The organism is Pseudoalteromonas qingdaonensis, assembly GCF_038739665.1.
GTDB classification, from domain to species: domain Bacteria; phylum Pseudomonadota; class Gammaproteobacteria; order Enterobacterales; family Alteromonadaceae; genus Pseudoalteromonas; species Pseudoalteromonas qingdaonensis.
The window spans coordinates 288,358-346,028 of record NZ_JBCGCU010000002.1; the positions used below are offsets into that span (position 1 = coordinate 288,358).

Consider the following 57,671-nt stretch of genomic DNA (forward strand, 5'->3'; position numbering starts at 1 on the left):
GGAAGGTGCAGTTTGCGACAGCTTTTTAGTGCAATTATTTGTAGTTTAATAATCACTACGACGGCGCATGCTAATGCCACCAAGGTAGTGGTGGAAAACGTGAGCTTAGAGCGTTCACAGCAAGAGGTTCAGGCGGTTGGTAGTGCCGAGGCCATACATTCAGTAGTCTTGTATCCGGCCGTGGGCGACAGGGTCACGGCGGTTCATTTTACGCCGGGACAAGAAGTTGAGTCTGGAGCGCTTTTACTTGAGCTGGACTCACGCTTGCAGCGCGCGGCATTGGAAGAGGCCAAAATTCGTTTGGCCGATGCTGAGCGCACTTTGGAGCGCTTGCAAAACAGCTTTGCCAAGGGCGCTATTCCTAAAAGTGACAGAGATAATGCGTTAACGGCACGGGATCTTGCCAAAGTCGAGCTGACTAAGGCCCAAGCCGAGCTTGAAGACCGTCAAGTACGGGCACCTTTTGCCGGCGTGATGGGGCTAACCGATGTAGAGGTGGGGGATCGCATCAGCGCGCAAACTGCCATTGCCAGTATAGATGACATCACTTCCTTGTATATCAATTTTAATGCTCCAGAGGCGGCCCTGACCATGCTCAGAGCCGGCGCTGAAGTGAGCGTACAGCCTTGGCAGCAACAAGAGGCTATTACCGCGAAAATCGCCCAGCTCGACTCACGTATCGATGCTGACTCGCGCACCCTTAGGGTTAAAGCTCAGATAACTAATTCCGACGCGCTTTATATTCCCGGTATGAGCTTTCGTGTGCGTTTAAGTATGCAGGGTGAATCCTATGCCGTGGTGCCTGAAGCGGCGCTACTTTGGGGCGCAACCGGTCCTTATGTATGGAAAAGCGTGGATAATGTCGCCACTCGAGTGGATGTGAAAATTGCCCAGCGTCTTTCTGGCCGTCTTTTAGTCAGCGGCGCTTTGGATGAAGGTGAGCTACTGATAGTTGAAGGTGTGCAGCGTTTACGCGCCAATCAAAGCGTCAAGTTTGAGCAGACCCAGCTGGCGGATAGGAATTAAGCCATGAGCGAGCAAATTAATACGCAAATTCAAGACTTGCCTTCAATGGCGATACGCCGCCCTGTGCTGATAGTGGTGTTAAACCTGCTGATCATCATTGCCGGTATCGCTGCTATTGCCGGTGTTGAGGTGCGGGAATTGCCGGATGTTGACCGTCCACGCATTACCGTATCTGCCTCATTCCCAGGTGGCTCGCCGGAAACCGTAGACACAGAAGTGACCAGTAAACTTGAGGGCGCCGTGGCCCGCGTCAGTGGGGTTAAGTCCATTCGCGCCCAAAGTGAAGAGGGCAGTGCCCGTATCAGTGTTGAGTTTCGCCCCGGTATCAATCTTGACGATGCCGCTAATGAAACCCGAGAGTCAGTATCGCGAGTGCAAAGGGAGCTACCAGAAGAGGTAGAGCGGGTGTCCATTATCAAGGCCGATAATGATGCCGAAGCTGTGGTATCACTGACGGTAAGCAGCGAAACCCTACCTTTAGAAGCGCTGACCGAACGAGTGGAAACCGACTTAGCACCGCAGTTTTTAACCATACCCGGCGTTGCCGACGTGCGCCTTAACGGCGACCGTGAACGGGTGATGCGGGTGCGCATTGACCCCTTAAAACTAAGCAGCTTTAACCTTACTATCCCGGATGTAGCCGCTGCGCTGCGCCAGGCACCTTTTGATGTGCCCGCGGGCAGCTTAAAATCTGATGACCAACAGCTTATCGTACGTGCCGATGCCACCTCAGTCAGTGCCGAGCAGGTAGGGGATATTATCGTTCGTGGCGATACCCGTATTGCCGATATTGCCGCCGTTTATTTTGGCCCTGCTGATCCGCGCTCCATGGTGCGTTTAGACGGCAAGCCGGTGATCGGCATGGAAGTTATTCGCCAGGCTCAGTCCAATACCATAGAAATTTCCGATGAAGTTCTCCTATTACTTGAGCGCATGCGTGAGCGTTTCCCGCAAATGGAATTTACCCTGACTTCGGACGATGCCCAGTTTATTCGCAGCTCGGTGGATGAGGTGCTTAACTCCCTGGTGCTGACGATAGTGCTGGTGGTGATCACACTATGGGTCTTTATCGGCTCATGGCGTGCGACCCTGGTACCGGCTTTTGCCATTCCGGTGGCGCTTATCGGCTCACTTGCGCTTATTTGGGCGCTGGGCTTTTCCATCAATATTCTTACCCTGCTGGCGCTGGTACTGGCCACAGGCTTGATTGTTGATGATGCCATAGTTGTAAGTGAAAACATCCAGCGTCAGCGCAGCATGGGCCTTGGCCGCCGCGCTGCGGCAGTAATAGGTACGCGGGAAGTGTTCTTTGCCGTAGTCGCCACTACGGCTGTTTTGGCCGCCGTGTTTGTGCCTATCGCCTTTTTACCTTCTACCGCCGGGCGCTTATTCCGTGAATTCGGTGGTGTGCTGGCCGGGGCGGTGATCATCTCCAGCTTTGTTGCCTTGTCTTTGGTTCCAGCCTTAACCTCAAAATTAAAGCCAAAATCCGGTGGTCGTCATCCTTTTGCTAAATTGGGTAACCGACTGGCGGGGGCTTATCAGTGGTGCATTCGTAAGGTATTAGATCATGCCTGGGCGACCTTTGCTGTTTCCTTACTTATCGCCGCCGGTTCAGGTGCCTTATATCTGCAGCTTGATAATGAACTGCTACCGTCTGAGGACAGGGGGAAAATACGTATCTTTGCCCGAGGCCCGGATGGCGTTGGCCTGAACTTTATGGACCGTCAAGCCAAGCAGATGGAAGACGTGCTGCTGCCTTATGTACAAAGTGGTGAAATCGAGTCCATCTATACCGTAGTGGGGCAATGGGATCCGAATATTGCCTTTATTACCGTGCCGCTAAAGCATTGGGATGAGCGCCATTTGAGCCAGCAGGAAATTATCAACAAGTTGCGCGCTCCCTTGGGCGATATCCCTGGCGCTCCGGCGCGGGCATTTGGCTCAAACAGCTTGAACTTACGTGGCCAAGGTGGTGGCGTTGAGTTAGCCTTGTTAGGTCAAGACTACGAGCTTATCTATGCTGCAGCCCAGGATTATGTCAAGGCAGTAGAGCAGGCCATTCCTGAGGTTGCGCCGGTACGTATTTCTTATCAGCCATCGCAGCCGCAGCTTAGAGTGAATATCGACCGCCGCCGCGCTCAGGAGTTAGGTGTGGAGCTAAGCGATATCGCCGTAACCCTGCGTGCCGCCATTAACGGCGACGATGTGGCGGACTTAAACGTTGGCGACCAATCTATTCCTATTATGTTGCAGGCACAAAACCGCACCATAAATTCACCAAGCGATCTGGCCAACCTCTATGTAGGCAGTGGCAATGGTCAACTGGTGCCGCTGAGTTCAGTGGCCACCATAAGTGAAGAAGGTGTGGCAGCGGAGTTAGGCCGCCATGCCCAGCGCCGCGCCATCGAAGTGGATATGCAATTGCCAGCGGATATGGCCATGAGTGACTTGGTCGAGCAACTCCGTGATCTTGGTGAAAACACCTTGCCTAGCAGCGTAACTCTGGCCTTTAAAGGTGAAGCGCTTACCTTTGAGGAAACCGCCAATGAGGTGGTGCTGACCTATGTGTTGGCTTTTGTAATAGTGCTTTTGGTGTTGGCGGCTCAGTTTGAGAGCGTCAATAGCGCCGTGGTGGTGATGATCACAGTGCCCTTTGGTATTAGCTCGGCTATTTTGGCCCTGTATCTTACCGGCACCTCTCTTAATATTTTCTCGCAAATCGGTCTGGTAATGTTGATTGGCCTTATCGCCAAAAATGCCATCTTGTTGGTGGAATTTGCCGATCAGCTTAGAGATAAAGGCTATCAAGTGCGTGAAGCGGTAGAGCATGCAGCTCTTGTGCGCCTGCGCCCAATAACCATGACCTTGGTTTCGACCTTGCTCGGAGCCTTGCCATTAATTCTCTCTACCGGTGCTGGCGCAGAAGCCCGTAGCGCCATCGGTTGGGTTGTTTTCGGTGGCTTGGCCTTAGCGGTACTCTTTACCTTGTTCCTCACCCCTGTGGTGTATTTAGGCCTTGCACGCTTTACCAAGCCAAGGGCGGATGAGAGTAAACAACTCGCCGCCGAGCTTGAACAAGCCACCTAATGAGAATGTCCGCGAATATCGCGGACATTTTTTTTTAGCGCGATTTATATTAAGCTTCAGCCTATTAGCCGCAGATTAAAGGATGCATTATGCAGGCAGAGCAGCTTGAGATAGCGCAATTTCTCACTAGTCATTCACCCTTTGACGAGCTCCCCGAAGATGCCTTAGCCCATCTTGCGCAACAAGTCGAAGTCGCTTATTTCCGTGCCGGTACGGATATTCTTCACTATGGCGACGATATTGCCGACCTCTATGTTATTCGCTCCGGCGCGGTGGAATCCTACCGGCGCAGTGGTGAGCTTTACAACCGTATGGACAGTGGCGGTATTTTTGGGCAGATGGGACTGCTGATGAATCGCAAGGTGCGTTTTCCTGTGACCGCCATAGAAGACACCCTGGTTTATTGCATTGATGTGGAACTATTTACCGAATACTGCGATAAATTCGAGGTGTTTGCCGACTACTTTGAGGCCGATGGCAATGTACGTTTGCACCAGGCCATAGTCGAACAAGCCGACAGCAATGATTTAACCACCGCTAAGGTTAAGGCCTTGTTACACCGGGATGTTGTGACCGTGGCGGTAGACAGCAGCATTCAGGAGGTGGCTCTGCTCATGAGCGATGAGCATATCTCCAGCGTCTTGGTTACCGATCCCAACAAGCCGATCAGCGATGACCCGGAAGAAGACGACGGTCAGGTGGTGGGGATTATCACAGACAGGGATATTCGCTCTCAGGTGGTGGCGCTGGGGAAAAGTCTGGCTACGCCTGCCCATGAGGTGATGTCCACTAATCTTACCTTACTCGATGCCAATGATTATGTGTTTGAGGCGGTGCTGGCCATGCTCAGGGACAATGTTCATCACTTGCCTATATTGCATAAGCGCAAGCCCATAGGGGTGATCTCCTTATCGGATATTTTGCGTTACGAGTCGCAAAGCAGCCTGCTGTTGGTGCGTGGGATTCTTGCCCAGCAAACGGTGGACGATCTCACTCATTTTGCCAAGCAACTGCCCAATGTCTTTGTGCGCATGGTCAATGAAGATGCTAATTCTCATATGATAGGCACTGCGATGGCGGTGATCGGTCGCACCTTTAAACAGCGACTGCTGGCCTTGGCAGAGGAAAAGCTGGGGCCGCCGCCGGTGCCTTACTGTTTTATCGCCCTGGGCTCTATGGCCCGAGACGAGCAACTTATAGTCACGGATCAGGATAACGCCATTATTCTTGACGATAGCTTTAACGAGCAGGAGCATGACGCGTATTTTCAGGCGCTGTCAGATTTTGTCTGTGATGGTTTGGCCGCTTGTGGCTATACCTATTGCGATGGCGAGATCATGGCGTCCTTTAAAAAATGGCGTCTTACCCGCAGTCAGTGGCGTGAGCAATTTGCATCCTGGATTGCCGAGCCCAAACCGCAAGCCCTGTTGCACAGTTCAATCTTTTTCGATTTGGATGGCGTGTGGGGTAAAACTAAGTGGGCGGAAGAGCTTAAATCTTATATTGCCAAGGAAGGACGGGCCAATCGTAAATTCTTGGCAAACCTGGCGGCCAATGCCCGTAACCGTACGCCGCCGCTGGGCTTTTTTAAGGGCTTTGTATTGGAGCACGACGGCGAGCACAAGCATTCCATGAACCTAAAACGTCGCGGTACGGCGCCATTATCGGATGTTATTCGCGTGCATGCGCTGGCGGTAGGCTCTCGTAAGCAAAACTCGTTTGAACGACTGGAAGACATTATCGATGCCAAGCTATTGCCACCGGGTAAAGCCCAGGATCTTCGTGATGCCCTTGAGTACATTGCCATGACCCGCATTCGCCACCAGGCCTGGCAAATCGAGCACGGTGAAAGCCCGGATAACAGTTTGGATCCTAATTTGTTGTCGCCATTTGAGCAGCGTAATTTAAAAGAAGCCTTTGCCATCTTAGAAAAGGCACAAAGCTTTTTGAAGTTCCGTTATCAAACTGGTAATGGGTTGAGCTAGTGTTGTCAGATCACCTTATCGACTGGCCAGCACGCTACCAGCAGCTGGCCAATACAGCTCAACATCCCCAGTTGCAGCAATTTTATCGAGCCGGCATAGCGAGCGGTGAGCAACCCCTGGGCGAGACGCAGTTTGTGGCTCTGGACTTTGAAACCACCGGGCTCGACAGCGCCGGCGATGAAATTGTCAGCATTGGTTTGGTGCCCTTTACTTGGCATCGCATTTATTGCCGGCAGGCTCGTCACTGGTTGGTGCAACCCAAACGCAATTTGGCGGAGCAATCCATTGTTATTCATGGCATTACTCATTCGGAAGTCGAAGATGCACCGGATTTAAGCAAGGTACTTGAACCCTTGTTAGCGGCTATAGCAGCTAAGGTAGTGGTGGTGCATTACCATGCCATAGAGCGGCCATTTTTGGCTAACAGCCTGCTCAGACGTATCAATGAAAGCATTGAATTTGCGATTATCGATACCATGGAAATTGAACGCAGAGCCCTACAAGCCAGACGCGGCTTTATCGGCCGCTTGCTGGGTGAGAAAATAGGCTCATTGCGCTTATCGGATTGTCGTGCTCGCTATAACCTTCCAGCCTATGGGGTGCATAATGCCATGACAGACGCTTTGGCCACCGCCGAATTATTGCAAGCCCAGTTGCGCTATCATTATCGCAGTGACACCCAGCTAAATCAGCTGTGGATGTAAAAAACGCCGCAATTGCGGCGTTATCTTTGAGTGGAGCCTGTGCTAGGAGCTTCTGGGCTCGGTGCGCAGGCCTAAAATCAAGCTCACACACATAAGCAACAGCACTATGGTGAAGGGCAGGCCTGTGGAAACTGCGCCAGCTTGCAGCGCTTCCATCGCTTCCTTACCGCCAATCCAAAGCAGGGCTGCGGCAATCGCGCCTTCTATGGTGGCCCAAAATACACGCTGCGGTACCGGTGCATCGACCTTGCCGCCGGCGGTGATCGAGTCAATAACCAAGGAACCCGAATCCGATGAGGTGATAAAGAACACCAAAACCAAGACTATGGCGATAAAGGAGAGTACTTGAGTCATAGGCAGCTGCTCAAACATCTGGAACATGGCCAGCGGCACTTCGGTGAGGCCTTTTTCACCAAGCGAACCCACACCCGAAGCTACTTGATCTATGGCGATACCGCCATAAATGGACATCCAAAGCGCGGTCACTAGGGTTGGGATAAGCAGTACGGCAATAAGGAATTCGCGAATCGTGCGGCCCTTAGAAACCCGAGCGATAAACATACCCACAAAAGGCGACCATGAAATCCACCAGGCCCAATAGAACACGGTCCAACCATGCATCCAGGTTTCATCCTCACGGCCATGAGGGTTGCTCAGCGGGATGATATTTTCAATATAGCCAAGCAGGGTGTTTGGTAAATTGCCCATGGCGGCGGCAAAACCAACTAGAGCAACAAATAACAAGAGCGCAAAGGCAATTATCATATTAACGTTACTTAATACCTTAACCCCGCCATCGATGCCGCGTACTACCGAGATAATGGCCAGCAGAGTAACACCAATAATTACGCCAATTTGCAAACCAACACCACCATCGGTACCAAATACATGGTTAAAGCCGGCAGAAGCCTGTTGCGCACCTAAGCCTAAAGAGGTTGCTAGGCCGAACAGGGTCGCCAGTACCGCAAGAATGTCTATGATGTGGCCGGGCCAACCCCAGGCGCGGTCGCCTAATATGGGGTAGAAAATAGAGCGTATCGACAGCGGCAAGCCTTTGTTATAGGAGAAAAAGGCCAACGATAGTGCGACAACTGCATAGATAGCCCAAGGGTGCAGGCCCCAGTGGAACATGGTAGCGCCCATGGCGGTTTTAGCCGCCTCAGGGGTGTTGGCTTCAACGCCTAAGGGCGTCTCATACCAGCCGGTAAAATAAGCCACAGGCTCGGCCACACCCCAGAACATTAAGCCTATCCCCATGCCAGCAGCAAAGAGCATGGCCAGCCAGGAGATACGTGAGTGTGATGGGGTTGCCGACTCACCACCGAGTTTAATTTTACCGTAAGGGGAGACGATTAACGCCAAACAAAATAATACAAAGAGGTTGGCAGCCCACATAAATAACACATCAAAATTACCTATGATGTCCCATTTAATGCCGTCCAATGCCTTTTTGGCGGTGGCAGGATCGGTAACCAGAATAGCCACTAAAAAGATGGCGATAAGGCCCGCGCTAATACCAAAAACGGGGTTATGAACATCAAACCCCCATTTTTGCACGTTATCCTGGCCTACGGTGTAATCGGTATTTTCTATACTATATTTGTCATGATGTTCACTCATGCCTACCTCTAGTTGTTAAAACCATTAGAGCTAAGGCCTAGTTGAATGAGTCCACGCAAATCAATGATTTGTAGACTAACTAAATTAGGCCCCTTCATATGTACAATAGTTTAGGGATTAAAATATAAATGTAAATTGCCAGCGCGATAAATGCCATAAATCAAGTGTTTTTTGTTTAAAATAAGCATAAAAAAGCGCCAGAAGGCGCTTTTGTTCACAAAGAATAATTTGCAGTGAAATTAGTTTTACTTCACTATCACCATTTCTTTGAGCAGGTTGTCGGCCTTATCAACATGGCGCATAACCCACAGCATGTAGCGGCTGTCGACATGAATAGAGCGGTTTAGGTTAGCATCATAGTCCCAATCGCCAATAATGCTCTCACTCACACCATCGAACAATAAACCCACCAGCTCGGCATTACCGTTAAGCGTTGGCGAGCCCGAGTTGCCACCTGTGGTATCTACTGTACTTAGGAAGTTAACTGGAACCGAGCCCAGGCTGGCCATTTCATAGCTGCCATAGTTTTTGGCGGTAATTTGCTCCATTTGTGCTGCTGGCGCATCAAAAGGTGCCACACCGGTGAATTTCTCGGTGATCCCTTCAAGGCTAGTAAACGGCGTATAGGTCAAGGCATCTCTTGGGCTGTAGCCTTTTACCGAGCCGTAGGTTACACGTAATGTGCTGTTGGCATCGGCATACACAGGCAGGCCTTGCTCCTGGTTGTAAGCAATAATTGCGGCCATATATTGTGGGCGAATTTTATTAAGCTCACCGCTTAATGCCTTGTCTTCTAGCTCACGCTCACGCATTTGCTCATAAGTGGCAACCGCCAGTTTAATAAAGGCATCATCGCTTTGTTTAAACTCGGCAACCGACTTATCCATCCAGGCTAAACGTACTTGCTCATCGTTAAGCTCGGTGTTTTTATACATGGCGGCTAAGGTCTTAGCCATTTTTTCCTTGCTGTAGCCCTTATCTAAGCCAAGCGCTTTATCCAGAGAAGCAACACGTTGTTGCGGCTCAAGCTGGGCATAAAGATCAACAAAGTGGGCCATTAGCGCCATATCTACGGCATCGTCATAGCGACGCGAGAGGCTGGTCATGCCGGCTTTGAAGCGGGTCATATCACGCTCTTGATAGCCAGGTTCACGCTCGGCATCCGGCAGCTGTTGCTCATTAGCAAGACGATACAAGCGACTTGCCGTTGATATCATGGCGCTGCGGTTTAAATAACCCAGGATTAAATCCAGCTCGCTGCTGGCCTGTGATTTGGCAATCAAGCTATCAAGCTCTTTAAGCACGTGAGCGTATTGCTTTTTACGTGCTTTATCGGCATTGATCCAGCTTGCCAACTCGCTCGCCAGCTTATCCTTGCGCTCTTGCATATCGGTTTTTTGATACGAGTTAACCATGCCGCCGTAGTTTTTTGCATAATTGGCAAGGCTCGCCAGCGTGCTTTCATAGGCGATACGGGCTTTTGAGCCTTCTTCGGCGGTGGCCTTGATGATGTCCATGGACTGTTCGCGGTACGCCTTGGCTTTAGGGTACACCTCGGTAAATTGATGCTCTACCTCGGCATTGGTGCGATAGCGGTTGGTGCGACCCGGGTAGCCGGTAACCATAACGAAGTCACCTTCTTTAACACCTTTGGCGCTAACCTTTAGGAATGAATCCGAGCTAAAGGGCACATTGTCTTCACTAAAAGGCGCTGGCTTGCCGTCTTTACCCACATAGGCACGGTAGAAAGAGTAGTCGCCGGTATGACGCGGCCACATCCAGTTATCAATATCGCCGCCGTATTTACCTATGCCCTGTGCCGGGTTGTAAACCAAACGCACGTCCTGGATTTCCAAAGACTTGATCAGGTAATACTCTAGACCGCCGTGGAAGCTATACACATTACAGCGGTAGCCACCGCCTTGCTCACACTCAGCAACTAGAGATTTTTGTGCTTGCTCAATGGCCTTGTAACGCGCGTTGCCATCCATAGAGTCGTTGAGATGGGCGTTAACCTTATCGGTGACATTGGTTACTTCTTCGGTCACATACACGCGTGAGCCCGGAGAGGCTGGCAGCTCTTCGCCATAGGTTTTCGCCAAGAAGCCATTTTGGAGAATATTATTCTCCGGCGTCGAATTATATTGAATCGAGCCGTAGGCACAGTGGTGGTTAGTAACAACCAGGCCCTTAGGAGAGACAAAAGAGGCCGTACAGCCACCTAGGCTAATTACAGCGTTCATTGGGAATTCGGTCAGCTTAGAAATGTTTTTAGGGTCGATTTCCAGGCCTTTTTCCTTTAATACCGACTCAAGCTGAGGTAATTGATGCGGTTGCCACATGCCTTCGTCGGCAAGAGCTGAGTTGATGGTCGTCGCTAAAATCGCGGCGCCGATAAATGATAAACGCATAGTTCCATCCTAGTTGTTATATTTTCGCCACGCAGTGTCGCGCAGTACAGGGTTAGGTGCAACTTTTTGCGTTTACAAAATGTTTCTGATGGCGCTTTAGTATCTAAGCCCAAAAAAGGAAAGTGGGGGCAGCCTTGGCCGCGCCCTCAAGGTAAGGCTTAGCCCTGGGCCGAGTAGGCAGATTGGTGAATACTGGCAGCGCGACCGGATGGGTCGGCATTGGTTTGAAATGACGCATCCCAGGCCAGTGCTTGTGGGGTAGAGCAGGCCACAGATTTACCGTGGGGCACACACAAGGTCGCAACGCCGCCGGGGAAGTGCTGCTCGAAGATATTGCGATAAAAATACGCCTCTTTGCTATCCGGGGTATTGATTGGGAATTTAAAGTGGGCGTTTTGCATATCCCGATCCGATACCTGCTCCTCCACATAGGCTTTAAGTGAGTCTATCCAGTTATAGCCAACGCCATCGGAGAACTGCTCTTTTTGTCGCCACAGTACCTCGTCCGGCAAATAGCCGTCGAAGGCTTCACGTATAATGTGCTTTTCGATGCGCCCGTCCTTGCACATTTTTGCCTCTGGGTTAATGCGCATGGCGATGTCGATAAATTCCTTGTCTAGAAACGGCACTCGCGCCTCAACGCCCCAGGCGGCCATGGATTTATTGGCGCGCAGGCAATCGAACATATGCAGCTTGGCTACCTTGCGGTTTAATTCGTCATGGAATTCCTTGGCATTGGGCGCCTTATGGAAATACAAATAGCCGCCGAAGAGTTCATCAGCGCCTTCGCCGGAGAGCACCATTTTAATACCCATAGCCTTAATATGACGAGCCATCAGGTACATGGGGGTAGAGGCGCGCACCGTGGTGACATCATAGGTCTCCAGGTGGTAGATGACCTCTTTAATGGCGTCTATTCCTTGCTGCACGGTAAAGTGAATAGGGTGGTGAATGGTACCTATGTGCTCGGCGACCTTGGCGGCGGCAATAAGATCCGGTGAGCCTTCAAGGCCAATGGAAAAGGAGTGCAACTTTGGCCACCAGGCATCGCTGGCATCGTTATCCTCGATGCGTTTGGCGGCAAATTTTTGGGTAATGGCGGAGATAAGCGAAGAGTCCAGGCCCCCCGACAATAAAACCCCATAAGGCACATCGCACATCAGCTGGCGTTTTACTGCAGCCTCCAGTGCATGTTTAAGGGTTTCCGGCTCGGCCTCATTGTCTTTAACCGCGGAAAATTCTTGCCAGTCTCTGTGATAATAGCCCTGATATTCGCCCACCTCGCTATCGAGGAAGTGACCGGGAGGGAATTCCTCAATGTGGTTACATATTGGCGTCAGCGCCTTGAGCTCACTGGCCACATAGAAATTGCCGTATTCATCGCGGCCGGTATAAAGGGGGATAATGCCAATGTGGTCTCGGCCAATCAGGTATTTATCCTTTTCTTCATCGTACAGGCAAAAGGCAAAAATACCGTTGAGCTCATCGAGAAATGCACTGCCTTTTTCTTCATACAGGGCGAGGATCACCTCACAATCGCTCTGGGTTTGAAATTCGTAGTCTATGCTCAGGGCATCGGCGAGTTGCTGATGGTTATAGATTTCGCCATTGACCGCCAACACATGGTTACCTGCTTTATTAAACAATGGCTGAGCACCACTTTGTACGCCAACGATGGCCAAACGCTCATGCACTAAAATGGCCTTATCGCCGGTATAAACGCCGGACCAGTCCGGGCCGCGGTGGCGCAAGAGTTTCGACATATCTATGGCCTGCTCGCGCAGTTGCGCAATACTGGACTTGATATCGAGCACCGCAAAAATTGAACACATATTGGCTTTCCTCATTCCTATCTCGAGCTTTTGTTGTAGCAGAAAAAATATACCAAGTCATGTGCGTGATAAGGTTATTTTTGAATTTTTTATGCACTAAATTAGGGCGAAGTTTTACCCTTATGCACTAAGGTGGGTGTCGCTTGGTCAATATATGGCAAAAGCGGCCTTATTAGGCTCTGTACTCTTGATATTCATTAGGCTGGTGGACGTTTGCTTGCACTAAATAAGTGCGAACTCTAGTCGAGAGTATTATTGTTTTATGTAACTAGTTTTTGGCGGGATAAGAAGGCGCACTTCACAACTGGGGAATTTATTACACTCCGGCATAATTGTTCTCAATAAATACCGCCGAGTCAGCAGATAATCAAAGGTGTAATTTAAGTAGGGTGCAGGTGTTTTCATCTTGATTAACAGGTTGCTGTATATAAACACAGTTACAGAAGGAGTGGTTGTTGAGTTGCCTGTATAGTCAAGATAACGACCCAATCGCTTCTTTTTGTCGGACTGCTATTTTAAGCTACCAGCTTTGAGTTCCACCCTAGTAAGGGCTGCAAGAATTTGTTATCAATAGAGAAAGGACAAAAACGAGCAAAGCTGTGCTAGAAAAACGCGCAATTTGCTCTTTATAAACATGTTAGCTTTCAGGAGGCACCGTGAATATTTATGAAGCAGATTACGGCATCGGCCCCTTGATGGATGTAGAAGATACAATCAATAAAGGTATCGAAAAGCTCTTTGAAAGAAATCAGCAGGAGCCAGGTTTTGATGGGTTGTGGATGAATGAGTATGGAGAAGTTCTTTATGGTTCTTTACTTGTTGCAGCTCAAGCTTATTTGATCGGAAGCCTTAGAGATATTAATGAAATTAGAAAGAGCCTAGGACTTGGCTCTATAACTAAGCAGGCCGCATATAAAGTTCACAATATAACCGCGCAAAACTACTCTTTGATAGACTTAGTTAATTCAGCCGCTAATTATTTCAAACACCGAGATGAGTGGGGTAATGATTGGCCTGATAACTATACAACTAAAGTTTTGGAGGCATTCTCTGTAACAGGAGAGTTTCCAATTAATGATGTGCAGCAACTGATTGAGGCTGACTATGGTTATACTAAAATCACAAATTTAGTATCAGAGTGGCGTAAGCAGTTAATAGACATTACAAAAAATGAAAGCTAACAAGGCCGTTAAACCAAGGACACAAAACAGCAGGCTTGTGCTTCTTCGTCACCAATTTTAGCCTGCTATTTTGTGCCGTTTACGGTAAGCGTTATTCGGCTCTGCGGCCCAACCTGTAGCCCAGGTGGGGCAAGCTGGAAGACTACCAAGCCAAAGGAAAAAATATGCCAAATTTTGTTCAAGACTTTGAATCTACTCGCCTTGTTATGCTTGCTAAGCAATATCCTGAGGTTGTGAAAGCATATGGTGAAGTGGTTTTCTGTGCACAAGATAGTGAAGCTCGCTTGAGCGGCACTCGTTGGACGATTGAAGACGATATTTTTGAACAGGCAACTGAGTCAGGATTCAAAGTGCACCTGATCGAATTGCTTGATAATTTTATTGAGTATCGAGCCCAGTGTAATGAACTACCGAAAAAAGAAGGTGTTGTACGTTTTGGTAATGGTGGCTTAAAGATAGAATGGTTGCCTGACGGCTCAACCCATCTTGGTGCGAAGTAGTAAGTATGATTACAAAGCATGAGTTGACATCTCTGGTACTCGGATTTGATCGTCTACCGGGTCAAATTAACGAGCTTTCAAAGTCGGCCTTTGAAAATGTCTATGGCTCACAAGCTGCTGCACAAGAAAAAAACATAATCTACTTTTTCTTGTCTTCAAAACCAGTGCCTCGTCTCAATGGACAGAGCAGGATTCTTTATATCGGCCAAACAAAAACAAGCTTCAAAACTAGATACTTTCGCCATGCAAACCTGCATGCTACGTCGAAAGCGAATAAGCTTAAATTTGACATGATAATAAAGAATTATGGACCGATTGAAATCGCTTTTTGTGATTATCGAAAATTTGGCGATACCCTACTTGGTGCTGAAGGGCAATTCTTGTGGTGGTACTTTCAAAATCACGGTGAGTATCCACCAATAAACTATACCCAAACCAAGGTCAGAACAGATGTTGTCAACGCATAAAAGGCCATCAAACCCACTCCCATCGGTCGCCGTACGCTTGTAAGCTCGTGCTGCTTACCACGGCGTTAAGCCCGAAATTGGCTGCGGCAATGTTTAATTAAATAGAGAATAAAGAGCCTTGTGCTGGACTAACTAAATGCACAGACACATGAAACTTAAATTAATCGCAGTAATAGCACTTGCATTGAGTTCTACAGCCAGTGGCTCTAACAAGTGCGCTTCTCTTGCAACTAGCTGTATTGATGTTTTCGATACGGGCAGTGGAAAATTGTTTACTAGCTCACCATCAGTGGCTTATCTAGACGGTATTGGAGGAAGTCCAACACATCCAACACACCCAACTTGGACTGTGGATGGCACGCGGGGACCATCCGGTACTTTCTACCTGTTCAACTGGAGCAATGCAAAGGCACTATGTAATACCTATAATTCCCAAAGTCTCGGGGGGCGAACCAACTGGCGTTTACCAAGGCGAGAAGAGTTAATGGGTTTATACGAAAGTTTCGGTAATATGTTTAGTGCACGCGGTTGGCCAACCGATGGCACTTACTGGTCGGTGACAGCTGATGGTGCTTACTATTACGATGTGGATCTCGGTTATGGCTATGTGAGCACCAGTGAACCGAACAGCACGAGCGACAACCCTAATTTGTTCCCGAGCTTTACAACCTACGCTTCCTGCGTTTCAAATCATGAGGATTGAGTGTCTTAGACAAGAGACGCCGCTTTAAGCAAGCAGCACACTTGGGTCTTGTGCATTAATCGCGTTTTTACGCTCAACCAGTCCCCAGGCTTTTTCGTGGAAGTAAAATGCCACGGTATTCACCGCGGGTTCTACTATGGCGACCAGGCCGCCAAGCACCAGGCTACCGGTCAATAAGTAAGTAACGCCAAAGGCAATGGCGAAGTGCATGATCGCAAAGGTGGCTGTCTTTTTCATGATTAATTGTCCAAATTTCCAGTTCCAGTGCGTTTATTATTAGCCAGGCGTATTGATAGATAAAATGGATTTATATGATTAATATAATCACAAAAATAGAATGAATAACGCAAATCAGCTTTTGAGTGTTTTAACTAGACTCGCGGCGATAGCGCATGGCCAGGCGCAATCGGTTTAGCTCGCTTTGGTGTTGCTGATTTAATTGTCGCGCCTGAGTCAGGGTTACCGCTGTAAAGGCAATACTTTGTCCGCCCTTGAGTTGCCCTAAGCGCGGCAGATCTGCGGCGATCACTTGCCCCAACAGCGGATAGCCGCCTGTGGTTTGGCAGTCATTTAACAGGACAATGGGTTCGCCACTTGGCGGCAGTTGTATACTACCCGGTGCCACCGCTGTGCTTTCAATGCTTAAACTATGACTTAGATTATGGCTAATGGACTCGTCGAGGTCCGCGCTGCTTGGCTCTGCCTGCAGGCGCAAGCCCATGCGGTTGCTTTGCGCCGAGACCTGCCAAGTAGCCTCGCTAAACGCGAGTTTAAGTTTTGCTGCTAAGCCAAATTCTCGAGGCTCGGCAATATAATGTACGGGCCCTTGGCGCTTAGGTAACTTAGCCCCCCAATTAAGCCACTCAAAGTCGCTGGTGGCCAAAGCAAGTTGTTGTCCCGCTTGCAGGGCTTGTCCATCCAGGCCGCCGAATCCGGCCATGCAATCCGTGCTACAACTTCCCAAGACCGGCTCTAAAGCAAAACCACCGCTTATGGCTAAATAGCAGCGCAGGTTGAGGGATGAAGAAGCAAAGGTTAGGGTTTGTCCCGCTTCAGCCTGATAACACCAGCCGATATCTATGCGCTTCCCGTCTAAATTGGCGCTCATATCGGCGCCGCTTAGAGCAAAGCAGCAAGGTCGTTCAAAACGCAGCTTGGCCATGCCCAGGGTGATCTCTAACGCGGCAGCATCTTGGTTATTGCCTACCAATAGATTGGCAACCCGCAGGGCATCGCTATCAAGGGCGCCGCACTGGGATACGCCTAAGTGACGCTGACCAAAGCGGCCAAGGTCTTGAATAGTGAGCTGGGGTCCGGGCTTAATGATGGTCAACATGGTCTAAGCCTCCACAAAGCGCAGGGTATCGCCAGGGGCGAATAATGCCGGTGGCTGTTTACTTGGGTCAAACAGCGTCTGCTCTGTGTGGCCGATAATATGCCAGCCACCGGGAGAGTTAGCAGGATAGACGGCGGTTTTATCTGCGGCGATGGCAACGCTGCCTTTGGGCACCAGGGTGCGGGGGGTAGCCAAACGTGGCAGCTGCAGGCGCGAGTCCAGGCCGCTGATATAGGCAAAGCCGGGCTGAAAGCCGATAAAGTCCACGGTATAAAGCCCACTGGTGTGAATATTTATGACCTCGCGCTCGCTAAGGCCACAACTCTTAGCTACCGAGGCGAGATCCAAGCCGTACTTGCCACCGTATTGCACCTTGATCTCATGAAACTGGCTTTGACTGCTATCTTCATCAAATTGCTGCCACATCAGCAGCAAGTGGTGTTGCACCCTCTCTAATTCGAGATGACTGCGGCCATACAGGGTCAAGGTTTGATCGGCACTGACTACATCCACATAATCAGGCTGTAGCAGCAACTGGCGGGCCAAGGCATTTATCATACGCTGTTTTTGCGCCTTATCGAGCGCGCTAATAGCACTGGCGTCCAATACCAGAGTGGCGTTATCGATTTGATAAAAATGCGGCGCCGGCAAGGCTGAAGTCATAGCAAGCTGATCCTTAATTCTGGTGTTACGGCTTAGCTCTGGGCTGTGGTGAATAATTATAAGCCTGGGTACGGTCTTATAAACAGGTGCAGGGGAAATATAAGACCTGCATTGATACCGCCGAACATCTTCTTATCTCTACAGTCTATCGGGGTTATTATGTTTAACAAGTTGTTTTTGTGCGCGATTTCACTGTTTCTTGGGCTAAGCTCAAGCGGCTTGCTTGGCGCCGATAAGGCGCAAATGACCAACGCGACCAGGCAAATTGTGCTTGGGGCTGGGTGTTTTTGGGGTGTTGAAAAACGTTTTGAAGCCCTACCCGGGGTGCTCAACGCCGAGTCGGGCTATGCCGATGGACGAGGATTTAAACCCACTTATAAGGACATCATCGCCAGAAAACGTCGTTTTGATGAAAATAACTATGCCGAAGTGGTGCGCGTGACCTTTAATGCCAATGTTGTCAGTTTAGAGCAAATATTGCAGTTTTATTTTGAACAACATGACCCTACCCAGGTTAATCGTCAGGGCAATGATAGGGGCGCCCAGTATCGCTCTACCATTTTGACCTACGATAAAACGCAGCAGAGCATTGCCGATACAATAAAAAATCAGTATCAACAATTATTAACCCAGGCCGGTTATGGTCAGATAGCGACGGTTATCAAAGCGCTGGATAAATTCCATCCTGCCGAAAATTACCATCAGGACTATCTTCGCAAAAACCCCAATGGCTATTGCCCGGATCATTCCACCGGCGTTCGTTTTGCAAAGCAAGAGGAAGTGCCAGTGGATAACACGGCCTTATTAACGGGTAAGCATATTGTTATGCTCGATGCCCGTGCCTATTGCCCTTACTGTGAAAAGTTTAAGGCGGATGTACTGAATGACTATCAAGGCTCTATCCCAGTACATAAGCGTTATGCCTCTGGGCTTGATGGTCTAGTGGTAACTACTCCTACCTATGCGACGCCGACCATCTTATTTTTTGAAAACGCCAAGGAAGTGGCCGGTTATCAAGGGTACATGAAACCAGGTCTGTTTTATAAGGCGCTAGGCGCGTTCAAACTAGGAGACACAGAGGCTTACAGGGTCGCCTTTAACAAGGGCACGGATAATCGCTTTTGTAAGGAATATGAAATCTTTAAAAATACGCCGGACGGTGTGTTTATAGACAAGCTCTCAGGTGCGCCCTTATTCGATACCAAAGACCGTTTTAACTCCGGCACTGGCTGGTTGTCTTTTACTAAACCCGTGGCGGGGCAGGTAACCCAGCATCAAGACAAGAGTTTCGGCATGCGCCGCGTGGAAATACGCTCCAAATCCTCAGGTATTCACTTGGGGCATGTCTTTGCCAACGAAGGACCGGGAGGCAAACCGCGCTATTGCATTAATGCCACAGTGCTGGAATTTGTACCCCGGGCCCAATATCTTGAGCGTACCGAAGCGCACTAGTCACTGTCGCTGCTAAAGAGTTTTTTCCGCACCAGGGTGCGGTACTCACTCGGGCTTTGCCCTAACTCCTGGGCAAAGAGCTTATTGAGCAGTGCCTGATGGTTAAAGCCCAGCTCTAAAGCGATATCGTTAATGCTGAGGTTGGAGTTGGCTAGCAATTCTTGTCCAGCCTGTACCTTGAGTTTACGCCAATATTGATTCGGACTTAAGCCGGTGGCCTGCTTAAAGCGCCGCGTCAGGGTGCGCTGTGAGATGGCAAATTGACTGGCTATGTCGGCAATACTCAGTTCTGCGCTCAGGTTATTCTTCAGCCAAAACTGAACCTGGGCGATAAGCTCATCGGGGTGACGTTCATTCATACCTTCTAGGTAGCGCTGTTGCTCATAGGGTTTGCGTACCTCATGGGAGAAGTTGCGCTGCACATGCAGAGCACATTCGCGGCCATAGAGGTTCTCAAGGATATGTACTATCACGTCCGCCAAGGCATTGAGGCTGGCGACACAGTAAAGCCCCTCGGCCTGGGTAATAAAGTACTCGGGCTTTAGCTCAACTTTGGGGTAATCCCGTTTAAACTGTTCGGCATAATGCCAATGGGTGGTGGCCGGGTGGCCGTCGAGCAATTTGGCCTCGGCGAGAAAGCAGTTGCCGGTGCCAACGCCTATCATGGCGCAGCGTTTTAGGTCGAGCTTGGCCAGCGCCCGAATCATACCCTCTTGTTTTCTAAGTACCGGGCGCGGGTTGCGCCACAGGCTGGGTAAAATAAGTAAGTCACAATCATCTAGTGCATCTAATCCGACTTTGGCGGTGAAGGGCAGGCCACTGTGGGCGAGAACCGGCTCAGTGGTTTGTGCCATCAACTGCAGGCAGAGTTTCGGTGCTTCCTTGCTATGGCGCCGTGCAAAGGCATAACCGGCGTGGAGCATCTCAAAAGGCAGGGTCAGGCTGGTGGCCAGCATTTGTGGATACAGGGCTATTAAGACGTTAAATGGCTTCATAAAAGATCCGACCATTTAAAATTGGCCGTATTTGATAAATATATGGCCATTAAAGCACATATCAACCGCTGTGTTCCACTTACACTAGGGACAATTTCCAAAGTAAAAGAATGAGTTGTTATGAGTGCATTACCTGTAATTGTTGCCATGGGTGGTATTAATGCCGCTGGGCGCACGTCATTTAACCAGGGTTTCCGCCGTGTGGTACTCGACGCCTTGCCATTAGCACAGCGTCAAGAAACCCTATTAGGCCTGGCCAGTTTAATGAATCTGGTAAGTGACGAGCAGGGACAATTGCTGAGCAAGGATGGCGTTGCCATCACAGCCGACAATGTTGAAGCGCAATTGGGTGAGCAGATCCTAGCTGGTACCCTAATTCGTCGTATCGAAGAGCGTTTCTTCGATGTTGATGCCACTCATTCGCACCAAAAATTGGTAGCCCAGACCAGTGCGCCTATCAGCTTCACCACCCGTAAGCGTCAGCTACCTGATCCTATCCCAAGTAATTGGCAAGTCACCGAGCTGGAAAAAGGCCAGGTTGAAGTAACCATTTGTGGTGATTTTGAGGTTAAGCTCGACAGTTACCGTGACAACCCCATCAAGGCTGCTGGTCAATTGCCTACCGGTTTTGACCCATCAAAAATGTATAACAGCCGTTATCAGCCGCGTGGCCTGCAAGCCACCATTTTTGCTGCCAGTGATGCGATTCATGCCAGCGGCTTGGATTGGCAAAAGGTGATGAACTCGGTGGAGCCGGATCAAATCGGTACCTACAGTGCGTCTGTGGCCGGTCAGGTTAACAGCGAAGGTCTTGGCGGTCTGTTTAAGGCACGTCTGCAAGGTGACCGAGTGAGCACCAAGCAGCTGGCACTGGGTCTTAATACCATGTCTACCGACTTTATTAATGCCTATGTTACCGGTAACGTGGGTACCACCTTTACCACCTCGGGTGCCTGTGCCACCTTCTTGTATAACCTGCGTGCCGCGGTACACGACATCAAGGCCGGTCGTACCCGTGTTGCTATCGTGGCGTCAAGCGAGTGTGCCATCGAGCCAGAGATCATTGAAGGCTTCGGTAATATGGGCGCCTTGGCCAACGAGGATAACCTGAAAAAACTTGATGGCAGCGATGAAGTGGATTACCGCCGCACCTCGCGTCCATTTGGCGAAAACTGTGGTTTCACCATAGGTGAGGGCGCTCAGGTGACCATATTAATGGACGATGCTTTAGCGTTGGAATTAGGCGCTGAAATTCTTGGCAGTGTGCCGGATGTGTTTGTTAATGCCGATGGTTTTAAGAAGTCTATTACCGCACCGGGTCCGGGTAACTATATCACTATGGCTAAAGCCGTGGCATTGGCACAAGCCATTGTGGGCGACGAAGCCATCAGTGAGCGTAGCTTTATTCTGGCTCATGGTTCGAGCACACCACAAAACCGTGTGACCGAGTCGGCGATTTACGACCGTATCGCTACTGCCTATGACATTAACAATTGGCCGGTTGTGGCGCCAAAAGCTTTTGTTGGCCACACCATAGCACCAGCCAGTGGCGATCAGCTTGCCTTTGCCCTGGGTGTGTTTAGCGACAACATCATGCCGGGTGTAACCACCATAGATAAGGTGGCGGATGATGTATTTAACGCTCGTCTAAATATCAGCCTGGAGCATTATCAATGTGCCCCTCAGGATGTGGCCTTTATTAACTCCAAAGGCTTTGGTGGTAACAATGCCACCGCGCCTGTGCTAAGCCCAAGTGTGACTAAGCGCATGTTGGCGGCGCGCCATGGCGATGCTGCAATTGCGGCCCACGAAGTGGCTTTTGAAAACACGCAAGCGCAGCAACAGGTGTATTTTGAACAGGCGCAACGCGGTGAGTTTTCACTTATTTATCGCTTTGGTGAAGGTCTTATCGACGAAAATGCTATCAGCTTTGATACTGAGCAGATGCAGATCCCGGGCTTTGATAAGCCGGTACGTCTGGATATTGCCAATCCGTACAGCGACATGACCAAATAAGAAGGTCGTGAAAGAATAAAAAAAGCCCCGCCATTTTGAGCGGGGCTTTTTACTTTGTGCAGGCGCTGTTTATTAGCTCAAGTATTGCGCATGGAAGCGCAAGTGCTGGTCGATAAAGCTACTGATAAAGAAGTAGCTATGATCGTAACCCGGGTGCTGCTCCAGGCAGAGTGAGACATCGGCCTGCTCAGCGGCAGCGACTAAACGCTCTGGACGCAGCTGGCTTTCCAAAAAGTTATCACTCATACCCTGGCTAACCAGCAACGGCGGGCATTTATCTGCCGGAGTATGGCTAAGTAGCTCACAGCTGTCATAAGCCTTCCAGCTCTCCCTGTCTTTACCCAGATAACCACTAAAGGCTTTTTCACCCCAAGGACAATTAAGCGGATTGGTTATAGGAGCAAAGGCGCTGACACTAGTGTATTGACCAAGATTACGCAAACCTATCACTAGGGCACCATGACCCCCCATGGAGTGGCCGCTAATGGCCTTTTTACCATTACTGGGGAAGTGCTCGTCGATTAATGCCGGCAGCTCAGTGCAAATGTAGTCATACATTTGGTAGTGCTGCTTATAAGGCTCTTCGGTGGCGTTTACGTAAAAACCGGCGCCTAAACCGAAGTCGTAACTGCCCTCGGGATCATCGGCTACACCCTCGCCACGTGGGCTGGTGTCTGGTGCCACAAGAATAATGCCAAGCTCGGCAGCGGTTTTAAAGGCCGCCGCTTTTTGCATAAAGTTTTCATCGGTGCAGGTTAAACCCGATAGCCAATACAGCACTGGTGCCTTTGCGGTTTCATCCACGCCCGGGGGCAAAAAGATGGCAAAGGTCATGGTGCAGTTATTCACTGTGGATTTGTGGCTGTAACGCTTATGCCAGCCACCGTGTACCTTGTTATTAGCGATTAACTCCAGGCTCATATCGCCCCCCTTACTTATCGTAATGGATCACGCTGCGAATACTCTTACCCTTGTGCATCAGCTCGAACGCCTCGTTGATGTCTTCAAGAGGCATGGTATGAGTAATAAAGTCATTAAGCGCGAACTCATTATTTAGGTAACGCTCAACGATTTCTGGCAGTTCAGAGCGACCTTTTACGCCACCAAAGGCAGAACCGCGCCATACTCGGCCTGTTACCAGTTGGAATGGACGGGTTGAGATTTCCTGACCGGCACCGGCAACACCTATGATCACCGACTCACCCCAGCCCTTATGACAACATTCCAAGGCGCTGCGCATCACATTGACATTACCTATACACTCGAATGAATAGTCAACACCACCATCTGTCATCTCAACGATCACTTCCTGGATTGGTTTATCGTAATCATTGGAGTTGATAAGGTCGGTAGCGCCAAGTTTCTTCGCCAGCTCAAACTTACTTTCGTTGATGTCGATACAGATAATGCGACCGGCACCGGCCATTTTAGCGCCGATAATGGCCGACAGACCAATGCCGCCCAAACCAAAGATAGCAACTGTGTCACCAGGCTGTACCTTGGCGGTATTAAGCACAGCGCCCATACCGGTAGTAACGCCACAACCTAATAGACAGACTTCTTCCAAAGGCGCTTCTTTATTCACCTTGGCAAGGGAAATTTCAGGAAGAACCGTGTACTCGGAGAAGGTTGAACAGCCCATGTAGTGATAAATTGGCTCACCGTCTTTATAAAAACGTGTGGTGCCGTCTGGCATCAGGCCTTTACCCTGGGTTTCACGAATTTTCTGACACAGGTTGGTTTTACCCGAGGTACAGAACTTACACTCACCACATTCCGGGGTGTAAAGTGGAATAACATGGTCACCCACGGCTACACTGGTTACGCCTTCGCCTACGGCTTCAACTACACCACCGCCTTCATGGCCTAGGATGGCAGGGAAGACACCTTCCGGGTCTTCACCAGAGAGGGTAAAAGCATCGGTATGACATACGCCTGTGGCATGGATTTTTACCAGCACTTCGCCGGCTTTGGGCATCATCACATCGACTTCTTCAATTGTAAGTGGTTGCTTAGGGCCCCAAGCAACGGCGGCTTTTGATTTAATAAATTCAGCCATAATCATGGATCTCTTCTTATGAAATGAGGTGAAATTATTACACAGTATGTTAAGTTTGAACCATAATTAAGATACTTTTACACAGGTGTAATAATGCGTTGGCAAGGTATGCCGGAATTTATTGCCGCGGCCCAGGCCCAGTCCTTTACTGCTGCGGCAAAACAAATAGGCACCTCGGTGGCCCATATCAGTCGTTCAATCAGTGCCTTGGAGGACTATTACAATACTCAGCTCTTTATTCGCAGCACCCGAAAGGTGGTGTTGACGCAACAAGGTGAGTTACTGTTGCACCATGCCAAAAAGGCGCAGAGCGTACTGGAGCAAGGAGAGTGGGCGCTGCAAAAACAACAGGCCCAGCCCAGTGGGCAATTAAAGATCACCGCACCTGTGATGTTTGGCGAGCAATTTATTATGCCCCTGGTGCATGAATATATGGCCCTTTACCCTAAGGTCAGCGTCACCATGATCTTGAGCAACCAAACCATGGACTTAATTGGCGAGCATATAGACCTTGCCATACGTATCGGCGAGCTTGCAGACTCGAATCTTAAAGCACGGCGACTGGCATCAAGGGCGGTAATAGTCTGTGCGTCACCTGAGTATTTAAATGAATACGGCCAGCCTTATGTATTGAGTGAGCTTGCCCATCATCAATGCTTGCTCGGCCATGCCGATACCTGGCGATTTCAAGAAGGTGAGCGCTTTAGGCATATCAAAATAGCCAAGACCAAATTACGTTGTAACAGCGGTTGGGCCTTGGCGGATGCGGCCATGCGTGGCCTGGGTTTGGTACAGCTGCCGGACTATTATGTGCAACCGGCGCTGCAACAGGGCCAGCTTAAAGAGGTGCTGCACAGTTTTGCAATTCGTAAAGAGCCCATCTCAGCCATTACCCCGGCAAATTTATACCAGGCCAATGCCACCAAGGCGCTGATGGATTATCTCGCCGAGCATCTGAGCGATAGGCTAGGGGCCAGTTACGACCTTGGGCTCGGGCGATAAATTCGCCTAGCGGAAGTGCTGAGCATACCCATGACCGCGTCCCTGTGTTAGCATCGTGACAATTTCGTTTTATTGTTAAGCTGTTGATGTATAAGCCTGTCAGTTTATTTATTGGTCTACGCTACTCGCGCTTATCTAAAGGCAGTGCGTTTGTCTCCTTTGTCTCGTTTTTTTCCATTGCCGGTATTGCTTTGGGGATCACCGCCTTGTTTACCGTGATGTCGGTAATGGATGGCTTTGAAAACAACCTAAAACGCACCATGCTGTCGATGATCCCGCATTTGCAATTTACTATGGCCGAGCGCGAGCCCGAAGCGCAGCAGCAGTTGATTGTTGATTTAAAAGCGCAGCCCCAGGTCAGCTCAATCAAGCGTTATCATCAGGCTCAGGCCATAGTGCAAAGCGCCGCCGATATTCAGGGCGTACTTTTGCAAGCGCCTTATCAAAGCTTACCGGATAATGTGGTTGAGAATATCGAAGTGGGTAGCTTGGCAAGCCTCTATAACGAGCGTTATCAGATTGCCATCAGTCGCTATTTGGCACGTACTTTGGATGTGGGGGTTGGCGATACGTTACGCGTGACCATTCCCAGTGTCTCTACCTATACTCCTATGGGGCGTATTCCGGCGCAGCGATTATTTACCGTAGCTGTGATCTACCGCACCGGCTCAGAGTTGGATATGCATACCTTGTTTACCTCAGGCGAGTCACTGCAGCGCTTATTGCGTATAAAAAATGCCGATGATGCCCCTATTGAAGTAAGTCTGAGCGATGCTTTTAACAGTGAATTGGTGCTGTCACGCTTAAATGAGCAACAGCGTCAGGGCGTCACAGATTGGCGCCAGAGTCAGGGCAGTTTATTTGCTGCGGTGGCGATGGAAAAACGCATCATGAGCCTGCTTTTGGGGCTGATATTTATGGTCGCTGTGTTCAACATTTTATCCTCTTTAACCATGATGGTGAGGGAGAAACAAGGCGAGGTGGCAATTTTGCAGACCCTAGGGTTAGATCACAGCCAGATTGCCCGAATTTTTATGATACAGGGTTTATATAACGGTGTGGTCGGCAGCCTGATAGGCGCGGTTTTAGCCGTGCTGGTGGTTTTTAACCTCAATGCCATTTTGGCGGCGGTCGGTTTGCATTTATTTGGTCAGCAAGAGCTGCCTGTGGTGGTGTCCTATAGCAATCTAATGCTCATTGTTCTTGGGGCCGTGGTGATGAGTTTTGTTGCCACCTTGTATCCAGCGAAAAAGGCCGCCGAGGTGCGTCCAGCAGAGGTGTTAAGGTATGAGTAGTAAGGTAATTAGTTGTCAGGGATTGACCAAGTTTTACAGCGATGCGGCAGAGCAAATTGAGGTGCTTAAGGGCATAGATTTAACCGTTGAGCGCGGCGAAAGCGTTGCCATAGTTGGTTCTTCCGGCTCGGGTAAAAGTACCTTATTGCATATTCTTGGCACCTTGGATAAACCCACCCAGGGTAGCTTGGAAATTTGCCATACCCAGGTGGCCAAGCTGACCCGTAAGCAACAGGCACAGTTTCGCAATAAACATTTGGGCTTTATCTATCAGTTTCACCATCTGTTGATGGAGTTTACGGCCCTTGAGAACGTGGCCATGCCCTTGCTGATAGCGGGAATGGATGCCAAAGAGGCCGAACAAAAAGCGAAAGTCATGCTGGATAAGGTGGGGCTGACTCATCGCGCCCAGCATAAACCGGCAAAATTGTCCGGTGGTGAGCGCCAGCGTGTGGCCATTGCCCGTGCTGTGGTGAGTGGACCGGATCTGGTGCTGGCCGATGAGCCAACGGGTAACTTGGATAAACACAATGCCCAGCGAATCTTCGCCTTGTTGATGGAGTTGCAGCAGGATTTGGGCACCAGCTTTGTGGTGGTGACCCATGATCTTGATTTGGCCAGTCGCCTTACCCGTACCGTGGTCTTGGATGAGGGCGTATTGAGTCCGCCAAGCGCTGAGGCTCATACTCTATGAAGGCCATGTCCTTAAGTTTGTTACTGGCGCAGCGTTTTCGTAAATCTCAGCGTAATAGCGGTTTTATGGGCTTTATGGCCCGCAGCTCAAGCCTGGGTATTATTCTTGGTGTCGCCGTACTGATTTTGGCGCTCTCCGTGGTCAACGGCTTTCAGCAGCAATTGGTCGAGCGCTTGTTAGCCCTGGTGCCTCATGTAGAGTATGTGGCCGCGGACAGACCCATAGAGCAGTGGCCGCAAAAGCAGCAACGCCTGGAGCGACAAGAGAATGTAGTTGCCGCGGCGCCTTTTATTGCTGTCAATGCCATGGCGCAATATCGCGGTAAGCTCGAAGCCGCTCAGGTTAGGGGAATAGTGCCCGAACTTGAAACCAGGGTATCCATAGTCGATGACTTTATAAGTGGTAAAAAACTGACAGAGTTAGGTGCCAATGAGGTGATTATCGGCGCCGAACTGGCCAAGGCGCTGGGGCTTGAGCGCGGCGATAGCCTGACACTCTTGATGACGGATATTAATAACCCCAGCGATGGCCTAAGCGCGCCAATACGCTTAAATGTGCAGGTGGCGGGGTTAATTCAAAGCCATGGGCCGCTGGATAAACTACAAGTCTATTTACCTTTGGTCGCTTTGCAGCAGGCGTTTGCTTTTACAGAGGATCAGGTTACCGGATTGCGCATTACCCTGGATGATGTATTTAGTGCCCAGAGCGAGGCCATGCGTATTGGTCGCTCCCTCGATGACTATGTGTATGTGAACAGCTGGGTTCGCACTCAGGGGGGCCTGTATCAGGATATTCAAATGGTGCGCACCATAGTGTATTTAAGCGTCTTTTTGATCATAGCCGTGGCCAGCTTTAATATTATTTCTTCGCTCTTTATGGAAGTAAAAGAGAAGCAAAGTGCCATTGCCATTTTACGTACCATGGGCGCCAGTGATGTGATCATTATGCTCGCCTTTATGCTTCAGGGGGTAGTTTCTGCCGTAATAGCAACCTTGATTGGCGCCTTGGTTGGTGTGTTGTTGGCTCTCAATATCACGGATATTTTTGTGCTGTGGAGCGATTTTATCGGTGAAAATAAGCTGGCTGGCGTCTATTTTATCGACTTTTTGCCGGCGCAAATTCATTGGCAGGATATAGCTCTGGTGGCGGCTATTACCTTAGTGATCACAGTGTTAGCCTCTATTTACCCGGCGTGGCAGGCCGCTAAGATAGACCCAGCTAAGGTATTGGGGAATTAACACTAAAAAACTAAACTCCTGCTTTGTATCTTTTAGGGCTTGCAAGGCAGGGCGCTTCTTCGTAAAGTGGCCCTAGCAACAACAATAGAAGTAGTATTATGTCGCAACAACAAGAACAATTAGCACAAGAAGAACAACAAATTCGCGCTTTCCAACGTCATTGCTTTGAGACTGCACAAAAGCATTTAGCTGAAAAAGGCATCATGCCAAAAACCTTGGTAGAAAAAGACAGCCGTTTCCTAGCACCAATTTGTGCGGTGTGGAAATTTAAGGCGCAAGATGGCAAAACCTATTGGGTGATCACAGGTCAATTACCTGCGGATCATATTGAAGTGTCAGCTGCTGGCTCGGCTCGCGAGGCAATTCGTCATTTTTCACTGCAATGGCAGCTTAAAGCGGATCAGCTGCTTAGCAGCCAACGTTTAGATAAAACCCAGCACGACTTTGCTCAACTGCTAATAAACCGTGCACATGGCCTTTATGAGCTTTACGAAAAACAAGACCTATGGGCTAATGAACCATAGTAAAAGGACTACTGTCACAGCGTGACACCGGGCATTCCAGGCGCTGTCTTGGAATGCCAGCCTCCATAAACACACAGCCACAAGGCGAAAAGCCTTTCTGCTTAAAGCGTTCTACCTCATCAAGCACACAATTAATACATATGGATTTAAAGCCGCAATTGCTGGCGTTGATTAGTACGTATTTGAGTATTTCTGTGTAGATGCTGGGATTGCGATGGTCGGGGAGGACGGCAATACGGCCTAAAAGGCCGTCTTGACATAGGCGTGCAGTAGCAACCGGAGTCCCGTTTTCATCATAGGCGACAAAATGCAGGGCATTGTTGTCGCGCTCGTCGAATTCCACGCTTTTGGGAATATTTAATTCGAAAACAAAGACTCGTTCACGTATTTGGCGTATCGGGCTATCTTGAGAACCCCAGTCGACTTGGTGGATCCGATAGGGCATAACCCCTCCTAATCTGCAAACCAATAACCTTCTTTGATCAGTGTAGCTAATGTTTGCCTGAAAAGTAAACAGTCTGTATTCATGGCCAGCACATGAGTAGCTATGCTTTGCTCATCACATAATAGTTTTACAGTTTCCAAGTGATTGATTGGCAGACAAAAGCTATGGCCTTCAACGGCAAGTATAACGGCGTCATCCTGCTCTACGTACAGAGATCTCAGACCTCCGGCCTTGTGTAAAAGAGGATAATCACTAAGGAAATCCATTAACTGATTTTCTTCTAGCGGGTCATCTAAGGGTAATAAGTCCTTATCATGCTTAGGCTCACTGAGACTTTCGCTGATAAAACGTAAGAAGATACTGTCGTCCTCAATGGCGGCAATCATTAATTTACGCAAGCGGGCGATTTCATCAGCAGTTAGTTCACCGCGGCTGGGGCGCTCCGTTAGTTCTTCATCGCTATAACGCGCTTGCCCTAGGTCATGGTCAATCAGATGGTCGGCGAATGCAGAAAGCAGGTCGGTTTGATTCGGCGCTCTAAAACCAATTGAATAGTTTAGCGATGGCTCAACGGCATAACCTTCGTGCGGCGCATTAGGCGGAATATAGAGAATATCGCCGGGCTCTAGTTCGACATCGATAACCGCAGTAAAAGGGCCAACCTGGAGCAGGCCTTTATTGGCGCTGAATTGTTGTACGCTTTTATCAACCTGACCAACTCGCCAATGGCGTTTGCCAGACCCTTGTATAATGAACACATCATACTGGTCAACGTGAGGGCCCACGCCGCCGCCTGGGGTGGAATAGCTCACCATCAAGTCATCAATGCGCCAATTGGGAATAAAACGAAATGGCTCAACCAGCTCGGCAGCATCAGGGTGCCAATGGTCGACCGCCTGTACCAACAGGGTAGAGTGCTCTTCGCCCAGGGTGCTGAAATCTTCGAATGGGCCATTGGTACATTGCCAACCGTCGCTATTGGTGACAATACGCGACTCTATCCCTTCTTCCATTGCCAGACCGGCGAGTTCTTCTGCATCAATTGGGTCAACAAAATTTTTAAAGCCGCCCTTAATGAGCAGGGGTTGTTTCTGCCAGTATTGCGCTAAAAATTGCGCCTTGCTGAGCTCGTTTATTGTTAGGCTGTACATGGTTACTCCAATAAAAAAGCGAAAGAGCTGCGCTTTTGGCCGCATCTTTCGCTTTATAGCATATTCTAGTGCTGAAAATTAAAGGTTATCAATGAACTCAACGGCGCGGCCAATGTAGTTGGCTGGGCTTAGCTCTTTTAATTGCGCTTTAACTTCTGCAGGTAGTTCAAGTGTGTCGATAAACTCGGCCATGGCCAGCTGATCAACACGCTTACCGCGAGTAAGCTCTTTTAGTTTCTCGTACGGCTTTTCGATACCGTACTTACGCATTACCGTTTGAATTGGCTCTGCAAGTAGCTCCCAGTTCTGATCAAGTTCGGCAAGCAAACGGTCGGCATTGACTTCTAGCTTGCTGATCCCTTTTAGGGTCGCTTGATAAGCAATCAGGGTATAACCCATGCCAACACCCAGGTTACGTAGAACCGTAGAGTCAGTCAGGTCGCGCTGCCAGCGTGAAATTGGTAGCTTTTGCGCTAGGTGAGCGAAAATCGCATTGGCCAGACCCAGGTTACCTTCTGAGTTTTCAAAATCGATCGGGTTAACCTTGTGTGGCATGGTTGATGAACCGATTTCGCCGGCAATGGTTTTTTGCTTAAAGTGGTTAAGGGCGATGTAACCCCAAACGTCACGATCAAAGTCGATAAGAATGGTGTTGAAACGCGCTACCGCATCGAACAACTCGGCGATGTAGTCGTGTGGTTCGATTTGCGTGGTGAAGGGGTTAAAAGTAAGGCCAAGGCTGGTTACAAACTTTTCAGCATGTGTGTGCCAGTCGTAATCAGGGTAGGCACTTAGGTGAGCATTATAGTTACCAACGGCACCGTTGATTTTACCTAGCATGCTTACTTGAGCAACCTGATCGCGCTGGCGCTTAAGGCGCATGTGCACGTTGGCAAACTCTTTACCCATGGTTGAAGGTGAAGCAGGTTGACCGTGAGTACGTGTCATCATGGCGATTGACTTGTATTCAACAGCTTTTTCTTTAATAGCGTTAAGTAGCTGATCCATGTAAGGAAGCAATACGGTATCGCGCGCTTCGCTTAACATTAGGCCGTGTGACAGGTTATTGATATCTTCAGAAGTACAGGCGAAGTGGATAAACTCGTTAACGGCATTAAGCTCGGCGTTATCGGCCACTTTTTCTTTTAGAAGGTACTCAACCGCTTTTACGTCGTGGTTGGTGGTGCGTTCAATTTCTTTAACACGGGCCGCATCGGCTTCGCTAAAGTTTGCAACTATGCTATCAAGCAGGGCATTGGCCTGTGCGCTTAGTTCTGGAACTTCTGCAATTTCCTTGGCCTCGGCGAGGGCTTGTAACCAACGTACTTCTACCTGTACGCGGTATTTGATCAGACCAAATTCACTAAAAATGCTACGTAGTTCGGTTGTCTTGCTACCGTAGCGCCCATCTACCGGAGAGATCGCGGTTAACGCTGAAAGCTCCATATTAACTCCTAAGTTACGTTGAACGATTATCTTTTATTTGCTTGCAAGCCATTAGCCCACAAGCCGGGGTTTAAATGTGTTCTTTAGCTAAGGCCAATATTTTGCGTTTGGCAAATATAAAGTGGCGGCGTTTACCACCGACCTGACGCCATAGCACCGCGGCGCGAATGCCCGCTAAGAGCAGGGCGCGAATACGGTTTTGAATGCTGCTTTGTTTTAATAGCGCTGGTTGACCGAATACCTGAATGCGCTGCCCAAGTGGGCTGATCACGCGGGCATAGGTATCGGCAAAGGCGGCAATAATAGACTCATCAAGCAGGTCTAAGTGGTTTAATTTATTTTTTACCAGGTCTATATCGCGGCCAAGCTCACTCAGGGCTTGCGGCTTGCCGCTAAGGATGCGCTCAAGCTGAATTAGACCGCCGACGTATTTGACCAGCTCGACGTTTTTATCACTGCCCGGGCTTAACTGAGATACCAGGGCACGGTAGCCCGAATGGAGATTGCGACTGCCGCCGTAAATTTGCTCGGCATTATCCGCATCTGTGGCCAGCAGTGAATTGAGCAGCGGCTCAATTTCATTCTGTTGTGACTGACCATATTTGGCCAGCTTTTGCACCTGCAGGGCTACTTGGCACATGGCCGCCAGGGCCATCACTTGATTGGCGTTCATATTAGCGGATCACCGAGTCGATAATACCGCCACCAAGGCAGACATCGCCGTCGTAAAATACCGCAGATTGACCCGGAGTTACCGCCTTTTGCGGTTCATCAAAGAGCACGCGGGCAACGCCGTCTTGGCCAACTAATAAGGTACAAGGGATATCGTGTTGACGATAACGGGTTTTCACTGTCACACGCGCCGTGCCTTGAGGCCCCACGCGGTCAACCCAATGCAGCTGGTCGGCATTAAGGCCATTGCTGTACAGGCGAGGGTGGTCTTTACCCTGACCGACAACCAGCACATTGCGCTCTATGTCTTTGTCGACCACATACCAAGGCTCACCTGAGCCTTCTTTTAGACCGCCGATATGCAGGCCCTTACGCTGACCCAGGGTGTGATACATCAAACCTTCGTGCTCACCCACTTCGTTGCCGTCTGTATCTTCGATTACACCGGGTTGGGCTGGCAGGTAACGTTGTAAAAAGTCTTTAAACTTACGCTCGCCGATAAAACAGATGCCAGTGCTGTCTTTTTTATCGTGGGTCACTAAACCTTGTTGCTCGGCGATTTCACGCACTTGCGGTTTAGGTATATCGCCAACGGGGAACAGGGTTTGGGCAATATGCTCATGACTTAGGGTGTACAGGAAGTAACTTTGATCCTTGTTGTCGTCCTCACCGCGCAGCATGGCGAACTTACCATCGCGCTCTTCTCGGCGTACATAGTGGCCGGTGGCGATATAGTCGGCGCCTAAGGCTTCGGCGGCAAACTCTAAAAAGGCTTTAAATTTGATTTCCTTGTTACACATAATATCTGGGTTGGGGGTACGTCCCGCCTTGTATTCGGCAAGGAAGTATTCAAACACGTTATCCCAGTATTCGGCGGCAAAGTTGACCGTGTGTAATTCGATTCCTAACTTTTCACAGACCATTTGTGCGTCTTTCAGATCTTCTGCAGCGGCACAATATTCGTCGTTGTCATCTTCTTCCCAGTTTTTCATAAACAGGCCTTCGACTTGATAGCCTTGCTCTTTTAACAGGTAAGCGGATACGGATGAGTCAACACCACCGGACATGCCGATGATTACTTTAATTTGGCTGTTATCGCTCATAGGAACTGAATTTTCACATCACTTGGCTTTAAAGGCGCGAATTATATCACGCTTACCCAAGGGCTTGAAGTGGCAAGGTGGGCTTGTTAACCCACTTGATAGCTTAAATGGCTCAGGGGGATCAAGGGCCGTGACTGGGAATCATCAATGCATTGGCGGACCAGCTCGGAGCGAAGCGCCAGAGATTGGATTTCTTCATGTGTTAACCAGTGACAAGTCATGATATCCGCGTCTTGCGGCTTGGGTTCAAGACACTGCTCCAGCTCACCATAAAAGCAAAAGCGCAGATAATGAACACCATTTTTTGCCTGCAAACTGTAAATACCCACCAGACCTAAGGGCGCAGCGGTGATCCCGGTTTCCTCATAAAGCTCGCGGGTACAGGCTTGAAGGAGAGATTCATTTTCTTCCAAATGCCCGGCCGGTTGATTAAACACCACTTCGCCGCTTAGTTTGTCCCGTTCTTGCACCATCAAATAACGATCGCCACTTTTTAACACCATGGCGACGGTAACATTAGGTCTATACATGCTTTTTCTCCAAGCGGTACTGGCCGCTTTGTAAATCGCCCAAGCGATAGCTACCTATGGCGGCACGAATGAGACGCAGGGTCGGATAGCCGACATGGGCGGTCATGCGTCGCACCTGGCGATTACGGCCTTCGCGAATTTGTATTTCAAGCCAGGTTGTGGGGATATTTTTACGCTCGCGTATTGGCGGCGTACGCGGCCAAAGTCCTTGTGGCTCGTCGATGACCTTGACCTTGGCGGGCAGGGTCATGCCGTCATTGAGCTCGACACCTAGTTGTAAAGCATGCAAGGCGGCATCGGTGACAGCGCCTTCTACCTGAACCCAGTAGGTTTTATATGTGTTTTTTTTGGGGTTGGCGAGCTGGTGCTGCAACTTGCCGCAATTGGTCAAAAGCAACAGACCCTCGGAGTCGCGGTCAAGCCGACCTGCGGCATAAACCTGCTTGATGTCAATGTAATCGGCCAAGGTACGACGGTTGGCATCATCGGTAAACTGGCACAGCACATCATAGGGTTTATTGAATAACACCACTTTAACTTGCTCTGGCGGCAGGCTGGGCTTAGCGGGTTTGCGCTTAAATCGGGTTTTATCCGCGGGTTTACCTGAAAAGGGGCGTGGGCGCTTGTTATTGGGCTTTTTTGTCATGGAGTAAAAATAAAAAAGGCACCCGATTGGATGCCTTGATATTGCATTCGATACGATTAAGCTAGTTTAGCAAGAATCGTATTGAAAGTATTGCTTGGACGCATAGCTTTGAACGCAAGCTCTTCATTTGGCTGGTAGTAACCGCCGATATCCATGCTTGAACCTTGTGCGTCGTTTAGTTCCTTGATGATTGTTTGCTCATTTTCGCGAAGTAGCGCTGCTACCTCAGTGAAACGTGCTTTTAGATCCGCATCAGCGTCTTGTGCAGCAAGTGCTTCAGCCCAGAACAGAGTCAGGTAGAAGTGGCTGCCACGGTTATCAATTTCACCCACTTTACGTGACGGTGACTTGTTCTCGTCAAGGAACTTAGCCGTTGCTTGATCCAAAGTATCAGCTAGTACCTGCGCTTTGGCGTTGTTAGTTCGGGCACTTAGGTGCTCGTAAGATGCGGCAAGGGCAAGGAATTCACCTAGAGAATCCCAACGTAAGTGGTTTTCTTTTTGGAACTGCTGTACGTGCTTAGGTGCACTTCCGCCAGCGCCAGTTTCGAATAGGCCACCACCGTTCATAAGAGGAACGATTGACAGCATTTTCGCACTGGTGCCCAGCTCAAGAATTGGGAACAAGTCAGTTAGGTAGTCACGTAGTACGTTACCTGTTACTGAAATAGTGTCTTTACCTTCTTTGATGCGCTCAAGTGAGAACTTGGTTGCCGCAATTGGGTCTAGGATAAGGATTTCCAAGCCACTGGTATCGTGCTGTGGCAAGTAGGCGTTAACCTTTTTGATAAGCTCGGCATCGTGTGCACGCTCTTCGTTCAACCAAAATACCGCTGGAGTATTCGTCGCGCGGGCACGGTTAACGGCCAGTTTAACCCAGTCTTGGATAGGTGCATCTTTCACCTGACACATACGCCAGATATCACCGGCTTCAACATCATGCTCGATAAGCACAGTGTCATTTACATCAACAACGCGTACTTTACCCGCGCTCTTGATTTCAAACGTCTTATCGTGTGAACCGTACTCTTCGGCTTTTTGTGCCATAAGACCAACGTTTGGTACGCTGCCCATGGTGCTTGGGTTGAATGCGCCGTGCTCTTTACAGAAGTCAACAGTCGCAGCGTATACGCCAGAGTAGCTACGGTCTGGAATAACGAAAGCAGTGTCTTGTAGCTGACCGTCAGCGTTCCACATTTGACCAGAAGAACGAATCGCCGCTGGCATTGACGCATCGATGATCACATCGCTTGGTACGTGCAAGTTAGTGATGCCGCGGTCTGAGTCAACCATAGCAACGGCTGGGCGCTGCTCGTATACCGCCATGATGTCGGTTTCGATTTCTTTGCGCTTGGCTTCGTCCAGACCTTCAATACGAGCGTATACATCGCCGATACCGTTATTTACGTCTACACCTAGCTCTTCGAAAAGGGCGCCGTGCTTAGCGAATACGTCTTTGTAGAATACTTTTACCGCGTGACCGAAGATGATTGGGTCTGACACCTTCATCATGGTTGCTTTCATATGCAATGAGAACAACACGCCTTGTGCTTTAGCTGCATCGATTTGCTCGGCGATAAAGGCCTGTAGCTTAGATACGCTCATGCAAGAGCCGTCGATGATCTCGCCGTCTAATAGTTTTACTTCCGGCTTCAATACCGTGATATCACCGTTCTCAGCTACATGCTCGATGCGTACGCTGGTCGCTTTTTCTACGGTTACAGACTTTTCTGAGCCGAAGAAGTCGCCGTCTGTCATTGATACAACGCTAGATTGCGAGTCCTTGCTCCACTCACCCATTGAATGAGGGTTTTTACGGGCATAGGCTTTTACCGACGCTGGGGCGCGACGGTCTGAGTTACCTTCACGTAGTACCGGGTTTACGGCGCTGCCTTTAACCTTGTCGTAACGGGCTTTGATATCTTCTTCTTGCTCGTTTTTAGGCTCATCTGGGTAGTTAGGAAGGGCATAACCCTGGGCCTGCAATTCTTTAATCGCCGCTTTAAGCTGAGGTACTGATGCACTGATATTAGGCAGCTTGATGATGTTTGCTTCTGGTGTTTTAGCCAATTCACCTAGCTCGGCAAGGGCATCACCGATACGCTGGTCTTCATTTAAGAACTCAGGGAATACGGCAATGATACGGCCTGCAAGTGAGATATCGCGAGTTTCTACATCGATACCAGCAACTTTTGAAACTGCTTCGATTACAGGAAGCAAAGAATAGGTAGCCAGAGCTGGCGCCTCATCAGTCTTGGTGTAAATGATTTTCGAGGTCATTTTGTGTCCTAATTTATCGTTGTGTATTATCGGCCTAGGCAAAAAAATCCACCTAAAAAGACCGACATCTGCTGTCACTGCGGTGCAGTTTAACAAGCAAAAGAGAAAAGCTCCATTCACCTTTAGGTTAGGGCGTATGTTAAAAATTCAAGTATTGTTTACAGAATAAAGGAAAACTTTACGTTGCGACGAGTAAAATCGGTGGGTATAGGGAAGATCAAAGCGAGCTAATTACTGCATAAGCTCGCTCTTAGACGTGACCGAACAGCATGGCTGTTAGTGCAAAACGCTTAGCATTTACCGATTAAATGACCTCGGAGCCATCAGTAGGTAGAATGTTTGTGGCGTGTAGACCCTTGGGGCCTTGTTGCAGTTCGAAGGTAACGTCTTGGCCAGCTTTTAGTGTTTTGTATCCATCCATATTAATGGTTGAGTAGTGCGCAAAGATGTCTTCCTCACTGCCTACTTCTTGGATAAAACCGAACCCTTTGGCATTGTTGAACCACTTGACTTTTCCACAAGCCATACTTCTACATCCTTCTATAAGTTGACTAATTTAGTTAATCTAAACCTGATAGTTTGATAGACTGGCTAATAGATAGACAGCCCAAATTTGACTGTAGTTTATTTGTCCATTCAGTCAAGTATTTTGTGCATTTTTTTAACAGTTTATTTATTTTTGATTTCGTGTTTGCTTGAGATCTACAGAGAAGACTATATTTATTTATGAGTGGAATGAAAGATTCTGGTGTTGTAGAACGTAGTCGTGACGAGCAGAAGCAAAAGTTGCAGCCGCCACGTAAATACAAGGTGATACTTAATAACGATGACTACACACCAATGGATTTTGTTATCGAAGTTTTAATGACTTTTTTTAATATGGATAGCGAAAGAGCAACAGACGTTATGCTCAAAGTTCACCATGAGGGTAAAGCGGTATGCGGTATCTATCCTGCAGATATTGCCTACACCAAAACCGAGCAGGTTAATCGCTATGCCAGAGAGCATGAGCATCCACTGCTTTGTAGTTGTGAGCAGGAATAACGAGTTTTTCAGTTTTGGGGGTTGCCAATGCTAAATAAAGATCTAGAAATTACTTTAAATGATGCGTTTAAAGAAGCCCGCACTCGTCGTCATGAATTTATGACGGTCGAGCATTTATTGCTGGCGCTATTGGATAACCCATCGGCCAACGAGGCTTTAATTGCCTGTGGTTTGGATTTGGCCCTGTTACGCAGTGAATTATCTGAGTTTATTGATGAAACCACTCCTGTTATCTCAGATCTTGAACAAGAGCGTGAAACACAGCCTACCTTAGGTTTTCAACGTGTACTGCAGCGCGCCGTATTTCATGTGCAGTCGTCCGGTAAAAATGAAGTCACCGGCGTTAACGTGCTTGTCGCTATTTTCTCAGAGCAAGAAAGCCAGGCCGTTTATTTGCTCAAAAAACATGATGTTAATCGTCTTGATATTGTCAACTTCATCTCTCATGGTATTTCTCGTGCCGATGATGAAAGCGAACATATTGACGATCACGAGGAAATTTCCGAAGAATTGGTGGGTGAGGCCAGCGAAGAGCAAAATATTCTCGATAAATACACCACTAACCTTAATGTGGAAGCACAAAAAGGCTCGGTCGACCCGCTGATTGGTCGTGATCAGGAAGTGGAGCGCACGGTGCAGGTATTGTGTCGCCGTAAAAAGAATAACCCCTTACTGGTGGGGGAAGCCGGGGTGGGTAAAACCGCTATTGCCGAGGGCCTGGCCTATCGTATCGTCAATAATGAAGTACCAGAAGTGATCGCCGATGGCGTGGTCTACTCGCTGGATATGGGTGCCTTGCTTGCCGGTACTAAATACCGCGGCGACTTTGAAAAGCGCTTAAAAAGCCTGCTTAAACAGTTGCAGCAACAACCCGGAGCCATTCTCTTTATTGATGAAATTCATACCATTATCGGTGCCGGAGCGGCATCCGGCGGGGTTATGGATGCATCGAACCTGATCAAACCCCTGTTATCGAGCGGCCAGATACGCTGCATGGGTTCGACCACCTATAACGAATTTAAGAATATTTTCGAAAAAGACCGTGCCTTGGTTCGTCGCTTTCAAAAAATCGACATCAATGAACCAAGTATCGATGACACCACGAAAATTCTTAATGGCTTAAAAGAGCGTTACGAAGAGCACCATGGTATTCGTTATACGCAAAAAGCACTGCGTGCGGCGGCCGAACTGAGCGCCAAATACATCAATGAACGTCATTTGCCGGATAAGGCCATAGACGTTATCGATGAAGCTGGTGCCAATCAGCGTTTGCAGCCCGTGTCTAAGCGCAAGAAAACCATTAATGTGGCGGATATTGAGCAGATCATTGCCAAGATTGCCCGTATTCCACAGCAAAGCGTGTCTTCGTCCGATAAGGAAGTATTGAAAAACCTGGACCGCAATCTCAAGATGCTGGTGTTTGGTCAGGATCAATCCATTGACGCCTTATCCTCGGCCATCCGCTTATCTCGCTCAGGGTTGGCCAATGAAGATAAGCCGGTGGGTTCTTTCCTATTTGCCGGTCCGACCGGTGTGGGTAAAACCGAAGTTACCAAGCAGCTGGCCAAATGTATGGGCATTGAGTTTTTACGCTTCGATATGTCCGAATACATGGAGCGCCATGCGATCAGCCGTTTGATTGGTGCGCCTCCTGGTTATGTGGGTTACGAGCAGGGCGGTTTGCTGACCGATGCGGTAATAAAACACCCTCACGCCGTGGTGCTACTCGATGAAATCGAAAAGGCTCACAGCGACATCTATAACATACTGTTGCAGGTAATGGATCATGGCACATTGACGGATAATAATGGTCGTAAGGCCGACTTCCGTAACGTGGTTTTGGTATTGACCACCAATGCCGGGGTGCAGGAGACGGTGAAAAACAGCATAGGTTTTGCCGATCAGGACAGCTCTTTTGATGCCATGAGCGAGATAAACAAGGTGTTTTCACCTGAGTTTAGAAACCGTCTCGAAAACATCATCTGGTTTAATCACCTCGATAGCGAGATCATCCTGCTTGTGGTGGATAAGTTCCTGGTGGAGCTGCAAGCCCAGCTTGATAAGAAATCCGTTAATCTGGAGCTTAGCGATGCTGCTCGTCGTTGGCTGGCTCAGAAGGGCTATGACAAGGCAATGGGCGCACGTCCTATGGCTCGGGTAATACAGGAGCAATTGAAAAAGCCATTGGCCAATGAAATCCTGTTCGGCAGCCTTACCGACGGAGGCGACGTTCAAGTTGATGTGGATACAGATAACGACTGCTTGTCATTTAGCTATGCGTCGCAATTAAGCCCAGCCTAATGACATGTTAGGCAAATGGCAGATAACAAAAAGCCCAGCTCTTGCTGGGCTTTTTGCTAAATCGGCTTAGCGTGCAGGCGTATTAACGAGCACGGAAAACGATACGGCCTTTTGATAGATCGTAAGGCGTAAGTTCCACTGTTACTTTGTCGCCAGTTAAAATACGAATGTAGTTTTTACGCATTTTACCGGAAATGTGAGCCACAACCACGTGACCATTCTCAAGCTCTACACGGAACATTGTATTAGGCAAGGTTTCTAGTACCGTACCTTGCATTTCAATTACGTCTTCTTTCGCCATATCTAGCGTAACACCTCTGTGATAGTTAAACGCATGGGATTGTGCCGAAAAGCAACGAATAAGTAAAGCCAAGGCACTGAATTTGTCGATTTTACAGGCAAATTACGTCTTCCCAAAGATTATTGCGCAGTTGTTGTGCGGGCAAGTACTGCAGCTTGTATCGCATCTTACGACATTCGTCTATTTGATAGCCAAGATACAGGTAAGCTTTCCCCCAGTGAGCTGCCAATTGGATCTGCTTGATGATCATTAAACTGCCCAGACTCAAATGTTCATAATCCGGGTCGAAAAAGGTATAAATGGCGGATAGGGAGTTGGCCATCACATCGGTGACGGCCACGGCTATCAGCTTGTCTCTGTCCCACAGCTCGATAAAGTTGATATCCATCCAGTGACAAAATAAAAAACTGTCAAATTGTGAGCGCTGCGGCGGAAACATGGTGCCATCGCTATGGCGAACATTAATATAACGTTCGTACAAGGGATAATATTCGGCTTGTTCGCGCTTACTGATACGTACCTGAAACTCTTTGGCCTTGGCTATTAAGCGTTTTTGCGAGCGGCTGGGAGTATAATGGGGCGCTAATACCCGCACTGCCTGACAGGCATTGCAGCTTGGACAATGGGGCCGGTAAATCTGCTCACCACTGCGTCTAAATCCTTGTTTTAACAAGGCTTCGAATCCATTTGGACTGTAACAAACCGGGTCTAGAATAACCAGTAATTGCTCTTCCTGAGCGGCCAAGTAACTGCAGGGGAAACGCTGACTAAGGCCGATTTTAATCGGAAGGTGTTGCGTCATAGGGAGTCTCTAACTGCCGAGCTTGCCAAAATGACAAGTCTACCGACTGATGGTTACTTTCCTTTAGTTTAGTCAAAAATTGCTGGCGTGACAGGGCCTTTGCCCCCAGTTGCTCTAGGTAGGGATTCATCAACTGACAGTCAATAAAGGCACCATTATTGGCTTTGAGTAATTCAACCAACGCCCACATGGCGAGCTTCGAGCACTCTGACACATGAAAAAACATCGACTCACCACAGAACACCCGAGATTGCATAATGCCGTACAAGCCGCCGACAAGAGTGTCGTCTTGCCATACTTCCACACTGTGCGCTAAGCCGTTTGCATGGGCATGGATATAGGCTTGTTCCATGGCATCTGTGATCCAGGTGCCTTCAACGTCCTGACGCTGCATCTTGCAGGCATGTATCACATCGGCAAAACACGTATTGATGGTGACGCGGGTATTAAGACGGCGTGCTGCCTTTTTCAGGCTGCGGCTGATATGAAACTCATCGAGCTCGATTATGGCGCGCTCACTTGGAGACCACCACATTAATGGTTCGCCTTCGCTATACCAGGGAAAAATGCCATGCTGATAGGCTTGCTGCAGGCGCAGCAGGGATAAACATCCACCTATGGCAAGTAGGCCATCGGGTTGGGTTAGCGCTGTGTTGGGGTCGGGGAAACCTTCATCAAGGCTGCCAAGGTAATGTAAATATTGAGTCATAAAAAAGCGGGGCTTAGAAATGCCTAAGCCCCATTTATATTACTTAAGGTTATCTAAGTAACGCTCGGCATCCAGCGCTGCCATACAACCTGTACCGGCCGAGGTAATGGCCTGACGGTAGATATGATCAGACACATCGCCAGCGGCGAATACGCCTTCGATGCTGGTTTGTGTAGCATTACCGTTAAGACCAGACTCAACAACCAGGTAGCCGTCTTTCATTTCCAGTTGGCCTTGGAACATATCGGTATTTGGCTTGTGGCCGATAGCAATAAATACACCAGCTAAATCAAGTTCTTCGGTAGCGTCAGACTGGCTGTCTTTCATGCGCAGACCAGTTACACCCATGTCGTCACCCAGCACTTCGTCTAGGGTGCGGTTCCAGTGAATGGTTACGTTGCCGTTTTCTGCTTTTTCTAACAGACGGTCAGCAAGGATTTTCTCACTGCGGAAGCTGTCACGACGGTGGATAACATGGACTTCAGAAGCGATATTAGAAAGATAAAGGGCTTCTTCAACGGCGGTATTACCACCACCAACAACGGCCACTTTTTGATTCTTATAGAAGAAACCATCACAGGTTGCACAGGCAGATACACCACGGCCCTGGAATGCAGTTTCTGACTCAAGACCCAGGTACTTAGCTGATGCACCAGTGGCGATGATCAAAGCATCGGCGGTATAAGTGCCGCTGTCGCCTTTTAGCTCAAACGGGCGCACATTGAGGTTTACTTCGTTGATATGGTCAAAGACGATTTCAGTTTCAAAGCGCTCGGCGTGCTCTTTCATACGCTCCATCAATGCCGGGCCTGTCAAACCGTGGGCGTCGCCAGGCCAGTTTTCAACTTCGGTAGTGGTGGTCAACTGACCGCCTTGTTGAATACCGGTAACCAATACCGGGTTTAAGTTAGCACGGGCAGCATAAACGGCGGCTGTGTAACCAGCAGGGCCAGAGCCAAGGATAAGTAGTTTGCAGTGTTTAGCGCTCATAATACGTCTCAAATGAATTTATAGAATTAGGTTATGCGGGTGATTCTAAGAAAAACAATCCATATGTAAACAAAATTACGAATTTTCCATTTGCATAAATACCTAGGGTGTCAAAATAACTGTACTGTGTGATTAAACAGCAAATAGCGACAGCCTAAGCGTTATTTCATGACCTTAGATATTTTTTTTGCTATGTTCTAGGCAAATAAAAACTCGCAGACAGCGCCAAGCTGATGACGAAGCAGAAAAATAAGGGCCTTATGTATTTTTGGCAACATCAAGCAGGCTATGGCCTCGAACAACAAGATATAGACATACTACTTGATGCAAAAAGCTATCGAAGCAAGCTACTTGAGTTGATCGCCGGTGCGAAACAGCGCATCTATATCACCGCCTTGTATTTACAGGACGATGAAGCGGGGCGGGAAATTCTCGAAGCTCTTCACAAAGCCTCGCAAAACAACCCAGAATTAGATGTAAAGGTATTTGTCGATTACCATCGTGCCCAACGCGGTTTGATTGGCGCTAAGGCCAGTGAAGGCAATGCGGCCTTGTATCTGAGCGCCCTTGAGCAACATCAATCCAATGTGCAGGTCTATGGTGTGCCCGTGAAGGCCAAAGAGCTTTTTGGCGTGTTGCACCTAAAAGGCTTTGTTATCGACGACACCTTACTCTATAGCGGCGCCAGTCTTAATAATGTGTACCTGCAGTATTTTGATAAATACCGTCTCGACCGTTATTTTTTGATACGCCAAGCGCAGCTATGCGACGCCTTTGTGGAATTTAGCGATAAGGTATTATTAGCAAGTGATGCGGTGCCACGTCTCGACACCAGACCCATCCCTAAATTTATCGATATTAAGGGTGAACACCGCAAGTTGGTTAAAGCACTAAAAAAAGCCAGTTATACCTTGGCCAAAAATAACGACGAGAGCGATTTAACGATACGCCCCTTTATTGGCCTTGGGCGCAGAAATAACAAGCTCAATCGTTTGATTAAGCAATTGTTTGATATTACCGAAAAGGAATTGGTGCTTTACACCCCTTATTTTAATTTCCCCACGCCCTTGCTACGCGCCTTGCGTCGATTATTGCGCCAGGGTAAGCAAGTCACCATAGTGGTAGGGGATAAAACCGCCAATGATTTTTATATTCCGCCAGAGGAAAAGTTTTCCAAGGTGGGGGCATTACCGTATTTGTACGAAACCATCCTAGCCAAGTTTTTGAAAGCTCAGCAGCGTTATGTGGATGCCGGTAACCTCAATGTGTATTTATGGCAGCACGAGATGAACTCGTTTCATCTTAAGGGCATTTGCTCGGATAACCGCTACCATCTGTTAAGCGGCCATAACCTCAATCCCAGAGCCTGGGGTTTGGATGTGGAAAATGGTATTTTTATCGATGACAAAAAAGGGCAGCTTGTGGATGCGGTGGCGCAGGAAAAAGCGGCTATTATGGCTCATTGTACCAGGCTGCAAAGTTACACCGAACTTGAACAGTTGAACGATTATCCTGAGCCGGTACAAAAAATATTAGGGCAGGCCAAGCGCGTAAAGGTCGACTTTATTATCAAGCGCTTTATCTAGCTTGGTTTCAAACCAGCAGAAAATAAAAAACCCGCTAACTAGCGGGTTTTTTGTGAACACTAATTAGAAATTATAGTGTTTCAACAGCAGTGCGTGGGTCAACATATTCCATGTTGAACGCTTCTGCTACTTCTTTGTAAGTTACCTTACCCTTGATCACGTTAAGGCCTTTTAGGAAGTGCTCGTCTTCAAGTAGCGCTTGCTTGTAGCCCTTGTTCGCTAGCTTGATGATGTAAGGCAGGGTTGCATTGTTAAGCGCGAACGTAGAAGTACGTGGTACCGCGCCTGGCATGTTAGCAACACAGTAGTGCACAACGTCATCAACGATGAAAGTAGGCTCATCGTGCGTAGTTGCCTTAGAAGTCGCGATACAACCACCTTGGTCGATTGCTACGTCAACGATAGCAGCACCTGGCTTCATCGCTTTGATGTGCTCGGCAGTAACTAGTTTAGGCGCAGCAGCACCTGGGATAAGTACGCCACCGATAACAAGGTCAGCATCAACAACGTGCTTCTCAAGGGCATCAGCAGTTGAGTAAACAACTTTAGCCAGTGAGCCAAACTGAGCGTTAAGGCTACGTAGTACGTCAATGTTACGATCAAGAATGGTTACATCAGCACCTAGGCCTACAGCCATTTGCGCCGCGTTACGACCAACCATACCACCACCGATAACAACAACCTTCGCTGGCTCAACACCAGGAACGCCACCTAGTAGCATACCAAGACCTTGCTTAGACTTTTCTAGCGCCTGAGCACCGGCTTGGATTGACATACGACCAGCAACTTCTGACATAGGAGCAAGAAGAGGTAGACCGCCTTTAGCATCGGTTACTGTTTCGTAAGCGATACAGATAGCGCCACTTTTCACTAGGTCTTCAGTTTGTGGAAGATCTGGGGCTAGGTGCAGGTAAGTGAATAGAATTTGATCTTCACGTAGCATCGCACGCTCAACGGCAAGCGGCTCTTTTACTTTGATGATCATTTCAGCTTGAGCAAAAACCTCAGCTGCAGTTGGCAAGATTTTAGCGCCAACTTCAATATAGTCTTCGTCGGTAAAGCCAATACCTAAGCCCGCGTTGGTTTCAACGATCACTTCGTGACCGTGAGCGATCAGCTCGCGTGCGCTTGCTGGGATCATGCCCACACGGTATTCGTGGTTTTTAATCTCTTTTGGTACACCGATAATCATAAATAACTATACCTTTTTGAACGGAAAAAATTTTTCACTATTGTACATATGGATAATTAGTGTGTCTCACTATTTTGCAATTCATAGCTAGTGTATTAAACTTTATTAATTCTAAATTCAGTGCAATTAACTATTATCAGCCATGCATCAACAACTTGATAGAATCGACCGTAAAATTTTAGTCGAATTACAGCGTGATGGGCGTATTTCTAACGTTGAACTAGCTAAGCGTATTGGCCTGAGCGCCACCCCTTGTTTGGAGCGGGTTAAAAAACTCGAACGTGAGGGCTATATTCGTGGCTATAAAGCCGTTGTTGATCCTGCCAAATTAGGGCAGGGCCTTTTGGTGTATGTTGAGGTTACTATTACCAAGACTTCACCGGATGTATTTGACGAGTTTAATCAGGCGGTGAAAAAGCACGATGAAATTGTTGAGTGTCATCTGGTGTCCGGTAATTTTGATTTTCTGTTAAAGACTCGGGTAACGGATATGTCGGAATACCGTCAGGTACTTGGTGACATCTTATTAAAGCTGCCAAACATCAGTGAAAGCCGCACCTATGTAGTAATGGAAGAAGTCAAAGGGGAAGAGGCCTTGATCATTCGTCCCCAGGTGCCCCAATAAGGGCGTAAAGCCTAGGTTGCAATTACAATTACTGATTATAAACCCAGTGCATCTTGAGATTAGAATTGGTAAGGTAGGCGTATTGCGCCGAAATATCTAGATAAATAATAAGGATAAAGGAATATGCGCCTAAATGGTGTACAAAGACTACTTGAGACGGGCTTAATTATAAGCACCGCCTTTGCCATTTTCATATTATGCGCACTTATCAGTTTCGATCCTGCCGACCCATCCTGGTCGCAAACCGGCGAATTTATCGATGTTAAAAATATCACAGGTACTGCAGGGGCCTGGTTAGCCGATATTCTGCTCTTTAGCTTTGGCTGGTTGGCGTTTTTAGTGCCCGCCGGCATCCAGTTATTTGGCTATTTTGCCTTTAAGCGCCCTCACCAGGTACTGAGCCTTGACTATATCACCTTGGCCTTGCGCCTTATCGGTTTGGTGCTGTTTGTATTGAGTTCTTGTGCCATTAGCTCGGTTAATTTCGACGATATTTTTTACTTTTCTTCCGGTGGGGTAGTAGGGGATGTAATAGCCGGCGCCATGATGCCCGCCTTTAGCTTTACCGGCACTTCAATTCTTTTGTTGTGTTTCTTTTTTGCCGGCTTAACCCTGTTAACCGGTATTTCCTGGGTGCAGTTTGTCGATACCTTGGGCGCCTATGTTATGAAAGCCGGGCTATGGCTGTGGAACTGGTTACAGCGTAAACGCGGTCAGTGGCGTGATGAATATGAGCAGGCCGAGCTGCAACCAGCCCTTGAAGGCAATGCTGCCGAGGTTAAAATGCTTCATGATACGCCTGATGACAAGGAAATAAGCAAGCAGACACAAGATAAAGCCGAGGCTAAACAAAAAGCGCCGTCTTTAATGGACAAAGCCGCGGCCATATTTGCTTCTGAGCCTAAATCAAAAGCAAAAGAAGAACCGGCTTTTGATGGTGAGTTTAAAATCGAACCGGACTCTCTAGCTCCAAACACTGCAGCTCCAGTTAAACAACAGCATGCGGCATTGGATCAGCTTGATGATATCTTCGCCGATGAAATGGCCTTTAGTGCCACCGATGATGAAGGCTTTGATACCGTTGACGCGCTAAACGAATTAGACCGTGAACAGCCATTAGCTAAATCTGAGCCTAAGACAATGCCGAAGCCTGCGGTTAATGGCCAAGCGGCGCACACGCCCTTAAATAACCAGCCACTATCGGCAAAAGAAAAGTTTGACCAGCTTATGGCCGAGCAGCCGCCCATGGCACCTTTACCTTCGTTAGACCTGCTAGATCGCCCAGACAAACAAAAGAATCCCATCTCCGAAGAAGAACTCGAAGCCGTATCGCGCTTAGTTGAGGCCAAATTACAGGACTTTGGCGTTCAAGCCGCGGTTGTAGGCGTGTACCCGGGTCCTGTGGTAACCCGTTTTGAGCTGGACTTAGCACCGGGCGTAAAAGTAGCGAAAATTTCCGGCCTTGCTAAAGACTTGGCGCGCTCGCTGTCTGCCGTCAGCGTGCGTGTGGTTGAGGTTATTCCGGGTAAAACCTATGTTGGCCTGGAGCTACCAAATAAGCACCGTGAAGTGGTGCGCCTGTCGGAAGTGATTAACGCGCCTAAATTTGAACAGAATAAATCGCCATTGACCATGGTGCTGGGTAAAGACATCGCCGGTCAGCCTGTGGTGGCTGACCTGGCAAAAATGCCACACTTGCTTGTTGCTGGTACTACGGGCTCTGGTAAGTCAGTGGGCGTTAATGTGATGATCTTAAGCTTGCTGTACAAGTCGCCGCCGGAAGATGTGCGTTTGATCATGATTGACCCGAAAATGCTTGAGCTTTCGGTGTACGAAGGGATCCCGCATCTTTTATGTGAAGTAGTCACAGATATGAAGGAAGCGGCCAACGCCCTGCGTTGGTGTGTAGGTGAGATGGAGCGCCGCTATAAACTAATGTCGGCGCTTGGTGTGCGTAACCTTAAAGGTTATAACCAGAAGGTATTGGATGCAAAAGCGGCGGGACAACCCATTTTAGACCCGCTGTTTAAAGATACCGATGGTATGGCCGATGGCCCACAAGAGTTGGATAAGTTGCCAAACATAGTGGTGGTGATCGACGAATTTGCCGACATGATGATGATAGTGGGTAAAAAGGTTGAAGAGCTGATTGCCCGTATCGCGCAAAAGGCCCGTGCCGCTGGTATTCACTTGGTTTTGGCCACGCAGCGACCGTCTGTGGATGTGATCACAGGTCTGATTAAGGCCAATATCCCGACTCGTATGGCATTCCAGGTGTCATCGAAAATCGACTCGCGCACCATCTTAGATCAGCAGGGCGCCGAGCAGCTGTTGGGTATGGGTGATATGTTGTATTTGCCACCGGGTACCAGCGTGCCGGTACGTGTGCATGGCGCATTTGTGGATGATCACGAGGTACATGCGGTGGTCAATGATTGGAAGGCCCGCGGCAAGCCAAATTATGTGGATGAAATCCTCAATGGCGATGCGGTGGAAGACGTCTTACTGCCAGGTGAAACACCAGAAGATGAAGATGGCGAAGCCGACCCGCTTTATGATGAAGCCGTGGCTTTTGTGATTGAAAGTGGTCGTGTATCGGTTTCCAGCGTACAGCGCAAACTGCGCGTTGGCTATAACCGTGCCGCTCGCCTGGTCGAACAAATGGAAATTTCCGGGCTGGTTAGCCCGCCGGGGCACAATGGCTCCCGGGAAGTATTGGTGAAAAACAACGCCAATTAATTGCCTGTATTGGAGGTATTATGAAACGTATTTTTATGTCTGCTGTGCTTTTTTCTCTCACAGCGACTCATGCCTTGGCCGATGATGCCAAGGCGCTAAAGGAAAAGTTAGCGGGTTTAAACTCGCTCAGCAGCGAATTTTCTCAGCAGGTTTTTGACCCAGAAGGCGAGCTGGTAAGCGAAAGCAATGGTCAGTTGCAGTTGGAGCAACCTCGTAAAATTCGCTGGCAACAGCAAACCCCTGATGAAACCTTATTCGTCTCTAACGGTGTCGACAGCTATTATTTCGACCCTTTTGCTGAGCAGGTAACCTTGCTTGATACCGCCAAACTTATCGACAATACGCCGTTTATTTTATTAACCACGGACGATGAGCAGCTGTGGCAAAAATTTACCATTACCGCCACTGGACATGGCTTTGCGGTAAAACCCATTAGCAAGGAGCAAGGCCAGGTAGAGCAGCTTAGCCTGTACTTTAACGAGCAAGAGCAGATCTCCGCTCTTGAGGTTATCGATCAATCCGGGCAGCGCTCTAAATTTGAATTCAAGGATGCGCAAATAAATAGTGATATTGACGATGGTCGCTTTGAATTTACCATTCCTGAGCAGGTCTTTATTGATGACCAAAGGGAGCAGCGAGGAAGCCAGATAAGTGGCTAATAGTTTTTCTCTCGACTTTGCCCCCGATGTGCGCCCACTTGCGGCGCGCATGCGTCCTACGTCATTACAGCAATACATAGGCCAAAGCCATATTCTTGGCCCAGATCAACCCCTTTACCGTGCCATTACCTCGGGCCAATGCCACAGCCTGATTTTATGGGGTCCGCCGGGCGTGGGCAAAACGACTTTGGCGCATATTATTGCCCATCACTGCGATGCTGAATTTATCACGCTTTCTGCGGTTACCGCCGGAGTGAAAGATATACGCGACGCCGTCGAGCAGGCGCAACTGAGCCTGCAGCAAGGGCGTCGCAGCCTGTTATTTGTCGATGAAGTTCATAGATTTAATAAGTCGCAGCAAGATGCGCTGTTACCTTATGTGGAAAACGGCACCTTTATCTTTATCGGTGCGACTACGGAAAACCCGTCTTTTGCCCTGAATAACGCGGTACTGTCTCGAGCTCGAGTTTACACCCTGAAAAAGCTGAGTCTGGATGAACTCAAGTCCGTAGTGAACCAAGCACTGACGCAGGATGATGAGCTAATAAATGCCCATATCAGCATTGCCGATGATAGCCTGGAGCAACTGTGCCAGGGTGCCTCTGGCGATGCGCGCAGCGTGCTTAATTTACTCGAGCTTGCCGCTACCTATGCCATTAGCGCCAAGGGTACAGCCACGACTAAAGGCGTGGCTATCGACCAGGAAGTGATGCAGCAGGTCGCCCCGCAAATGGTGGCCCGCTATGACAAGGGCGGTGATCACTATTACGATTTAATTTCTGCCTTCCATAAGTCGGTTCGGGGCTCAAGCCCGGACGGGGCCCTGTATTGGTATTGCCGTATTATTACCGCCGGTGGCGATCCCCTGTATGTGGCACGTCGCTTATTGGCCATTGCCACCGAAGATATCGGTACCGCGGATCCCAAAGCCATGGAAGTGGCTTTAAACGCCTGGGACATTTATCACCGCGTCGGACCTTGCGAAGGCGAGCGTGCCATCGCCGAGGCCACCATTTATCTTGCCAGTGCACCAAAAAGCAATGCCGTTTATACCGCTTTTAAAGAGGCAAAGCGTCATGCCATAGCGACCGCCGATCTCGATGTGCCCTTGCATTTGCGCAATGCTCCCACGGCCTTGATGAAAGAGCAGGGCTTTGGCGCCGATTATCGTTATGCCCATGACGAACTCGGCGCCTACGCGGCTGGAGAGAGCTTTTTTCCGCCGGAAATTGCGCAAACTCAGTATTATCACCCCAGCGACAGGGGGCTGGAAAAGCGTATCGCCGATAAGCTGCAGTATTTAAAGGAACGCGACCAGCAGAGTCCGCGCAAACGCTATGAGCGTGATTAATACCTATCTTTTGATTGCCCTAGGCGGGGCGCTTGGCGCTTGTATGCGCTTTGGTATTAATGAATTAGCGCTAAAACTCCTGTCCAAGGGATTCCCTTTTGGTACGCTGACGGTTAATATTCTCGGTTCATTGTTAATGGGCGTTTTATACGGCCTTTTGGATCGTGAAATACTGACTGATCCACACCGCCTGACCCTGGGAATAGGGTTTTTAGGCGCACTAACAACATTTTCAACATTTTCGCTCGATACCCTGCTGCTAATGCAGCAAGGTCAGTGGCTGAAAGTGGCGTTAAACATCCTGCTTAATGTCGGGGTGTGTATTTTTATGGCTGCAATAGGCCTCATGCTAACAACGCAAAAAGGTTAATAACTCACATGTTAGACTCAAAGTATCTCCGTCAGGACGTAGAGCAAACAGCCGCACGTTTAAAAACGCGTGGTTTCGAATTAGACGTTGCCAAGCTTGCCGAGCTTGAAGAGAAGCGCAAAGCACTACAAGTAAAAACACAAGAACTACAAAGCGAGCGTAACTCCCGTTCCAAGGCCATCGGCCAAGCCAAAGCCAAAGGTGAAGATATTCAGCCGCTTCTTGATGCCGTTGCGCACTTAGGCGACGAGTTAGAAAACGCCAAAAAAGAACAAGACGATGTTTTAGCTGAGCTAAACGATATCGCCTCTGGCTTACCAAACTTGCCAGCAGAAGAAGTGCCGGTAGGTAATGATGAAGCTGACAATGTTGAAGTAAGCAAGTGGGGCGAGCCGAAGTCGTATGACTTTGAAGTGAAAGACCATGTTGACCTTGGTGAAGCACTGGATAAAGGCTTGGATTTCGAAGCCGGCGTTAAACTATCAGGTGCCCGCTTTACCGTGATGCGCGGCCAGGTTGCCCGTATGCACCGTGCACTTGTGCAATTTATGCTTGATACCCATGCAGATAAAAACGGCTACACCGAAATGTACGTGCCTTATTTGGTAAACAAGGACAGCCTGTTCGGTACAGGTCAGTTGCCTAAGTTTGCCGAAGATCTGTTCCACACCGAAAAACTGGGCGAGCATGATGCAGGTTTTAGCTTAATTCCAACCGCTGAAGTACCGCTTACAAACTGCGCCCGCGATGAAATTTTCGATGAAAAGCAGTTACCTGTACGCATGACGGCGCACACACCCTGTTTTCGTAGTGAAGCGGGCAGCTATGGCCGTGACACTCGAGGTCTAATTCGTCAGCACCAGTTTGATAAAGTTGAATTGGTACAACTGGTTAAACCGGAAGACTCAATGCAGGCTTTAGAAGAGCTAACCGGCCACGCCGAACAAATTCTACAGGCTCTTGAGCTGCCGTATCGTAAAGTCGTGCTGTGCACCGGCGACATGGGCTTTGGCGCAACGAAAACCTACGACCTTGAAGTCTGGTTGCCGGCTCAGGATACTTACCGTGAGATCTCTTCATGTTCAAATATGGGTGATTTCCAGGCGCGCCGTATGCAGGCGCGTTTCCGCCGCGCCGGTGAGAAGAAGCCTGAACTTCTTCATACCCTAAATGGCTCAGGCCTGGCCGTTGGCCGTACCTTGGTAGCCATCTTGGAAAACTATCAACAAGCCGATGGCTCTGTTGTGGTACCAAGTGTACTGCGTCCATATATGGGCGGCTTGGAAGTTATTCGCGCGCAATAAGCACTGAGGCACATCCAAATAAAAAAGGTCGCTATGTTAGCGGCCTTTTTTGATCTAGCGGGCTAAATATCATGCTAACGGCGTTGGTATAAGTAATTTAATTGATTGACTCTATAGTGGGGCTGATTTAGTTTCGCTAGTTGGGAATGACCCAATTAACTTTTGCTTATAAAGCGCTTACAGAGTCAGGTATTTATGTTAAATAATGAGTTCTTTGATCTGCTAAAAACCATTATCCGCCAACCCAGCGTGGTCGGTGCTGAGCATTCATTTTTTCGGGTGTTACAAAGGGAGTTAGAAGAGCGCGGCGCGCACGTAACCTGGTACGAAGGCCTATTGGTGGCGCAAGGGAGTAAACCCTTCAGCACCATGTTTTCCGCCCATATCGATAGGCATGGCCTTATTTGTACCGGCCCCAATGAGTTTCAATATGCGGCCTTTATCTCAGCTAATCGAACGGATTTATTAAATAACTCGGTATCCGAAGAGCTGATGACCAAGATCACCGAGCGCTTTCAAAATGAACCCGTGTATGCGTATGAACCCTGGTCCGGCGCCTACCGTGGCAGTGGCGTGATCACCAATGCCTACATCTGCGAATATCGTAATAACCTGATCTTTGAAATTGACGGCTTAGAAGGCTTGGTTGCCGGTACGCCTGTGGCTTTTAAAGATAAATTAAAAATACAGGAGCAGCGACTTTACGGGCAGCTCGACAACGTTTTATGTGCGGCGGCCTTGGTGCATATGTTTAGTCTTGGCTTTCAGGGCACGGCGTTTTTTACTGCACAGGAAGAAGCAGGCAAGAGCTGGCGCTACTTGCTTGAGTGGTTTCGTCGATTTGGCGGCTCTACAAACCGCCTGTTTGTGGTTGATACCAGTCCATTTCCTGATGTGGACGCAGCAGACAATCAACAACTGGTGCTCAGAAATAAAGATGCCAATGCGGCTTTCAATAGCGAGGCAACGCAAATGGTGCAGCAGCTTTGCGAGCATCAGAATATAAGCTACCTGTATAAAGACAAATATATGGAAGCCATAAATGAGCAGCTGGTAGCCCAAGGCGAGGAGCCAAGATCCATTGGCAGTACCGAATTAGGGCGTATCATCGCCGCGTCTAACGGTTTAGTAGACGGCACCACGATTCAGATCCCATCGACCGGTTACCACACCATGTCGGAGTCGGCGTCTGTGCAGTCGGTTGAGACCTTCTTATCGCTTTTATGTGCCTTGTCAAAGGAGTAGGCGGGTGGGGGGCAAGCAGAGCCGGTTTATGGACTCTGCTTGCTCATTCATCATTCCGTACCAATAAAGCCGCCGGTTTGATGAGCCCAGAGCTGGGCATAAATACCGCCAGCGGCGATCAGCTCCTGATGCGTGCCTTGCTCAACAATATGACCCTTATCCATCACTACCAGGCGATCCATTTGCGCTATGGTCGACAAACGGTGGGCAATGGCTATAACGGTTTTATCCTGCATCAGGGTATCTAAACTGGCCTGAATGGCCGCTTCGACTTCTGAGTCCAGTGCCGAGGTGGCCTCATCGAGTACCAATATCGGCGCGTCTTTTAACAGCACTCGGGCAATGGCGATACGCTGGCGCTGACCGCCGGAGAGTTTAACCCCGCGCTCACCCACTTGAGCGTCCAGTCCCTTATTACCCTTGCTGTCTTCAAGCTCTTCGATAAATTCCCAGGCCTTGGCTTGTTTGGCCGCATTGATTATTTGCTCATCGCTGGCATCGGCCAGACCATAGCCGATATTTTCCCGCACGCTACGGTGTAATAGGGCGGTATCTTGCGACACCATGGCGATATGCTGGCGCAAGCTCTCCTGGGTAACGCCATCTATTGCTTGGTTGTCGATGCTAATGGAGCCTTGCTCCACATCGTAAAAGCGCAGTAAAAGATTAACCAAAGTCGATTTACCGGCGCCTGAGCGCCCAACTACACCGACTTTCTCGCCAGCGCGAATATGCAAATCCAACCCAGCCAAGACACTGTGCTGTTCATCCTGCTGGGCCTTGCCATAGTTAAAGCTGATATGGTTAAAGCTAATGGCGCCGGAGCTAACTTCTAGCTTTTTGGCATCGTGTTTGTCTTCGATGGCGATGGGCTTAGTAAGTGTGCTCATGCCATCGGCTACAGTGCCTATGTTTTCAAATAAGGCGCTTATTTCCCACATGATCCACTGAGCCATGCCGTTTAGGCGCAGCGCTAAACTAACCGCAATGGCAATGGCGCCAACGCTGATAGCACTTAAAGACCACAAGTAAATAGATAGCGCCGCGGTAATAGCGACCAGGGTGTAGTTAAGCACTTGCACGCTCACTTGAAGGCCTGTGGCCAAGCGCATTTGGCGATAAACTGGGTCTAAAAACAGCTCCATCGACTCCTTGGCGTAGCGCTCTTCAGTCGATGAGTGAGAAAACAGCTTAATGGTGGAAATATTGGTGTAGCTGTCAACGATGCGGCCTGTCATTTGCGAGCGCGCCTCGGCTTGCTCCTCGGCAACGCGCTTTAAACGAGGAATAAAATAGCGTTGAATACAGGCGTAGCCCAGCAACCAGAGCAACATGGGCGCTGTCAGGCGCCAGTCTGCCTGGCCAATAAACAGCAGCATGGCAGTAAAATAAACCAGAATATAGACGGCAACATCTAACAGTTTGATCACGGTTTCCCGTACCGCCAGGGAGGTTTGCATCACCTTGGTAGCGATACGCCCGGCAAAGTCATCCTGATAAAAGCTCATGCTTTGGCGCAGCAGATAGCGGTGCGCCAGCCAGCGGATCGACATGGGATAATTGCCAAGTAGAGCCTGATGCAATACGGCAGAATGCACAAACACCAGTATGGGCAAGATGATCAGGGTCAAAATGCCCATAAACCAGAGTTTACCGCTGTCTTTGGCGAACAGCTCTTGTGGTGTGGTCTGATTAAGCCAATCAACCAGCTGTCCCATAAAGCTAAATAGCGATACCTCAATCACAGCTAAAAGTGCGGCACTGACAGACATAACCGCCAGCGGCCATTCCATTCCTCGGGTGTAATAACGACAAAATGCCAGCAAGCCTTTAGGTGGCGCTTTTGTGCTGCGTTCGGGGAAGGGGCGGGTTAGCTTTTCAAAAAATGCAAACATAAGACCATATACAACTAATTCCGTTAATGGCGCAGTGTAGCGGCTTTAAAAAGAGCTGCCTAGCCATGAAGCGTGGTAAATCAGCAACAGTGTGCGGCTTAGGGGATTAATATTATTGCTGGGATGATAACAAAGACCCCATTACTGGGGTCTTCGGGTTTATACCGCTACTGCTTGCTCTGCTTCGAGCTTAGCTATCATTTGTTCACGCATTTTGAACTTTTGTAGCTTGCCGGTCACCGTCATTGGGTATTCATCGACGATTTCAATGTGTTTGGGAATTTTAAAGTAGGCCAAGTGCTCTTTAAGATAGTCACGCACCTCTTGCTCATCGAGGAAGTGGCCGTCTTTTAATTTAAGCCACAGGCACACCTGCTCGCCGAACTTATCATCGGGAATACCAAATACGGCGGCATCACTGATCGCCTCGTTAAGGTATAGCAGCTCTTCGATTTCACGCGGGTAGATGTTCTCACCGCCACGTATGATCATGTCTTTGATACGACCCACTATGGTGACATAGCCTTGTTCGTCCATAACGCCAAGATCGCCTGAGTGCAGCCAGCCTTGTGCGTCTATGGTGGCCTTAGTTTTCGCCTCATCACCCCAGTAACCCTGCATTACGCAATAACCGCGGGCACATATTTCTCCGGCCGCGCCAATGGCAGCCACTTCGCCGCGCTCATCGATGATTTTCACCTCGGTATGCGCCATGGCCCGGCCTACGGTTTCCACTTGCTTCTCTATGGGCGAGTCTATATCGGTAATATGATTAATGGGGCTGCATTCTGTTTGCCCATAGCCAATCAGCACTTCAGTCATATTAAATTCACTGTGCACCTTGCGCATCAATTCCTGCGGGCAGGTGGCGCCGGCCATAACCCCGGTACGCAGAGTAGAAAGGTCAAACTGAGAAAATTCTGGGAGCTCCAATTGCGCAATAAACATGGTAGGCACACCATGTAAGGCGGTGCAGCGCTCCTGCTCAACAACTTTCAGCGTGGTCAGGGGTTCAAACGACAGGCTAGGGAAGATGGCGCAGGCGCCGCTGGCAACACAGACCAGGTTGCCGAGCACCATGCCAAAACAGTGGTACAAGGGTACAGGAATGCACAGGCGGTCGCTTTCGTTAAAGTGCATGGCACGGGCAACGAGCAAACCGTTATTCAATATATTTCTATGGCTTAGGGTCGCGCCTTTTGGGTTGCCCGTGGTGCCGGAGGTAAACTGAATGTTGATGGCGTCATCCGGGCTGAGCTGCGCTGCTATTTCCTGCATCTGCTTATAATGTTGAGCTTGGCCTAAGTTTTGTAACTGGGCAAAGGGCAGCATACCGGGGAGCTCTTGCTCACCTATGCTGACTACCTGAACCAATGAAGGCAGTTTTGTTATGGGGCCTTGGTGGTTAGGCTCTTTTAGCTCTGGCGCTAACTGATACAGCATATCGACATAATTTGATGCCTTAAACTGCTGCGCCATGACCAGAAATTTCA

Annotated in this window: 50 protein-coding genes (1 of these 50 running past the window's edge); 25 read left to right on the top strand and 25 right to left on the bottom strand. The window is 48.9% G+C overall.

Annotation, left to right across the window (positions count from 1 at the left end; genetic code table 11):
• Nucleotides 1-12: 12 nt before the first annotated feature.
• From WCN91_RS03350 to WCN91_RS03365, 4 genes are all read left to right on the top strand, one after another.
• Nucleotides 13-1,026 carry an efflux RND transporter periplasmic adaptor subunit gene (locus WCN91_RS03350; RefSeq protein WP_342676265.1) on the top strand — a complete coding sequence of 338 codons (1,014 nt, stop codon included), beginning with the start codon at nt 13-15 and terminating at the stop codon, nt 1,024-1,026.
• 3 nt (nt 1,027-1,029) lie between these two features.
• On the top strand, nt 1,030-4,116 hold the full coding sequence (locus tag WCN91_RS03355; protein WP_342676267.1) for an efflux RND transporter permease subunit: 3,087 nt from the start codon (nt 1,030-1,032) through the stop codon (nt 4,114-4,116).
• Between the two features lie 89 nt (nt 4,117-4,205).
• Nucleotides 4,206-6,101 carry a DUF294 nucleotidyltransferase-like domain-containing protein gene (locus WCN91_RS03360; protein ID WP_342676268.1) on the top strand — a complete coding sequence of 632 codons (1,896 nt, stop codon included), beginning with the start codon at nt 4,206-4,208 and terminating at the stop codon, nt 6,099-6,101.
• Nucleotides 6,102-6,103: 2 nt separating this feature from the next.
• Nucleotides 6,104-6,805, top strand: coding sequence for a 3'-5' exonuclease (locus WCN91_RS03365; RefSeq protein WP_342676383.1), 702 nt, complete (start codon nt 6,104-6,106; stop codon nt 6,803-6,805).
• Between the two features lie 42 nt (nt 6,806-6,847).
• On the opposite strand, the gene WCN91_RS03370 is transcribed toward WCN91_RS03365, so the two are convergent.
• The 3 genes from WCN91_RS03370 to asnB all read right to left on the bottom strand — a co-directional run bounded on the left by WCN91_RS03370 (nt 6,848) and on the right by asnB (nt 12,668).
• Entirely contained in the window at nt 6,848-8,425 is a 1,578-nt protein-coding gene (locus WCN91_RS03370) for a BCCT family transporter (protein WP_342676270.1), read from the bottom strand.
• A gap of 245 nt (nt 8,426-8,670) precedes the next feature.
• The gene (locus WCN91_RS03375) at nt 8,671-10,836 is read right to left on the bottom strand and encodes a S46 family peptidase (RefSeq protein WP_342676272.1); all 2,166 of its coding nucleotides are present in this window, start codon (nt 10,834-10,836) and stop codon (nt 8,671-8,673) included.
• Between the two features lie 158 nt (nt 10,837-10,994).
• Nucleotides 10,995-12,668 carry an asparagine synthase B gene (gene asnB / locus WCN91_RS03380; RefSeq protein ID WP_342676274.1) on the bottom strand — a complete coding sequence of 558 codons (1,674 nt, stop codon included), beginning with the start codon at nt 12,666-12,668 and terminating at the stop codon, nt 10,995-10,997.
• A 656-nt stretch (nt 12,669-13,324) separates the two neighbouring features.
• On the opposite strand from asnB, the gene WCN91_RS03385 reads away from it, so the two are divergent.
• From WCN91_RS03385 to WCN91_RS03400, 4 genes are all read left to right on the top strand, one after another.
• Nucleotides 13,325-13,849, top strand: a complete 525-nt coding sequence (locus WCN91_RS03385) for a hypothetical protein (RefSeq protein WP_342676276.1) — start codon at nt 13,325-13,327, stop codon at nt 13,847-13,849.
• A 164-nt stretch (nt 13,850-14,013) separates the two neighbouring features.
• On the top strand, nt 14,014-14,349 hold the full coding sequence (locus WCN91_RS03390; protein WP_342676278.1) for a hypothetical protein: 336 nt from the start codon (nt 14,014-14,016) through the stop codon (nt 14,347-14,349).
• A 5-nt stretch (nt 14,350-14,354) separates the two neighbouring features.
• On the top strand, nt 14,355-14,816 hold the full coding sequence (locus WCN91_RS03395) for a hypothetical protein (RefSeq protein WP_342676280.1): 462 nt from the start codon (nt 14,355-14,357) through the stop codon (nt 14,814-14,816).
• A 148-nt stretch (nt 14,817-14,964) separates the two neighbouring features.
• On the top strand, nt 14,965-15,519 hold the full coding sequence (locus WCN91_RS03400) for an Lcl C-terminal domain-containing protein (RefSeq protein WP_342676282.1): 555 nt from the start codon (nt 14,965-14,967) through the stop codon (nt 15,517-15,519).
• Nucleotides 15,520-15,543: 24 nt separating this feature from the next.
• Here the strand turns inward: WCN91_RS03400 and WCN91_RS03405 are convergent, their stop codons facing one another.
• From WCN91_RS03405 to pxpB, 3 genes are all read right to left on the bottom strand, one after another.
• The gene (locus WCN91_RS03405) at nt 15,544-15,756 is read right to left on the bottom strand and encodes a DUF2061 domain-containing protein (RefSeq protein WP_342676284.1); all 213 of its coding nucleotides are present in this window, start codon (nt 15,754-15,756) and stop codon (nt 15,544-15,546) included.
• A 130-nt stretch (nt 15,757-15,886) separates the two neighbouring features.
• On the bottom strand, nt 15,887-16,855 hold the full coding sequence (locus tag WCN91_RS03410; RefSeq protein WP_342676286.1) for a 5-oxoprolinase subunit C family protein: 969 nt from the start codon (nt 16,853-16,855) through the stop codon (nt 15,887-15,889).
• Between the two features lie 3 nt (nt 16,856-16,858).
• Complete coding sequence (gene pxpB, locus WCN91_RS03415; RefSeq protein WP_342676288.1) at nt 16,859-17,518, bottom strand: 5-oxoprolinase subunit PxpB; 660 nt, start codon at nt 17,516-17,518, stop codon at nt 16,859-16,861.
• Between the two features lie 159 nt (nt 17,519-17,677).
• Here pxpB and msrA point away from each other — a divergent pair, with 159 nt between their 5' ends.
• Nucleotides 17,678-18,970, top strand: a complete 1,293-nt coding sequence (gene msrA / locus WCN91_RS03420) for a peptide-methionine (S)-S-oxide reductase MsrA (RefSeq protein WP_342676290.1) — start codon at nt 17,678-17,680, stop codon at nt 18,968-18,970.
• Here the strand turns inward: msrA and WCN91_RS03425 are convergent.
• A complete protein-coding gene (locus WCN91_RS03425) occupies nt 18,967-19,965 on the bottom strand; it encodes a GlxA family transcriptional regulator (RefSeq protein ID WP_342676293.1) in 999 nt (332 codons plus the stop codon). The two genes, msrA and WCN91_RS03425, sit on opposite strands and share 4 nt — an antisense overlap.
• Nucleotides 19,966-20,085: 120 nt before the next feature.
• Between WCN91_RS03425 and WCN91_RS03430 the strand changes: the two genes are divergently transcribed.
• Nucleotides 20,086-21,981, top strand: a complete 1,896-nt coding sequence (locus WCN91_RS03430) for a beta-ketoacyl synthase (protein ID WP_342676295.1) — start codon at nt 20,086-20,088, stop codon at nt 21,979-21,981.
• Between the two features lie 72 nt (nt 21,982-22,053).
• On the opposite strand, the gene fghA is transcribed toward WCN91_RS03430, so the two are convergent.
• Both fghA and WCN91_RS03440 read right to left on the bottom strand, forming a co-directional pair.
• Nucleotides 22,054-22,902, bottom strand: coding sequence for an S-formylglutathione hydrolase (gene fghA, locus WCN91_RS03435; protein WP_342676297.1), 849 nt, complete (start codon nt 22,900-22,902; stop codon nt 22,054-22,056).
• A 10-nt stretch (nt 22,903-22,912) separates the two neighbouring features.
• On the bottom strand, nt 22,913-24,043 hold the full coding sequence (locus WCN91_RS03440; protein ID WP_342676385.1) for an S-(hydroxymethyl)glutathione dehydrogenase/class III alcohol dehydrogenase: 1,131 nt from the start codon (nt 24,041-24,043) through the stop codon (nt 22,913-22,915).
• Nucleotides 24,044-24,133: 90 nt separating this feature from the next.
• Between WCN91_RS03440 and WCN91_RS03445 the strand changes: the two genes are divergently transcribed.
• The 5 genes from WCN91_RS03445 (at nt 24,134) to WCN91_RS03465 (ending at nt 28,793) form a co-directional block, all read left to right on the top strand.
• Nucleotides 24,134-25,042 carry a LysR substrate-binding domain-containing protein gene (locus tag WCN91_RS03445; protein ID WP_342676299.1) on the top strand — a complete coding sequence of 303 codons (909 nt, stop codon included), beginning with the start codon at nt 24,134-24,136 and terminating at the stop codon, nt 25,040-25,042.
• A gap of 86 nt (nt 25,043-25,128) precedes the next feature.
• Nucleotides 25,129-26,337 (top strand): FtsX-like permease family protein, encoded by a 1,209-nt coding sequence (locus tag WCN91_RS03450; RefSeq protein ID WP_342676301.1) that lies wholly within the window; start codon nt 25,129-25,131, stop codon nt 26,335-26,337.
• Nucleotides 26,330-27,031 (top strand): lipoprotein-releasing ABC transporter ATP-binding protein LolD, encoded by a 702-nt coding sequence (lolD, locus tag WCN91_RS03455; RefSeq protein ID WP_342676303.1) that lies wholly within the window; start codon nt 26,330-26,332, stop codon nt 27,029-27,031. Before WCN91_RS03450 ends, lolD begins: the two co-directional genes overlap by 8 nt.
• Before the next feature lie 5 nt (nt 27,032-27,036).
• Nucleotides 27,037-28,269 carry a lipoprotein-releasing ABC transporter permease subunit gene (locus WCN91_RS03460; RefSeq protein ID WP_342676387.1) on the top strand — a complete coding sequence of 411 codons (1,233 nt, stop codon included), beginning with the start codon at nt 27,037-27,039 and terminating at the stop codon, nt 28,267-28,269.
• 98 nt (nt 28,270-28,367) lie between these two features.
• Nucleotides 28,368-28,793 (top strand): DUF4826 family protein, encoded by a 426-nt coding sequence (locus WCN91_RS03465; protein WP_342676305.1) that lies wholly within the window; start codon nt 28,368-28,370, stop codon nt 28,791-28,793.
• Here the strand turns inward: WCN91_RS03465 and WCN91_RS03470 are convergent.
• The 9 genes from WCN91_RS03470 to cspD form a co-directional block, all read right to left on the bottom strand.
• On the bottom strand, nt 28,780-29,238 hold the full coding sequence (locus tag WCN91_RS03470; RefSeq protein ID WP_105198930.1) for a GNAT family N-acetyltransferase: 459 nt from the start codon (nt 29,236-29,238) through the stop codon (nt 28,780-28,782). The genes WCN91_RS03465 and WCN91_RS03470 overlap by 14 nt on opposite strands.
• 8 nt (nt 29,239-29,246) lie before the next feature.
• Complete coding sequence (locus WCN91_RS03475) at nt 29,247-30,389, bottom strand: JmjC domain-containing protein (protein ID WP_342676308.1); 1,143 nt, start codon at nt 30,387-30,389, stop codon at nt 29,247-29,249.
• 78 nt (nt 30,390-30,467) lie between these two features.
• Nucleotides 30,468-31,835, bottom strand: a complete 1,368-nt coding sequence (gene purB / locus WCN91_RS03480) for an adenylosuccinate lyase (RefSeq protein WP_342676310.1) — start codon at nt 31,833-31,835, stop codon at nt 30,468-30,470.
• A 70-nt stretch (nt 31,836-31,905) separates the two neighbouring features.
• Nucleotides 31,906-32,508, bottom strand: coding sequence for a high frequency lysogenization protein HflD (gene hflD, locus WCN91_RS03485; RefSeq protein WP_342676312.1), 603 nt, complete (start codon nt 32,506-32,508; stop codon nt 31,906-31,908).
• Between the two features lies 1 nt (nt 32,509).
• Nucleotides 32,510-33,610 carry a tRNA 2-thiouridine(34) synthase MnmA gene (mnmA, locus tag WCN91_RS03490; RefSeq protein WP_342676314.1) on the bottom strand — a complete coding sequence of 367 codons (1,101 nt, stop codon included), beginning with the start codon at nt 33,608-33,610 and terminating at the stop codon, nt 32,510-32,512.
• Nucleotides 33,611-33,696: 86 nt separating this feature from the next.
• The gene (locus WCN91_RS03495; RefSeq protein WP_342676316.1) at nt 33,697-34,140 is read right to left on the bottom strand and encodes an NUDIX hydrolase; all 444 of its coding nucleotides are present in this window, start codon (nt 34,138-34,140) and stop codon (nt 33,697-33,699) included.
• Complete coding sequence (locus tag WCN91_RS03500) at nt 34,133-34,786, bottom strand: pseudouridine synthase (protein ID WP_342676318.1); 654 nt, start codon at nt 34,784-34,786, stop codon at nt 34,133-34,135. Before WCN91_RS03500 ends, WCN91_RS03495 begins: the two co-directional genes overlap by 8 nt.
• A gap of 56 nt (nt 34,787-34,842) precedes the next feature.
• Nucleotides 34,843-37,065: an NADP-dependent isocitrate dehydrogenase gene (locus tag WCN91_RS03505; RefSeq protein ID WP_342676320.1), complete on the bottom strand. Its 2,223-nt coding sequence runs from the start codon at nt 37,063-37,065 to the stop codon at nt 34,843-34,845.
• A gap of 304 nt (nt 37,066-37,369) precedes the next feature.
• Nucleotides 37,370-37,591, bottom strand: a complete 222-nt coding sequence (cspD, locus tag WCN91_RS03510) for a cold shock domain-containing protein CspD (protein WP_105198938.1) — start codon at nt 37,589-37,591, stop codon at nt 37,370-37,372.
• A 200-nt stretch (nt 37,592-37,791) separates the two neighbouring features.
• Here cspD and clpS point away from each other — a divergent pair, with 200 nt between their 5' ends.
• Both clpS and clpA read left to right on the top strand, forming a co-directional pair.
• Nucleotides 37,792-38,109, top strand: a complete 318-nt coding sequence (gene clpS / locus WCN91_RS03515) for an ATP-dependent Clp protease adapter ClpS (RefSeq protein WP_342676323.1) — start codon at nt 37,792-37,794, stop codon at nt 38,107-38,109.
• A 27-nt stretch (nt 38,110-38,136) separates the two neighbouring features.
• Entirely contained in the window at nt 38,137-40,410 is a 2,274-nt protein-coding gene (clpA, locus tag WCN91_RS03520) for an ATP-dependent Clp protease ATP-binding subunit ClpA (RefSeq protein WP_342676325.1), read from the top strand.
• 82 nt (nt 40,411-40,492) lie between these two features.
• On the opposite strand, the gene infA is transcribed toward clpA, so the two are convergent.
• From infA to trxB, 4 genes are all read right to left on the bottom strand, one after another.
• Complete coding sequence (infA, locus tag WCN91_RS03525; RefSeq protein ID WP_023401681.1) at nt 40,493-40,711, bottom strand: translation initiation factor IF-1; 219 nt, start codon at nt 40,709-40,711, stop codon at nt 40,493-40,495.
• 91 nt (nt 40,712-40,802) lie between these two features.
• Nucleotides 40,803-41,513, bottom strand: coding sequence for an arginyltransferase (locus WCN91_RS03530; protein WP_342676327.1), 711 nt, complete (start codon nt 41,511-41,513; stop codon nt 40,803-40,805).
• Nucleotides 41,491-42,222 carry a leucyl/phenylalanyl-tRNA--protein transferase gene (aat, locus tag WCN91_RS03535; RefSeq protein ID WP_342676329.1) on the bottom strand — a complete coding sequence of 244 codons (732 nt, stop codon included), beginning with the start codon at nt 42,220-42,222 and terminating at the stop codon, nt 41,491-41,493. Before aat ends, WCN91_RS03530 begins: the two co-directional genes overlap by 23 nt.
• Before the next feature lie 39 nt (nt 42,223-42,261).
• Nucleotides 42,262-43,215, bottom strand: coding sequence for a thioredoxin-disulfide reductase (gene trxB, locus WCN91_RS03540; protein WP_342676396.1), 954 nt, complete (start codon nt 43,213-43,215; stop codon nt 42,262-42,264).
• A 257-nt stretch (nt 43,216-43,472) separates the two neighbouring features.
• Between trxB and pssA the strand changes: the two genes are divergently transcribed.
• Complete coding sequence (gene pssA / locus WCN91_RS03545) at nt 43,473-44,798, top strand: CDP-diacylglycerol--serine O-phosphatidyltransferase (protein ID WP_342676398.1); 1,326 nt, start codon at nt 43,473-43,475, stop codon at nt 44,796-44,798.
• 70 nt (nt 44,799-44,868) lie between these two features.
• On the opposite strand, the gene ald is transcribed toward pssA, so the two are convergent.
• Nucleotides 44,869-45,990, bottom strand: coding sequence for an alanine dehydrogenase (gene ald, locus WCN91_RS03550; protein WP_342676331.1), 1,122 nt, complete (start codon nt 45,988-45,990; stop codon nt 44,869-44,871).
• A gap of 142 nt (nt 45,991-46,132) precedes the next feature.
• Here ald and lrp point away from each other — a divergent pair, with 142 nt between their 5' ends.
• The 7 genes from lrp (at nt 46,133) to WCN91_RS03585 (ending at nt 54,283) form a co-directional block, all read left to right on the top strand.
• The gene (gene lrp / locus WCN91_RS03555; protein WP_105254140.1) at nt 46,133-46,615 is read left to right on the top strand and encodes a leucine-responsive transcriptional regulator Lrp; all 483 of its coding nucleotides are present in this window, start codon (nt 46,133-46,135) and stop codon (nt 46,613-46,615) included.
• A 123-nt stretch (nt 46,616-46,738) separates the two neighbouring features.
• The gene (locus WCN91_RS03560; RefSeq protein WP_342676335.1) at nt 46,739-49,354 is read left to right on the top strand and encodes a DNA translocase FtsK; all 2,616 of its coding nucleotides are present in this window, start codon (nt 46,739-46,741) and stop codon (nt 49,352-49,354) included.
• Between the two features lie 20 nt (nt 49,355-49,374).
• Nucleotides 49,375-50,013: an outer membrane lipoprotein periplasmic chaperone LolA gene (gene lolA / locus WCN91_RS03565; protein ID WP_342676337.1), complete on the top strand. Its 639-nt coding sequence runs from the start codon at nt 49,375-49,377 to the stop codon at nt 50,011-50,013.
• Between the two features lie 49 nt (nt 50,014-50,062).
• Nucleotides 50,063-51,364, top strand: coding sequence for a replication-associated recombination protein A (locus WCN91_RS03570; RefSeq protein WP_342676400.1), 1,302 nt, complete (start codon nt 50,063-50,065; stop codon nt 51,362-51,364).
• Complete coding sequence (gene crcB / locus WCN91_RS03575) at nt 51,357-51,734, top strand: fluoride efflux transporter CrcB (protein ID WP_342676402.1); 378 nt, start codon at nt 51,357-51,359, stop codon at nt 51,732-51,734. The genes WCN91_RS03570 and crcB overlap by 8 nt, the downstream gene beginning before the upstream one ends.
• A gap of 8 nt (nt 51,735-51,742) precedes the next feature.
• Entirely contained in the window at nt 51,743-53,038 is a 1,296-nt protein-coding gene (gene serS / locus WCN91_RS03580) for a serine--tRNA ligase (protein WP_342676339.1), read from the top strand.
• Between the two features lie 195 nt (nt 53,039-53,233).
• Nucleotides 53,234-54,283 (top strand): peptidase M42, encoded by a 1,050-nt coding sequence (locus WCN91_RS03585; protein WP_342676341.1) that lies wholly within the window; start codon nt 53,234-53,236, stop codon nt 54,281-54,283.
• A 50-nt stretch (nt 54,284-54,333) separates the two neighbouring features.
• Here the strand turns inward: WCN91_RS03585 and WCN91_RS03590 are convergent, their stop codons facing one another.
• Complete coding sequence (locus WCN91_RS03590; RefSeq protein WP_342676343.1) at nt 54,334-56,178, bottom strand: ABC transporter ATP-binding protein; 1,845 nt, start codon at nt 56,176-56,178, stop codon at nt 54,334-54,336.
• A 159-nt stretch (nt 56,179-56,337) separates the two neighbouring features.
• Nucleotides 56,338-57,671 carry the 3' portion of an AMP-binding protein gene (locus WCN91_RS03595; protein WP_342676345.1) on the bottom strand. It continues 379 nt past the right edge of the window, so the window shows 1,334 of its 1,713 coding nt (coding positions 380-1,713); the start codon falls outside the window, past its right edge — the gene reads right to left on this strand; the stop codon is at nt 56,338-56,340.

Excerpts from the sequence above, each read along its gene's own strand:
- WCN91_RS03355 (WP_342676267.1), top strand. The coding sequence starts at position 1,030 with ATGAGCGAGCAAATTAATACGCAAATTCAAGACTTGCCTTCAATGGCG.
- WCN91_RS03360 (WP_342676268.1), top strand. The coding sequence starts at position 4,206 with ATGCAGGCAGAGCAGCTTGAGATAGCGCAATTTCTCACTAGTCATTCA.
- WCN91_RS03370 (WP_342676270.1), bottom strand. The coding sequence starts at position 8,425 with ATGAGTGAACATCATGACAAATATAGTATAGAAAATACCGATTACACC.
- WCN91_RS03375 (WP_342676272.1), bottom strand. The coding sequence starts at position 10,836 with ATGCGTTTATCATTTATCGGCGCCGCGATTTTAGCGACGACCATCAAC.
- asnB (WP_342676274.1), bottom strand. The coding sequence starts at position 12,668 with ATGTGTTCAATTTTTGCGGTGCTCGATATCAAGTCCAGTATTGCGCAA.
- WCN91_RS03390 (WP_342676278.1), top strand. The coding sequence starts at position 14,014 with ATGCCAAATTTTGTTCAAGACTTTGAATCTACTCGCCTTGTTATGCTT.
- WCN91_RS03395 (WP_342676280.1), top strand. The coding sequence starts at position 14,355 with ATGATTACAAAGCATGAGTTGACATCTCTGGTACTCGGATTTGATCGT.
- WCN91_RS03400 (WP_342676282.1), top strand. The coding sequence starts at position 14,965 with ATGAAACTTAAATTAATCGCAGTAATAGCACTTGCATTGAGTTCTACA.
- WCN91_RS03405 (WP_342676284.1), bottom strand. The coding sequence starts at position 15,756 with ATGAAAAAGACAGCCACCTTTGCGATCATGCACTTCGCCATTGCCTTT.
- WCN91_RS03410 (WP_342676286.1), bottom strand. The coding sequence starts at position 16,855 with ATGTTGACCATCATTAAGCCCGGACCCCAGCTCACTATTCAAGACCTT.
- pxpB (WP_342676288.1), bottom strand. The coding sequence starts at position 17,518 with ATGACTTCAGCCTTGCCGGCGCCGCATTTTTATCAAATCGATAACGCC.
- msrA (WP_342676290.1), top strand. The coding sequence starts at position 17,678 with ATGTTTAACAAGTTGTTTTTGTGCGCGATTTCACTGTTTCTTGGGCTA.
- WCN91_RS03425 (WP_342676293.1), bottom strand. The coding sequence starts at position 19,965 with ATGAAGCCATTTAACGTCTTAATAGCCCTGTATCCACAAATGCTGGCC.
- WCN91_RS03430 (WP_342676295.1), top strand. The coding sequence starts at position 20,086 with ATGAGTGCATTACCTGTAATTGTTGCCATGGGTGGTATTAATGCCGCT.
- fghA (WP_342676297.1), bottom strand. The coding sequence starts at position 22,902 with ATGAGCCTGGAGTTAATCGCTAATAACAAGGTACACGGTGGCTGGCAT.
- WCN91_RS03445 (WP_342676299.1), top strand. The coding sequence starts at position 24,134 with ATGCGTTGGCAAGGTATGCCGGAATTTATTGCCGCGGCCCAGGCCCAG.
- WCN91_RS03450 (WP_342676301.1), top strand. The coding sequence starts at position 25,129 with ATGTATAAGCCTGTCAGTTTATTTATTGGTCTACGCTACTCGCGCTTA.
- lolD (WP_342676303.1), top strand. The coding sequence starts at position 26,330 with ATGAGTAGTAAGGTAATTAGTTGTCAGGGATTGACCAAGTTTTACAGC.
- WCN91_RS03460 (WP_342676387.1), top strand. The coding sequence starts at position 27,037 with ATGTCCTTAAGTTTGTTACTGGCGCAGCGTTTTCGTAAATCTCAGCGT.
- WCN91_RS03465 (WP_342676305.1), top strand. The coding sequence starts at position 28,368 with ATGTCGCAACAACAAGAACAATTAGCACAAGAAGAACAACAAATTCGC.
- WCN91_RS03470 (WP_105198930.1), bottom strand. The coding sequence starts at position 29,238 with ATGCCCTATCGGATCCACCAAGTCGACTGGGGTTCTCAAGATAGCCCG.
- WCN91_RS03475 (WP_342676308.1), bottom strand. The coding sequence starts at position 30,389 with ATGTACAGCCTAACAATAAACGAGCTCAGCAAGGCGCAATTTTTAGCG.
- purB (WP_342676310.1), bottom strand. The coding sequence starts at position 31,835 with ATGGAGCTTTCAGCGTTAACCGCGATCTCTCCGGTAGATGGGCGCTAC.
- hflD (WP_342676312.1), bottom strand. The coding sequence starts at position 32,508 with ATGAACGCCAATCAAGTGATGGCCCTGGCGGCCATGTGCCAAGTAGCC.
- mnmA (WP_342676314.1), bottom strand. The coding sequence starts at position 33,610 with ATGAGCGATAACAGCCAAATTAAAGTAATCATCGGCATGTCCGGTGGT.
- WCN91_RS03495 (WP_342676316.1), bottom strand. The coding sequence starts at position 34,140 with ATGTATAGACCTAATGTTACCGTCGCCATGGTGTTAAAAAGTGGCGAT.
- WCN91_RS03500 (WP_342676318.1), bottom strand. The coding sequence starts at position 34,786 with ATGACAAAAAAGCCCAATAACAAGCGCCCACGCCCCTTTTCAGGTAAA.
- WCN91_RS03505 (WP_342676320.1), bottom strand. The coding sequence starts at position 37,065 with ATGACCTCGAAAATCATTTACACCAAGACTGATGAGGCGCCAGCTCTG.
- cspD (WP_105198938.1), bottom strand. The coding sequence starts at position 37,591 with ATGGCTTGTGGAAAAGTCAAGTGGTTCAACAATGCCAAAGGGTTCGGT.
- clpS (WP_342676323.1), top strand. The coding sequence starts at position 37,792 with ATGAGTGGAATGAAAGATTCTGGTGTTGTAGAACGTAGTCGTGACGAG.
- clpA (WP_342676325.1), top strand. The coding sequence starts at position 38,137 with ATGCTAAATAAAGATCTAGAAATTACTTTAAATGATGCGTTTAAAGAA.
- infA (WP_023401681.1), bottom strand. The coding sequence starts at position 40,711 with ATGGCGAAAGAAGACGTAATTGAAATGCAAGGTACGGTACTAGAAACC.
- WCN91_RS03530 (WP_342676327.1), bottom strand. The coding sequence starts at position 41,513 with ATGACGCAACACCTTCCGATTAAAATCGGCCTTAGTCAGCGTTTCCCC.
- aat (WP_342676329.1), bottom strand. The coding sequence starts at position 42,222 with ATGACTCAATATTTACATTACCTTGGCAGCCTTGATGAAGGTTTCCCC.
- pssA (WP_342676398.1), top strand. The coding sequence starts at position 43,473 with ATGTATTTTTGGCAACATCAAGCAGGCTATGGCCTCGAACAACAAGAT.
- ald (WP_342676331.1), bottom strand. The coding sequence starts at position 45,990 with ATGATTATCGGTGTACCAAAAGAGATTAAAAACCACGAATACCGTGTG.
- lrp (WP_105254140.1), top strand. The coding sequence starts at position 46,133 with ATGCATCAACAACTTGATAGAATCGACCGTAAAATTTTAGTCGAATTA.
- WCN91_RS03560 (WP_342676335.1), top strand. The coding sequence starts at position 46,739 with ATGCGCCTAAATGGTGTACAAAGACTACTTGAGACGGGCTTAATTATA.
- lolA (WP_342676337.1), top strand. The coding sequence starts at position 49,375 with ATGAAACGTATTTTTATGTCTGCTGTGCTTTTTTCTCTCACAGCGACT.
- WCN91_RS03570 (WP_342676400.1), top strand. The coding sequence starts at position 50,063 with ATGCGTCCTACGTCATTACAGCAATACATAGGCCAAAGCCATATTCTT.
- serS (WP_342676339.1), top strand. The coding sequence starts at position 51,743 with ATGTTAGACTCAAAGTATCTCCGTCAGGACGTAGAGCAAACAGCCGCA.
- WCN91_RS03585 (WP_342676341.1), top strand. The coding sequence starts at position 53,234 with ATGTTAAATAATGAGTTCTTTGATCTGCTAAAAACCATTATCCGCCAA.
- WCN91_RS03590 (WP_342676343.1), bottom strand. The coding sequence starts at position 56,178 with ATGTTTGCATTTTTTGAAAAGCTAACCCGCCCCTTCCCCGAACGCAGC.